Origin of the sequence: Colwellia maritima (genome assembly GCF_022669015.1) — a bacterium.
GTDB lineage: Bacteria > Pseudomonadota > Gammaproteobacteria > Enterobacterales > Alteromonadaceae > Colwellia > Colwellia maritima.
Genome location: NZ_JAKKSL010000004.1, coordinates 1 through 56,100, shown reverse-complemented (window position 1 = coordinate 56,100; position 56,100 = coordinate 1). Strand labels below are relative to the sequence as shown.

Annotated in this window: 71 protein-coding genes, 1 other RNA gene and 3 pseudogenes (1 of these 75 only partly in view); 28 read left to right on the top strand and 47 right to left on the bottom strand. The window is 37.5% G+C overall.

Going from position 1 to position 56,100, the window contains the following annotated elements; all coding sequences use genetic code 11:
- From L3081_RS18820 to L3081_RS27270, 14 genes are all read right to left on the bottom strand, one after another.
- Positions 1–201, bottom strand: partial view of a hypothetical protein gene (locus L3081_RS18820; RefSeq protein ID WP_242287743.1) — the 5' portion only. 78 nt of this gene lie to the left of the window's left edge; only the first 201 of its 279 coding nucleotides appear in the window; it begins with the start codon at positions 199–201; its stop codon lies beyond the left edge, outside the window.
- A 125-nt stretch (positions 202–326) separates the two neighbouring features.
- The gene (galU, locus tag L3081_RS18815; protein WP_242287741.1) at positions 327–1,229 is read right to left on the bottom strand and encodes a UTP--glucose-1-phosphate uridylyltransferase GalU; all 903 of its coding nucleotides are present in this window, start codon (positions 1,227–1,229) and stop codon (positions 327–329) included.
- A gap of 132 nt (positions 1,230–1,361) precedes the next feature.
- Positions 1,362–2,408: a glycosyltransferase family 4 protein gene (locus tag L3081_RS18810; RefSeq protein WP_242287739.1), complete on the bottom strand. Its 1,047-nt coding sequence runs from the start codon at positions 2,406–2,408 to the stop codon at positions 1,362–1,364.
- Positions 2,409–2,417: 9 nt separating this feature from the next.
- Complete coding sequence (locus L3081_RS18805; protein WP_242287737.1) at positions 2,418–2,636, bottom strand: hypothetical protein; 219 nt, start codon at positions 2,634–2,636, stop codon at positions 2,418–2,420.
- On the bottom strand, positions 2,603–2,914 hold the full coding sequence (locus tag L3081_RS18800) for a glycosyltransferase (RefSeq protein WP_242287735.1): 312 nt from the start codon (positions 2,912–2,914) through the stop codon (positions 2,603–2,605). Before L3081_RS18800 ends, L3081_RS18805 begins: the two co-directional genes overlap by 34 nt.
- 23 nt (positions 2,915–2,937) lie before the next feature.
- On the bottom strand, positions 2,938–3,561 hold the full coding sequence (locus L3081_RS18795; RefSeq protein ID WP_242287733.1) for a glycosyltransferase family protein: 624 nt from the start codon (positions 3,559–3,561) through the stop codon (positions 2,938–2,940).
- Positions 3,562–3,572: 11 nt separating this feature from the next.
- Positions 3,573–4,829: an O-antigen ligase family protein gene (locus L3081_RS18790; protein ID WP_242287731.1), complete on the bottom strand. Its 1,257-nt coding sequence runs from the start codon at positions 4,827–4,829 to the stop codon at positions 3,573–3,575.
- Positions 4,819–5,721, bottom strand: a complete 903-nt coding sequence (locus L3081_RS18785; protein WP_242287729.1) for a glycosyltransferase — start codon at positions 5,719–5,721, stop codon at positions 4,819–4,821. The genes L3081_RS18790 and L3081_RS18785 overlap by 11 nt, the downstream gene beginning before the upstream one ends.
- 356 nt (positions 5,722–6,077) lie before the next feature.
- The gene (locus L3081_RS28575; RefSeq protein WP_242287727.1) at positions 6,078–6,470 is read right to left on the bottom strand and encodes an acyltransferase; all 393 of its coding nucleotides are present in this window, start codon (positions 6,468–6,470) and stop codon (positions 6,078–6,080) included.
- A 51-nt stretch (positions 6,471–6,521) separates the two neighbouring features.
- Positions 6,522–7,958: a lipopolysaccharide biosynthesis protein gene (locus tag L3081_RS18775; protein ID WP_242287725.1), complete on the bottom strand. Its 1,437-nt coding sequence runs from the start codon at positions 7,956–7,958 to the stop codon at positions 6,522–6,524.
- A gap of 112 nt (positions 7,959–8,070) precedes the next feature.
- Complete coding sequence (locus L3081_RS29425) at positions 8,071–8,262, bottom strand: DegT/DnrJ/EryC1/StrS family aminotransferase (RefSeq protein WP_338027414.1); 192 nt, start codon at positions 8,260–8,262, stop codon at positions 8,071–8,073.
- The gene (locus L3081_RS18770) at positions 8,256–9,149 is read right to left on the bottom strand and encodes a DegT/DnrJ/EryC1/StrS family aminotransferase (RefSeq protein WP_274620646.1); all 894 of its coding nucleotides are present in this window, start codon (positions 9,147–9,149) and stop codon (positions 8,256–8,258) included. The genes L3081_RS29425 and L3081_RS18770 overlap by 7 nt, the downstream gene beginning before the upstream one ends.
- 16 nt (positions 9,150–9,165) lie before the next feature.
- Complete coding sequence (locus tag L3081_RS18765) at positions 9,166–9,753, bottom strand: acyltransferase (RefSeq protein ID WP_242287723.1); 588 nt, start codon at positions 9,751–9,753, stop codon at positions 9,166–9,168.
- A 406-nt stretch (positions 9,754–10,159) separates the two neighbouring features.
- Positions 10,160–10,765: a Gfo/Idh/MocA family protein gene (locus tag L3081_RS27270; protein ID WP_274620645.1), complete on the bottom strand. Its 606-nt coding sequence runs from the start codon at positions 10,763–10,765 to the stop codon at positions 10,160–10,162.
- A gap of 485 nt (positions 10,766–11,250) precedes the next feature.
- Here L3081_RS27270 and L3081_RS27265 point away from each other — a divergent pair, with 485 nt between their 5' ends.
- Genes L3081_RS27265 through L3081_RS18750 form a run of 3 tightly spaced genes read left to right on the top strand, consistent with a single transcriptional unit; the run spans position 11,251 to position 12,741 of the window.
- Positions 11,251–11,709 carry a cytochrome-c peroxidase gene (locus L3081_RS27265; RefSeq protein ID WP_274620644.1) on the top strand — a complete coding sequence of 153 codons (459 nt, stop codon included), beginning with the start codon at positions 11,251–11,253 and terminating at the stop codon, positions 11,707–11,709.
- 5 nt (positions 11,710–11,714) lie between these two features.
- Positions 11,715–12,443 carry a cytochrome-c peroxidase gene (locus L3081_RS27260; RefSeq protein ID WP_274620643.1) on the top strand — a complete coding sequence of 243 codons (729 nt, stop codon included), beginning with the start codon at positions 11,715–11,717 and terminating at the stop codon, positions 12,441–12,443.
- Entirely contained in the window at positions 12,391–12,741 is a 351-nt protein-coding gene (locus L3081_RS18750; protein WP_242287722.1) for a hypothetical protein, read from the top strand. The genes L3081_RS27260 and L3081_RS18750 overlap by 53 nt, the downstream gene beginning before the upstream one ends.
- Positions 12,742–12,926: 185 nt before the next feature.
- Here the strand turns inward: L3081_RS18750 and L3081_RS18745 are convergent, their stop codons facing one another.
- From L3081_RS18745 to L3081_RS18700, 10 genes are all read right to left on the bottom strand, one after another.
- Positions 12,927–13,202 carry a helix-turn-helix domain-containing protein gene (locus tag L3081_RS18745; RefSeq protein WP_242287720.1) on the bottom strand — a complete coding sequence of 92 codons (276 nt, stop codon included), beginning with the start codon at positions 13,200–13,202 and terminating at the stop codon, positions 12,927–12,929.
- A complete protein-coding gene (locus L3081_RS18740) occupies positions 13,202–13,519 on the bottom strand; it encodes a type II toxin-antitoxin system RelE/ParE family toxin (protein ID WP_242288207.1) in 318 nt (105 codons plus the stop codon). The genes L3081_RS18745 and L3081_RS18740 overlap by 1 nt, the downstream gene beginning before the upstream one ends.
- Positions 13,520–13,910: 391 nt before the next feature.
- Entirely contained in the window at positions 13,911–14,549 is a 639-nt protein-coding gene (locus tag L3081_RS18735) for a type II toxin-antitoxin system HipA family toxin (RefSeq protein WP_242287718.1), read from the bottom strand.
- Between the two features lie 220 nt (positions 14,550–14,769).
- Positions 14,770–15,087: a helix-turn-helix transcriptional regulator gene (locus L3081_RS18730; protein WP_274620642.1), complete on the bottom strand. Its 318-nt coding sequence runs from the start codon at positions 15,085–15,087 to the stop codon at positions 14,770–14,772.
- 225 nt (positions 15,088–15,312) lie between these two features.
- Positions 15,313–15,534, bottom strand: a complete 222-nt coding sequence (locus L3081_RS18725; RefSeq protein WP_242287714.1) for a hypothetical protein — start codon at positions 15,532–15,534, stop codon at positions 15,313–15,315.
- Between the two features lie 117 nt (positions 15,535–15,651).
- On the bottom strand, positions 15,652–16,164 hold the full coding sequence (locus L3081_RS18720) for a hypothetical protein (RefSeq protein WP_242287712.1): 513 nt from the start codon (positions 16,162–16,164) through the stop codon (positions 15,652–15,654).
- A gap of 37 nt (positions 16,165–16,201) precedes the next feature.
- Positions 16,202–17,227 (bottom strand): hypothetical protein, encoded by a 1,026-nt coding sequence (locus tag L3081_RS18715; protein ID WP_242287711.1) that lies wholly within the window; start codon positions 17,225–17,227, stop codon positions 16,202–16,204.
- Positions 17,208–17,507 (bottom strand): hypothetical protein, encoded by a 300-nt coding sequence (locus tag L3081_RS18710; RefSeq protein WP_242287709.1) that lies wholly within the window; start codon positions 17,505–17,507, stop codon positions 17,208–17,210. The genes L3081_RS18715 and L3081_RS18710 overlap by 20 nt, the downstream gene beginning before the upstream one ends.
- Positions 17,508–17,694: 187 nt before the next feature.
- Positions 17,695–17,829 (bottom strand): type II toxin-antitoxin system ParD family antitoxin, encoded by a 135-nt coding sequence (locus L3081_RS18705; protein WP_242287707.1) that lies wholly within the window; start codon positions 17,827–17,829, stop codon positions 17,695–17,697.
- Positions 17,784–17,945 carry a hypothetical protein gene (locus L3081_RS18700; protein ID WP_242288225.1) on the bottom strand — a complete coding sequence of 54 codons (162 nt, stop codon included), beginning with the start codon at positions 17,943–17,945 and terminating at the stop codon, positions 17,784–17,786. Before L3081_RS18700 ends, L3081_RS18705 begins: the two co-directional genes overlap by 46 nt.
- 189 nt (positions 17,946–18,134) lie before the next feature.
- Between L3081_RS18700 and L3081_RS27255 the strand changes: the two genes are divergently transcribed.
- The gene (locus tag L3081_RS27255; protein ID WP_274620641.1) at positions 18,135–18,263 is read left to right on the top strand and encodes a hypothetical protein; all 129 of its coding nucleotides are present in this window, start codon (positions 18,135–18,137) and stop codon (positions 18,261–18,263) included.
- A 176-nt stretch (positions 18,264–18,439) separates the two neighbouring features.
- Here L3081_RS27255 and L3081_RS18695 read toward each other — a convergent pair whose 3' ends face one another.
- Entirely contained in the window at positions 18,440–18,733 is a 294-nt protein-coding gene (locus tag L3081_RS18695) for a type II toxin-antitoxin system VapC family toxin (RefSeq protein ID WP_242287705.1), read from the bottom strand.
- On the bottom strand, positions 18,733–18,963 hold the full coding sequence (locus L3081_RS18690) for a type II toxin-antitoxin system Phd/YefM family antitoxin (protein ID WP_242287703.1): 231 nt from the start codon (positions 18,961–18,963) through the stop codon (positions 18,733–18,735). Before L3081_RS18690 ends, L3081_RS18695 begins: the two co-directional genes overlap by 1 nt.
- 203 nt (positions 18,964–19,166) lie before the next feature.
- Between L3081_RS18690 and L3081_RS27250 the strand changes: the two genes are divergently transcribed.
- From L3081_RS27250 to L3081_RS18610, 18 genes and pseudogenes are all read left to right on the top strand, one after another.
- The gene (locus tag L3081_RS27250) at positions 19,167–19,292 is read left to right on the top strand and encodes a hypothetical protein (protein WP_274620640.1); all 126 of its coding nucleotides are present in this window, start codon (positions 19,167–19,169) and stop codon (positions 19,290–19,292) included.
- 52 nt (positions 19,293–19,344) lie between these two features.
- Positions 19,345–19,467 carry a hypothetical protein gene (locus L3081_RS27245; protein ID WP_274620639.1) on the top strand — a complete coding sequence of 41 codons (123 nt, stop codon included), beginning with the start codon at positions 19,345–19,347 and terminating at the stop codon, positions 19,465–19,467.
- Positions 19,468–19,652: 185 nt separating this feature from the next.
- Positions 19,653–19,958 carry a hypothetical protein gene (locus L3081_RS18685; protein ID WP_242287701.1) on the top strand — a complete coding sequence of 102 codons (306 nt, stop codon included), beginning with the start codon at positions 19,653–19,655 and terminating at the stop codon, positions 19,956–19,958.
- Complete coding sequence (locus L3081_RS18680; protein WP_242287699.1) at positions 19,955–20,146, top strand: hypothetical protein; 192 nt, start codon at positions 19,955–19,957, stop codon at positions 20,144–20,146. Before L3081_RS18685 ends, L3081_RS18680 begins: the two co-directional genes overlap by 4 nt.
- Complete coding sequence (locus L3081_RS28570) at positions 20,131–21,147, top strand: putative Ig domain-containing protein (protein ID WP_242287698.1); 1,017 nt, start codon at positions 20,131–20,133, stop codon at positions 21,145–21,147. The genes L3081_RS18680 and L3081_RS28570 overlap by 16 nt, the downstream gene beginning before the upstream one ends.
- 186 nt (positions 21,148–21,333) lie before the next feature.
- Positions 21,334–21,573, top strand: a complete 240-nt coding sequence (locus L3081_RS18670) for a hypothetical protein (protein WP_242287695.1) — start codon at positions 21,334–21,336, stop codon at positions 21,571–21,573.
- 285 nt (positions 21,574–21,858) lie between these two features.
- Complete coding sequence (locus tag L3081_RS18665; protein ID WP_242287693.1) at positions 21,859–22,494, top strand: NAD(P)-binding protein; 636 nt, start codon at positions 21,859–21,861, stop codon at positions 22,492–22,494.
- Positions 22,495–22,498: 4 nt separating this feature from the next.
- The gene (locus L3081_RS28565) at positions 22,499–23,566 is read left to right on the top strand and encodes a GMC oxidoreductase (protein ID WP_242287691.1); all 1,068 of its coding nucleotides are present in this window, start codon (positions 22,499–22,501) and stop codon (positions 23,564–23,566) included.
- A 107-nt stretch (positions 23,567–23,673) separates the two neighbouring features.
- Positions 23,674–25,282, top strand: a pseudogene (locus tag L3081_RS18655) (IS1634 family transposase).
- A gap of 12 nt (positions 25,283–25,294) precedes the next feature.
- Positions 25,295–25,456 carry a hypothetical protein gene (locus L3081_RS18650; RefSeq protein WP_242287689.1) on the top strand — a complete coding sequence of 54 codons (162 nt, stop codon included), beginning with the start codon at positions 25,295–25,297 and terminating at the stop codon, positions 25,454–25,456.
- Between the two features lie 393 nt (positions 25,457–25,849).
- Positions 25,850–26,383, top strand: a complete 534-nt coding sequence (locus L3081_RS18645; protein WP_242287687.1) for a hypothetical protein — start codon at positions 25,850–25,852, stop codon at positions 26,381–26,383.
- 207 nt (positions 26,384–26,590) lie between these two features.
- Positions 26,591–27,763: a hypothetical protein gene (locus L3081_RS18640; RefSeq protein ID WP_242287685.1), complete on the top strand. Its 1,173-nt coding sequence runs from the start codon at positions 26,591–26,593 to the stop codon at positions 27,761–27,763.
- Positions 27,764–27,812: 49 nt separating this feature from the next.
- Positions 27,813–28,391: a hypothetical protein gene (locus L3081_RS18635; RefSeq protein WP_242287683.1), complete on the top strand. Its 579-nt coding sequence runs from the start codon at positions 27,813–27,815 to the stop codon at positions 28,389–28,391.
- Complete coding sequence (locus L3081_RS18630; protein WP_242287680.1) at positions 28,336–29,208, top strand: TolC family protein; 873 nt, start codon at positions 28,336–28,338, stop codon at positions 29,206–29,208. The genes L3081_RS18635 and L3081_RS18630 overlap by 56 nt, the downstream gene beginning before the upstream one ends.
- The gene (locus tag L3081_RS18625) at positions 29,183–29,452 is read left to right on the top strand and encodes a hypothetical protein (RefSeq protein ID WP_242287678.1); all 270 of its coding nucleotides are present in this window, start codon (positions 29,183–29,185) and stop codon (positions 29,450–29,452) included. Before L3081_RS18630 ends, L3081_RS18625 begins: the two co-directional genes overlap by 26 nt.
- Complete coding sequence (locus tag L3081_RS28560) at positions 29,407–30,654, top strand: HlyD family secretion protein (protein ID WP_242287676.1); 1,248 nt, start codon at positions 29,407–29,409, stop codon at positions 30,652–30,654. Before L3081_RS18625 ends, L3081_RS28560 begins: the two co-directional genes overlap by 46 nt.
- 16 nt (positions 30,655–30,670) lie before the next feature.
- A complete protein-coding gene (locus L3081_RS18615) occupies positions 30,671–31,342 on the top strand; it encodes an ABC transporter ATP-binding protein (RefSeq protein WP_242287674.1) in 672 nt (223 codons plus the stop codon).
- Entirely contained in the window at positions 31,332–32,483 is a 1,152-nt protein-coding gene (locus L3081_RS18610; RefSeq protein WP_242287672.1) for an ABC transporter permease, read from the top strand. The genes L3081_RS18615 and L3081_RS18610 overlap by 11 nt, the downstream gene beginning before the upstream one ends.
- A gap of 188 nt (positions 32,484–32,671) precedes the next feature.
- On the opposite strand, the gene L3081_RS18605 is transcribed toward L3081_RS18610, so the two are convergent.
- The 5 genes from L3081_RS18605 to L3081_RS18585 all read right to left on the bottom strand — a co-directional run bounded on the left by L3081_RS18605 (position 32,672) and on the right by L3081_RS18585 (position 37,425).
- Positions 32,672–33,412: a formylglycine-generating enzyme family protein gene (locus L3081_RS18605; RefSeq protein ID WP_242287669.1), complete on the bottom strand. Its 741-nt coding sequence runs from the start codon at positions 33,410–33,412 to the stop codon at positions 32,672–32,674.
- Positions 33,413–33,423: 11 nt separating this feature from the next.
- On the bottom strand, positions 33,424–34,539 hold the full coding sequence (locus L3081_RS18600) for a serine/threonine-protein kinase (protein ID WP_242287667.1): 1,116 nt from the start codon (positions 34,537–34,539) through the stop codon (positions 33,424–33,426).
- 121 nt (positions 34,540–34,660) lie between these two features.
- On the bottom strand, positions 34,661–35,518 hold the full coding sequence (locus tag L3081_RS18595; RefSeq protein ID WP_242287665.1) for a hypothetical protein: 858 nt from the start codon (positions 35,516–35,518) through the stop codon (positions 34,661–34,663).
- A gap of 79 nt (positions 35,519–35,597) precedes the next feature.
- Positions 35,598–36,827, bottom strand: coding sequence for a COG3014 family protein (locus L3081_RS18590; RefSeq protein WP_242287663.1), 1,230 nt, complete (start codon positions 36,825–36,827; stop codon positions 35,598–35,600).
- Entirely contained in the window at positions 36,784–37,425 is a 642-nt protein-coding gene (locus tag L3081_RS18585; protein ID WP_242287661.1) for a penicillin-binding protein activator LpoB, read from the bottom strand. Before L3081_RS18585 ends, L3081_RS18590 begins: the two co-directional genes overlap by 44 nt.
- A 155-nt stretch (positions 37,426–37,580) precedes the next feature.
- Between L3081_RS18585 and L3081_RS18580 the strand changes: the two genes are divergently transcribed.
- Positions 37,581–37,916, top strand: a complete 336-nt coding sequence (locus L3081_RS18580) for a hypothetical protein (RefSeq protein ID WP_242287659.1) — start codon at positions 37,581–37,583, stop codon at positions 37,914–37,916.
- A 122-nt stretch (positions 37,917–38,038) separates the two neighbouring features.
- Here the strand turns inward: L3081_RS18580 and L3081_RS18575 are convergent, their stop codons facing one another.
- Positions 38,039–38,209, bottom strand: a complete 171-nt coding sequence (locus L3081_RS18575) for a type II toxin-antitoxin system ParD family antitoxin (RefSeq protein WP_242287657.1) — start codon at positions 38,207–38,209, stop codon at positions 38,039–38,041.
- Positions 38,210–38,401: 192 nt separating this feature from the next.
- Here L3081_RS18575 and L3081_RS18570 point away from each other — a divergent pair, with 192 nt between their 5' ends.
- Both L3081_RS18570 and L3081_RS18565 read left to right on the top strand, forming a co-directional pair.
- Positions 38,402–38,575 carry a hypothetical protein gene (locus L3081_RS18570; protein ID WP_242287655.1) on the top strand — a complete coding sequence of 58 codons (174 nt, stop codon included), beginning with the start codon at positions 38,402–38,404 and terminating at the stop codon, positions 38,573–38,575.
- 4 nt (positions 38,576–38,579) lie between these two features.
- Positions 38,580–39,113: a Fic family protein gene (locus L3081_RS18565; protein ID WP_242287653.1), complete on the top strand. Its 534-nt coding sequence runs from the start codon at positions 38,580–38,582 to the stop codon at positions 39,111–39,113.
- Between the two features lie 341 nt (positions 39,114–39,454).
- Here the strand turns inward: L3081_RS18565 and L3081_RS18560 are convergent, their stop codons facing one another.
- The 8 genes and pseudogenes from L3081_RS18560 to L3081_RS18525 all read right to left on the bottom strand — a co-directional run bounded on the left by L3081_RS18560 (position 39,455) and on the right by L3081_RS18525 (position 48,926).
- Entirely contained in the window at positions 39,455–39,889 is a 435-nt protein-coding gene (locus L3081_RS18560; protein ID WP_242287651.1) for a hypothetical protein, read from the bottom strand.
- A 237-nt stretch (positions 39,890–40,126) separates the two neighbouring features.
- The gene (locus tag L3081_RS18555) at positions 40,127–40,840 is read right to left on the bottom strand and encodes a tetratricopeptide repeat protein (protein WP_242287649.1); all 714 of its coding nucleotides are present in this window, start codon (positions 40,838–40,840) and stop codon (positions 40,127–40,129) included.
- Between the two features lie 69 nt (positions 40,841–40,909).
- On the bottom strand, positions 40,910–41,545 hold the full coding sequence (locus L3081_RS18550; protein WP_242287647.1) for a hypothetical protein: 636 nt from the start codon (positions 41,543–41,545) through the stop codon (positions 40,910–40,912).
- The gene (locus L3081_RS18545; protein WP_242287646.1) at positions 41,481–43,979 is read right to left on the bottom strand and encodes a hypothetical protein; all 2,499 of its coding nucleotides are present in this window, start codon (positions 43,977–43,979) and stop codon (positions 41,481–41,483) included. The genes L3081_RS18550 and L3081_RS18545 overlap by 65 nt, the downstream gene beginning before the upstream one ends.
- A gap of 137 nt (positions 43,980–44,116) precedes the next feature.
- Complete coding sequence (locus L3081_RS18540) at positions 44,117–44,521, bottom strand: carboxypeptidase-like regulatory domain-containing protein (RefSeq protein WP_242287643.1); 405 nt, start codon at positions 44,519–44,521, stop codon at positions 44,117–44,119.
- 551 nt (positions 44,522–45,072) lie between these two features.
- Positions 45,073–46,107, bottom strand: a complete 1,035-nt coding sequence (gene wecA, locus L3081_RS18535) for a UDP-N-acetylglucosamine--undecaprenyl-phosphate N-acetylglucosaminephosphotransferase (RefSeq protein ID WP_242287641.1) — start codon at positions 46,105–46,107, stop codon at positions 45,073–45,075.
- Between the two features lie 378 nt (positions 46,108–46,485).
- A pseudogene (locus tag L3081_RS18530) lies at positions 46,486–47,942 on the bottom strand (MBL fold metallo-hydrolase RNA specificity domain-containing protein).
- Between the two features lie 84 nt (positions 47,943–48,026).
- Positions 48,027–48,926, bottom strand: coding sequence for an AraC family transcriptional regulator (locus L3081_RS18525; protein ID WP_242287639.1), 900 nt, complete (start codon positions 48,924–48,926; stop codon positions 48,027–48,029).
- A 253-nt stretch (positions 48,927–49,179) separates the two neighbouring features.
- On the opposite strand from L3081_RS18525, the gene L3081_RS27220 reads away from it, so the two are divergent.
- Both L3081_RS27220 and L3081_RS27215 read left to right on the top strand, forming a co-directional pair.
- Positions 49,180–49,464, top strand: a complete 285-nt coding sequence (locus L3081_RS27220; RefSeq protein ID WP_274620637.1) for an SDR family NAD(P)-dependent oxidoreductase — start codon at positions 49,180–49,182, stop codon at positions 49,462–49,464.
- Positions 49,461–49,919, top strand: a complete 459-nt coding sequence (locus tag L3081_RS27215) for an SDR family oxidoreductase (RefSeq protein ID WP_274620636.1) — start codon at positions 49,461–49,463, stop codon at positions 49,917–49,919. Before L3081_RS27220 ends, L3081_RS27215 begins: the two co-directional genes overlap by 4 nt.
- 29 nt (positions 49,920–49,948) lie before the next feature.
- Here the strand turns inward: L3081_RS27215 and ffs are convergent.
- The 4 genes from ffs to L3081_RS18500 form a co-directional block, all read right to left on the bottom strand.
- An RNA gene (ffs, locus tag L3081_RS18515) (signal recognition particle sRNA small type) lies at positions 49,949–50,045 on the bottom strand.
- Between the two features lie 237 nt (positions 50,046–50,282).
- A complete protein-coding gene (locus tag L3081_RS18510) occupies positions 50,283–51,185 on the bottom strand; it encodes a DUF3014 domain-containing protein (protein ID WP_242287637.1) in 903 nt (300 codons plus the stop codon).
- A gap of 55 nt (positions 51,186–51,240) precedes the next feature.
- Entirely contained in the window at positions 51,241–51,510 is a 270-nt protein-coding gene (locus L3081_RS18505) for a LysR substrate-binding domain-containing protein (RefSeq protein ID WP_242287635.1), read from the bottom strand.
- A complete protein-coding gene (locus L3081_RS18500) occupies positions 51,458–52,150 on the bottom strand; it encodes a LysR family transcriptional regulator (protein ID WP_242287633.1) in 693 nt (230 codons plus the stop codon). Before L3081_RS18500 ends, L3081_RS18505 begins: the two co-directional genes overlap by 53 nt.
- A 122-nt stretch (positions 52,151–52,272) precedes the next feature.
- On the opposite strand from L3081_RS18500, the gene L3081_RS18495 reads away from it, so the two are divergent.
- A complete protein-coding gene (locus L3081_RS18495) occupies positions 52,273–53,775 on the top strand; it encodes a CoA-acylating methylmalonate-semialdehyde dehydrogenase (RefSeq protein ID WP_242287630.1) in 1,503 nt (500 codons plus the stop codon).
- Between the two features lie 105 nt (positions 53,776–53,880).
- Here L3081_RS18495 and L3081_RS18490 read toward each other — a convergent pair.
- The 3 genes and pseudogenes from L3081_RS18490 to zapE all read right to left on the bottom strand — a co-directional run.
- Positions 53,881–54,668, bottom strand: a pseudogene (locus L3081_RS18490) (tRNA-uridine aminocarboxypropyltransferase).
- 80 nt (positions 54,669–54,748) lie between these two features.
- On the bottom strand, positions 54,749–55,615 hold the full coding sequence (locus L3081_RS18485; protein ID WP_242287627.1) for a DUF2884 family protein: 867 nt from the start codon (positions 55,613–55,615) through the stop codon (positions 54,749–54,751).
- Between the two features lie 183 nt (positions 55,616–55,798).
- The coding region (zapE, locus tag L3081_RS18480) for an AFG1/ZapE family ATPase (protein WP_242287624.1) at positions 55,799–56,100 on the bottom strand (302 nt) is incomplete at its 5' end.

Below are 56,100 nucleotides of genomic sequence, written 5' to 3'. Positions count from 1 at the left end.
GAGATGATGGTCATTGGCCCATGTAATTAATTGTTCTAATTCAGCTTGAGTAATATTTTGTTTAGCGTAATCAAGATATAAATCCGCCGCACTCACTGAAAAATCATCAGCTCTATTGGTTGGAGTATCAAAAAGTGCGCAAATGGAACGTTTTTTAGCTAACGCTGCACTTTTTTGAATAATTTTATTAAAGAGTTCCATACTTTTATTGTCCTTAGCTTCTTAATAACGACTCAGTTAATAAATACCTTCTTTCGTAGCAACAACTTTAATAACGAGTTTACTAATGACTGCTTACACAGTCATTATAGCTTCATCAAAAATGATTATTTTAACGAGAGTGTTTTTAAATAATCGGTAAACTCTGCTCCTAACTCTCTGTGACGTAGAGCATATTCAACGTTCGCTTTCATATAACCCAGTTTAGACCCACAATCATGAGATTTACCTGTCATATGAAATGCTTCTACAGTTTCTTTTTCCATTAACATTGCAATAGCATCGGTTAATTGAATTTCATCGCCAACACCTGGTGGTGTTAAACGTAATAAATCCCATATTTTTTCTGATAAAACATAACGACCCACAACCGCTAAATTTGAAGGCGCATCTTCAACGGCAGGTTTTTCTACAATGGCAGTCATTGGTTGAGATTCGCCTGCAGACAGTTCATGACCGGCACAATCAACCACACCGTAACTACTGACTTGTTCCATTGGTACTGGCTCAACCATAATTTGGCTATAACCACCAACATCATGGTACCTAGCTAACATAGCCGCAAGGTTTTCCGTTTTTAAATCCGCACTAGAATCATCCAAAATAACATCAGGCAGCACTACAACAAAAGGTTCGTTACCAATAATAGGGCGTGCTTTTAATACCGCATGACCAAGGCCTTTTGCTTCGCCTTGGCGCACATGTAAAATAGTAACGTCTTTAGGGCAAATAGCCTGAATCTCATCAAGTAATTGGCGTTTAACACGTTTTTCTAACGTAGTTTCAAGCTCAAACGACTTATCAAAATGATTTTCAATGGCATTTTTAGAAGAATGAGTAACCAATACAATTTCTTTAATACCCGCAGCAACACATTCATCAACAATATATTGTATTAACGGCTTGTCTACTATAGGTAACATTTCTTTAGGGATTGCTTTAGTTGCCGGTAACATACGAGTACCTAATCCGGCAACAGGAATTACAGCTTTGGTTATTTTAGAAGTCATTCTAATCCTTTAATTTATAAAATTTACATTCATTCTGCTATACATAGCACGATTAATCACTATCATTAGTTTAACGATAAAAAATTACTTTGTCGCTTTGATTTTCTTTTCACTCTACGTACTTATCATCGTTTAAGCTAGATCACGTATTAATTTAACTAAAGCATGGCTGATACTTCCCTCATCATAACTTATAGCCATATGCCTAGCATTAGTCTTTAACACATCTCTTTGCTCTGCTGTCATTTTGGTAAATTTAACAATTGCGGTTTCTAGTTCCTCAACACTACCTGGCGTTATAAGAAACCCCGTTTTTTCATTAACAACATACTCAGAAACAGCGCCAATATTGGAACCAATAACAGGCACGGAAAACGCCATGGCTTCTAATGGGGTTAATCCTAAACTCTCTTGTAGTAATGTAGGAAAAATTAATAGATCGATTTGTTCATACATTTCACGAAGTGCTAGTTGAGGTACTTCACCTAAATAGGTTAATTTAACTTTTGGGTTCAGATTATTAGCGACTAATGAAATATCTCCGCCTCCGGCAACACACAATTCCACATGGTCTAATTTTGACAATGCCGACGTCAATACCTTAATGCCCTTAGATTCAATTAACCTACCTACATAGCCAATTTTTACAGTAGCTGCTTGTTGCCTATTATCATTTTTATTTGCTTCGTCATCAGGAATAAATACACCGCCAGAAGGGTAAATAAACATTTTGCTACTTAATACAGCGAAGTTTTTAAGCACCACAGATTGTAAGAATGCCGAAGGGACTATTATTTTATCAGCACAGCTAAATAGGTAATTATTTAACTTGTACTTAAATTTATTGCCGCCAATTGAATTCATCACATCAGTGCCATGACAATTAAGCACCAATTTACATCCTAATAGCGTTTTAGCCAAAACACCTAATAACCCCGTGTGAGAAACAAAATGGCAATACACTATTTTAGGTCGAAATTTTAACAGTTTAATTATAAAGCCAAAATAAAAAAGACAATAAGCTATCAATTTATTAGACACGGTTGGTATTACCCATAGCTCAATAGAAAAATCTTTATTATCTTGTAGTTGCTGTGTCATTTTTTTAACAAAAATTCCCGCCGCAGGGGATTTTTTATTAGGGTACATATTGGTTACTACAAGTATTTTTTTAGTCATAACATGTACCTAAGTTAAATATTGCTTCCATTTATACCAAATGCTTGACCAATAATAAGGCTTAACACTAGCCTTAACTAATGCTTGGTCAAAATTATCACCATTAATAATTTTTGCAAAGCCACACGCAAGTGACTGCACATCATGAGTTTTGCATAGCACGCCTGACGTATTATCCATAACCTGTGAAAACGTTAAATTATCCCAAGCAATAACAGGTTTTCCCATAGCCGCCTTTCTAAAAGTGAGTTACTTACCCCGCTACCACCAGAAACATTAATAACGGCATCAGCTAACGTTATATAGTCAAGCGGATTACTTTTTTCACCTAAAAAGTAAACGTTAATACCTAAGCTCTTTGCTATGTTTTTATAAAACGTTTCCTGCCCCTTACCGACAAAAATGAGTACAGATTTATTTTTTGCCTCATCATCTAAGGCAGCGTAAGCATTCAAAATATAATCAATGCCTTTAATAGGGCGCAAAGTACCAACATGTAACAACACTTTTTTATTGGAAATTTCTTCTGCTAATGCTTTGGTGGAATATTTTCAGGCACTTTTACCAAATTCAATTTTTCATCATCAAAACCATTGGCAATGACCGTACTATCAAGCTGATAAAAACGCTGTAAATAAACTTTAGTATCTTCCCCGTTAACAAATACTTTATCGACTCTTTTTAGTAAAAAACCTTCCAATGTTTTTAAGGCCCAACAAAGAAATTTTGGCTTATTCAAATCAATACCATCTTGCGCTATTTGACCTCGTACTGAACAGAACACCTCTCCCTTTAACAGGTTTAATTTTTTCATAATATACAAGGGTAACAGCACAGGAACCGTGCCTAACGCTAAACTTAAATCTACGTTATCAGTGCCTTTATTAAACATAAAACTAAAAAGGTATTTCACTGACCATAAAGGCATTAAACCAAAGCCAGGATAGGTAGATAAATAGATAATTTTAACATGCTTAAAATGTGTAATATCAAAGGCAGCTTCCTTTTCAGGCTCAACTTCTCCAGTACAATATAAGGTCACATTATAGGTATGCTCTTTTTCATTAATTGTTAAGAAGCTGTATAACCAAGTATCAATTCCCCCGGTGTAATAAGGAAAAGGAGAAATGTGAAATATATTAATGTTTTTCAAAGAAACCTCTTTTATACGTGCAATTTAGAAAATAGATAGAACCCAAAGAGAGTGCCTACTTGGGCACTGGTAATGCCATGACCCGATAGATTACCAATGATAAAAACGAGCCCTAAAGAAATACATAAGGTTAACGAAAGTAAGCATCGATTTTTTATAAACAATACAATAGAAAATAGTAAGAAAAACAAATGAGCAAGTAAAATAGCCCCACCTAACCCTTTTCCATATAAAGCATGAATGTCATAAATATCATGTTCAAATGAAGCCCTGTAGGTATGAAAATCTAATGTACCTTGTACCGTACTCATCAAACCTTTAGCTAGCTCAAGTTGATAATAGGTTCCTGAACCCAACACGCCTTCAATTAAAGGTCTTTGATTAATGTACTTCATGCCCTGCTCTATTAATATTGCTCTGGGGTTATGACCTTCTGCAACATCACCAAATCGTTCTAATTGAATAGAAAACATATCTAAATTTTCTAAGACAAAACTGATGATAAAAAACACGGTCACAGATAAAAACACGCTGATAATGAGCTTGGGAAATAACATGCTTTTTTGAAAATGAAGGTTAGGGTATTTTCTAAATAGAAAAATAACTATATAAATGGAATCAACAATAGTGGCACCTAATATACCTGTTCGGGTGCCCAATAAAACCAAAGCTAAACTGGTAAATAGAATAGCAAAAAAGTAATATTTACCGGGGGTTGTAAGAAATAAAAGCCAAGAAAAACATAAGGATAATACTAGCGCTATGCCTATATCGTTACCCGCAAAGAAAAAAGAACTAATACCAAAAAGATCGGCGCTATAATTTTGAAAACCAATTCCTGTTAAAATAGAAAATAAAAAAAGTATACCTGCGACAAAACCAAAGAGAGATAAACCTTTGCATACCATATAGCAGTAATTTTTATGTTTTAACTGTTGATACAAAATAAAAAAAACAGCAAAGGGGAACAGTACTTTTACAAAAATTTGTATATCTAAAAAAATTTCTGTAATTCGCCCTGTAATTACCAAATTAAACAGGCTAGTAACCCACAAAACTAAAATAAACTTAATGTAATTTGAAAAAAAATTATTGCTTCTAAAAATTAGCACCACAAAGGTCACCAGAATAACCAGACGATACACTAAACTTAGTTTTATAGATCCGTAATTTGCTAAGGTCAAAGCACCAAAAATTGCGTCAACAAAAACAGCGAAATAAACTAAATATAAAAGAATGGCTCTATCTTGAGAATAATTAATTGTCATTACACGCTTCGATAAAGGTTAAGTAACTATGTTTTTCATTTTCCCAAGCTATTTCAGTGTACTTTTGAAAAGCTATTTTCGTTTTCTCTATTCTAAGTTGCTCATTACTCAAGGCAAGTTCAATAACACTTTGCAAGTCACTGTCATCATTAAAATAAAAAACTGAATCTTCCGTAAAATATTCTTGAATTACAGGTAATTTAGGGCAAATAACCGCAACGTTATTGGCGACATATTCAAGCATTTTAACAGGTAAAGCAAAGTCATTAGATCGGTTAGGATAATTCATAATAACCCCTAACGCAGCCCCTTGTAGAATGTTTGGCACGTCATGAGGAGCAAACTCACCGTGAAACTTAATATAGTCATGGCCCTTAATAAGATTATTTAATTTATTAACATAAGGCCCTTTACCATGAATATGAAAAACAAATGAACGACCTTGCGCGGCTAAATTAGTAAGTGGTTCAAGTATGCGTTGAATACCATAACGTTCATGAATATTTCCATGAAAAACTATTTTTGGTATCCCTTCTAGTTCATTATTGTTTTCTGAAAAATTAGATGGTGAATTATGTGTGATATGAAATTTCTTTTTACTGCGTGTACTCAAAAGACGGACAACTGGTTTACTCACCGTCATTAAATGGTCGGCAAAGTTAAAACTCAGTCGCTCTTCTAGCAGTAATACTTTTTTTAAAAAACTATCTTTACCCGAAAAAACAATTTCGCACAATTCTGGCATTAAATCATGTACGTCGAGTAAAACGGGCACCCCAAAAACTCTTGGAATTAACGCAGTAAACACAAGCGCATTAGGCATATTATTAATAATATATAAATCAGGTTTATCTACAATTAACGCTTTGGTTGATTGATAAAAACTAAACAAGAAAAATAAAAAATACTCGATAATATAAGACAGCTTAGTTTTGGACTTTGACCGTGAAACAGGAGCACGTTTAATAATAACACCATTAACAACTTCTTCTTTAGTCTCTCCCCCTTATTTAAACAAAAAACCGTCACTGTTTTACCGTTTTCACTAAGCCATTCACAATGCCTGATCACACGAGTATCGTCTAAATAATACGCATGTAAAATAACAAAAATATTCATTTTTTATCTACTTATCTTTTTTATTTACTTATTTAAAAATTAGTTTAGTGATTTGTTAGCTATGACGATGTTTAATAACTTTGGCAGGATTACCTGCAATAACAACATTCCCTTCCACAAAGCTTTTGGTTACGACGGCGCCGCCCCTACGACAACATTATCCCCCAAAACTACATTAGGTAGAATAACGGCATTAGCACCAATCCAACAGTGCTTACCTATTTTAATGGGATTAGCACTTTGCCATTGCTTAGTTTCATTTTCCATATCATGGTTAGCACTCACCATAACAACATTCGGTGCCCAAATAGTACCTTCATCAATTTCAATGCCATTACCGGCTTGCAAATAACAACCACTACTGACGATCAAACTTGATAAAGTGCCATTTTTACTGCCTTTTAAATGTAACTTTTCACCTGACACTACCGTTGTTCTATAATTTACAGGGTAACTAGAAGACGTGTTTTGTCTAAGTAAAAAGTTAATAATATAATTAACAATCACTTTTGATAACGGCACTCGTACGCCTATACCTTGAAGATAAACCGCCTATTTAACCTAGGAGAGCTTTTAATTATTTTTTTTACAATGTTTTTCATTTAGTAAAATCACTCCTAACCACCAAAAAGCAACAATCTCAGTTAACGATATTATAAAAGCTAAATGCTCATTAATATTTGTTACCTTTATATGCCACACCGCAAAAGTTATCACACAAGCCAATAACAATAACTTAAAGGGATATACCTGCCACAAACGTAAATTATATCCAGAAACTATTGCAGTAACCAAAGATATCAAAATCGCATAAATTACTGTATTTGCTAGCACCCATATCGCAGCGCCCTGCATTCCCAGATGTTTAGTAAAGAAATAAGCGCCAATACCACTAGAAACTAAATAAACCAAGGTACAATAAAACTCAACATTGGTTTTTCCCATTGCCCTCAACCCCAAACCGAAGGTAATCACTCTTAATAAAGCTAACGAACTAAACAAGGCAAAAATAGGTGCTGCTGCACGATATTTTTCACTAAAGAGTAAAGTCACTATATATTCTGCTTCAACAATAAATAAAATTGCAATGGGAAAGCTCAATAAAGCAGATTTATAACTCACCGTTTTCCAAAGTGTTTGCGCTTGTTTATAGTCTTTATTTTTTATATCACGGGTTATTTGAGGAATTAATACCGCACTAATACTACTTTGAATTAAGCTAAAAATAGGTATTTCAAATGCACCCACAGTATAAAGTGCATAAACTGTTGTTCCTAATAAAGAGGAAACAATTAAATGGTCGATCTTTAAGCCCAATATACTAGCACTACTCGCGAGAAGTAACGGGAAAGAATACAAGCACAGCCTAGGTATAAACACCCGAAAAACTGTGGATTTAAATGGATAACATTTTCCTAAATAGCTAATTAGCCAAATAGCAAAAAGTCCAACCACAATATGTGTTAATACCGTAGACCATAAAATAGCTTGAAAATTGTTATAAACAAAAGCAACAATAATCACAGGAGCAACTTTTACTATCGCAATGAACCCCGCTACTTTTATTTGAATTGCTGTTTTGTCAATCACAATAAATACTGAGGCTAACATGCTCACAAACATAGTCGCTAAAGGCACAAAAGCAAACACTTTCAACGACTCAGCTAGTTTTAAGTTTGAAAACGCCAAGGCAATAGTGTCACGCGCAAAGAAAATAACCACAGCAATGCCTAAGCCAAGCAATAACACTAAAATACAAATGCTTTTGATATAATTCCACTTTACCCGCAACGATTTTGACTCATTACAAAAATAAAGTAAGGCAGTTGGAATTGCAGAAAATGACATTGCCGAAACAATGGCTTGAATCAAAAATAATTGCCGATAGGTGGCAAACGCTTCTGTCGGCATTAATCGAGCTAATACCATATACAACAGAATATTAGCACCTTGAATTAACGCGGCACCAAAAAAAATATTGACTATTTTACTTAAAAGTTTGTTATCCATTCATCAACTTATTTAATTTTTTTGGCTTAACTAATTTTGGCTTAACTAGTTGGGTTAACGAGTTTTGCTTTTCCTAGCACAAACGAAACGGGTAGTACAAAACGGAACTAATTTAAAGGTAAGGATGCATTGGCAAGCTAAACACTTGAGTACACAACTTTTCAGCCACCGGAAAATCACCAACTTGGTAACCTAAGTCAGCATAAACGGTTTGTTGATGCATGCAGGTTGCATAGTATATTGCTGTTGGAACACCTTTCGCTTTATATGCGGCCATCGCTTCCTCGCGATGGTCGCTTAACACGGTATATTGTGCCCAGGCACTTTCATACCCTGCAGGTACTTGTGGCGTTTTAAATAGACTTGCCACTCATTGTCATACTGCTTAGCCGCTTGATTGCGATTAATCAATTCTTGCGGAAACTCAGCCAGTTTTTCTAACAAAATAGCGGCTTGAATTGTGTCTAATCGGCTATTCATACCAATACGCACGTTGTCATATTTATCGCTACCTTTTCCGTGTACACGGTATGAACGCAGTAAGTCAGCGTAGTCATCATTATTAGTAAAAACAGCACCGCCATCACCATAACACCCTAAAGGTTTAGCAGGAAAAAAACTGGTGGTGGCAATATCGCCAAAACTACCTGCTTTTTTAATTTGTCCCTGACCATCGGTAATTGACCCACCAAAGCCTTGTGCTGCGTCTTCAATTAACTTTAAATTATATTTTTTCGCAATGGCTTCAATTTCAGGGTAATTAGCCGGTAAGCCAAACAAATCAACGGCAATAATTGCCTTGGGTTTAAGTTTACCTTCTTGAATAACCTGTTGAATCTGCTTTTCAAGATCACGAGGACAGATATTGAATGTTTCTGCATTTGAATCAACAAATATTGGCGTAGCATGTGCAAAAGAAATTACTTCAGCCGTAGCAAAAAAAGTAAAGGTTGGGCAAAAAACCGCATCTCCTGCTTTAATGCCTAATACCATTAATGCTAATGAAAGTGCATCAGTACCATTAGCACAAGTCACAACATGCTTTACCCCAACATAGTCCGCAAGGGCTTGTTCTAACTCTTGCACCTCTGGCCCCATAATATAATGACCATGGTTGAGTACAGTGGCAATGCGTTGGTCTATTTTAGTTTTTAAATGTTGGTACTGCGCTTGAAGATCGATAAACTGCATTACTTTCTTTCCTGAATTATTTTCCTGAAACTTTAACTAATTGGTCATTTTTCAACTGATACTGATCGCCCGTATGCTCACAAATAACACTTCCTTCACCTTTTATAGGTAAATTAAGCTGCTCGCCATATTCACTCATCCAACCTATTTGTTTAGCGGGTACGCCAACCATTAAGGCATAAGGTTTAACGTCTTTATTAATAACAGCACCGGCACCAACAAACGCATACTCACCTAAGGTAATACCACACACAATAGTGCAGTTGGCACCAAGGGTAACCCCTTTTTTAACCAAGGTATCGCGATATTCGTCTTTACGTGTTACACCCGAACGAGGATTATACACATTAGTAAACACCATACTTGGGCCACAAAATACTTCCGCTTCTAAGTGCACATTGTCATACACAGACACATTATTTTGTATTTTACATTTGTCGCCAATAGTTACTTTATTGCCCACAAATACATTTTGTCCAAGTGAAACGCCTTTGCCTATTACTGCCTCAGCGCAAATATGAGTAAAATGCCACACGCGCGAATCTGCGCCTATGGTTGCACCGTCATCAACAATAGCCGTTTCATGTTGGTAATAATCAGTCATCTGTTTTTCCTATCAATAAGCTTGCCACTAAATTAATCCATGTATAACAAACTAGCTTAGCCAGTCACTTTACTCACAAAAGGATGAACATCAGACGCATTAGTGACAATGGCTTGATTACGAATATTACTGACAATTTCAATGCTCTTACGAGCTTCCTCTAACCCAAAGCCACCGCCTGTTAAAATATGCTCATAACTTTTAGTGTGAAGGTCAGTAAAACCACCTGAAAATTCAATTTCGTTACCGTCTACCGTAATAGAACGATAAGTTCGTTGTCCAACAGCTTTTACCTCTTCAGGAATATAGTCATAGTTAACCGATAAAAACCAACGTACTCTTGCGTGTTTAAACTCTAAATAACCCGCATTAGCACTGGCCTCTTTTAAATGTGCTTCATTTTTAACTAAATCACCGAAAACCCACCTAGCATGTCATAAAAATGTACACCGATATTTGTAGCAATGCCGCCCGATTTATTATCATCGCCCTTCCAGGAAGTGAAATACCAATGACCGCGACTGGTTAAATAAGTTAAATCAACGTCGAATACTTTGTTGGGATTTTTCGCCACTTCCTCAGCAACAAACGCTTTCAAATCAATAATGCTTTGGTGTAAACGTAATTGCAAAATGTTATACACCTGCTTACCCGTTTCATCTTGCACCACTTGTAATGCGTCAATATTATGAGGATTAAGCACTAAGGGTTTTTCACAAATAGCATGAGCGTTATTGCGTAAAGCAAAACGAATGTGTGAATCATGCAAATAGTTAGGCGTAGCAATACTAACATAATCAATTTGCGTGCCTTTACGTTTCAATAAATCAATATGGCGATCAAATCGCTCATATTCAGTGAAAAAATCGGCTTCAGGAAAATAACTATCAATAATACCGACCGAATCATTTTTGTCTAATGCCGCAACAAGGCTATTACCTGTTTCTTTAATAGCTTTCATATGACGAGGTGCTATGTAACCTGCCGCACCAATTAACGCAAAGTTTTTCATTGATTATTCCCTAAATAAATATAAGCATTACTAACGATAATTTTTGCGGCATTATACGGGAGTTCAAATACAGATTCAGTATAAATATCAAGGCTAGCAGTGCTTGGTTACAAAAAACAACAAATAGCATTTCACGTTTTTATGTCATTTTATACCCTGTAAGCAATTTGAAGCAGCAGCTATTATTTCACCGAATTACTCACGTTAGTTCACATAAGCTCACACAAGTTCACATTCACTCACCGAAATTTAGAAAAATAAGTATAATAAAGGTGTAAATTTATCGCGAACAACTCAAATAAATTGAAATTGATTTTAGTAAATGTATACTTAAAAACCTAAAAGCTTTATGACTATAAAATGAGCCTAAGAATGTACTTATAATTAGTTTTGTAAAGCAATTAAACACCTGAATAAAAATAAGCAAAAGCAAAAGCAAAAAATAACAATACTAAAAACATGAAACACACATAAATAGGATTTCTATGCGTAACCTCTACTACCTTTTATTTATTATGCTATTAACCGCCTGTAATTCAGACGATTCCGAATCAAGCCCAGATCAACAAGCAAATACCTTAGATACTGAGCTTAATAGCCTGATTAAAGCTAACAAATTAACAGGAAACCACTTTACTGACCGAGATGTTCCTGATGTAAATAGCGATATAGTGCAATTGGGCAAACATTTATTTTATTCTAAATCTTTAGGTGGCGACCGAGATTCTGCTTGTGTTTCATGTCATCACCCTATGCTTGGCGGTGGTGACAACTTGTGCCTACCTATTGGAGTTGGCTCAGAATTGCCTGATTTATTAGGCGCCGGCAGATTTCATGATGCAAATTCTCACGCTTTTGACGGTGGTCCAAATGTACCAAGAAATGCGCCAACAACTTTTAATATTGCAGGCGGGATAATGTTTTATTTCATGATGGTCGTGTAGAAAGCATGGGAAAAACACCAGGTAAAAATGGCAATGATGGCTTAGGTATTCGTACACCTGATTCAAGTTATGGTATAGCAGACCCTAAAGCCGGTGGCACATTAACCCAAGCCCAAGCACGCTTCCCTATCACCTCTAATGAAGAAATGAAGGGTTTCAACCACCTAACCAAAGACAACCAAACAATAAGAGAATATTTAGCTAAACGACTTGGCGGTTATGGTGAAGCCCAAGGCGAATTAAACGATCATTCTTTTTGGTTAGACAAATTTAAAGAAGCCTTTCGTCAGCCCGAAGCAAATGCTGAACAACTTATCACTGAGCAAAATATTTCGTTTGCTCTTGCACAGTATGAATTATCACAAGTGTTTACCAATAACCCATGGTTGAGCTATATAAAAGGCGATACAACAGCACTAAATGACTCAGCTAAACGTGGCGCAATTTTATTTTATCAAAGCAAAGATGAAGGCGGTGCCGGTTGTGTTTCTTGTCATTCAGGTGACTTTTTCACTGATGAACAATTTCATAATATAGCCGCTCCTCAATTGGGACATGGTAAAGGAGATGGCGCATCAGGCCATGAAGATTATGGCCGTTATAGAGAAACAAAACAAGAAAGTGATAAATTCGCCTTTAGAACCCCCAAACTTATTAAACGTTGCTCATACAGGCCCATGGATGCATTCAGGCGCATACGAAAACCTAACAGATTCAGTAAAACATTCGGTTAATGCCAAACAATCAATTGAACAGTTTAACAATATAGTGATCAGCCAACCAGGTATGCAAAACCTAGACATGGTTGTAGAGTATGCACAAAAAGCCATAGCCAGTGACAACTTTGAAGGTTCAGAGCCGGATTTAACTGAACAAGACATTGAAGATTTAGTGTCGTTTCTCAATGCGCTTACAGACCCATGTATAACAGACAGAGAATGTATGATGCCTTGGATATTAGAAGATGGCGAAAACCAAGATCCTAATGGCGACCAAGTTATTGCGATTGACCAACATGGTGAGGTGCTGTAAATAATTTAACCGTAGACGGTGACTTGTTTCCGCCTACGGTTAAAATGCATGATGTGGGCGGGATTTTAATCGCGCAATTTTTCCGCTCGACCTTTGAAACTAGAAGTGTAGTAACGAGGAAATGACTTAATTCCTATTTGCCTCCGCCCCTTTTTACCGACCTCTTTTTAATTGTCGCCTAATACTTAACAGTGCTTAAAAGCTAAGTTTAATTTGAACCCACATGCATGTGCGTAACTAACTAATGTTTTAAGACTTGGGTTTGATCTTCCTGACTCCAAACGGGAAACATTAGGTGACTTAGTGCCCATCTTTTCAGCAACTTCATCTTGTGTTAGTCCAGATTGTTCTCTCATTGTAATCAGAGAGCTAATAAGTTCGAATTCAGCACCAAGATCATTATAAGCTTCTTTTACTTCTGGATTCTGAAATGCCTTCTTTTTTAATTTAGATAAACTCATTACTTCACCTCTTTCATTCGATTACGAGCCAACTCAATTTCTTTTTTAGGTGTCTTATTTGATTTTTTGACAAAAGCCCTTAACACGAGAATGTTTTTGCCTTTTAAATAACAAAATAATCCTCGACCAATACCTTCTTTCCCTTTCGCTCTTATTTCAAAAAGGCCATCCCCCATAGATTCTGTATGAGGTGGACCTAAATTTGCACCATGCAACTCAATTAATTCAAGTAGCTTAATCATTCGAGCTTGAATCTTAGGTGGCATAGCTAATATTTCATCTTCAGCACTAGTGTAAAAAGCAACTTTCCAAACCATCAATCAAAAACCTATCATTTATGATAGGTTATCATATCATAAATATTTTAAAAAACTTATTTAGATCCCTATTTTCTTCACCTTTATTTCTTGACCGTATCGCATTTGATATACATAACATTAAGGATGTAATGGCGACCAAGTTATTGCGATTGACCAACATGGTGAGGTGCTTTAATTGTTTTAGATAAATAGATAAAGGGGAACTTAATCCCCTTTATCTATTTTAAAATTACTCTGTCCTTGATTTTCCGCCGATAACGGTACTTACCTTTAGTGTTAATTAATCTTCACTTGCTCATTTAAATATTCAAAACCACCATAGAATATGTCACGATTTAATACTACACCTCGCCACAACATATTTCGGGTTGCAACATCCAAAGAACATTTAACAGCCAAATTTTGGTAGGCACCACCACAACTTGAACATGCGCTCTATCTCAGACTTAGCCTTTTGTTCTTTTAATCCATAATTTTCACAAGTCGATAAAACATCAGACAAACGCGAAAAGCGCTTATTCTCAGTGATCAACATGCCATGAGTTGCCTCTCCACCCGCTCTGGGCTGAGGACACAAATCATAAGCAGGAGTTAGTTCTAATTGCCCCCTTGGTGTAATAAAGAATGCATGATTTCTTGCATGATCATCTGTGTTACCAACCAATACATTAAACACAATGCGACGAAACAACTCCATAGACTGAGTTTTAAAAACAGTACCGTTAGTTTTGAGTTTCTCTATCAAGTCCAAATATGAGGCCTCCTTTGCCCATCGCTCATGCAATTCTAGAACAGTCAAAGCAGAAACAATACTTCGTCTAGCCCACGCCCCCGAAGAAATTAACTCTCTATCGAACCGTGTAACTAACAAATAGTCACATCCCAAAACCGAACCTAACTCCACATCTGCTACATCTATACCTGACAATTTAGCCAGTTTCATCGCAATATATTCAGATTTCACAACATTATAAGAATCAGTAGATGTTGAGAATTTAGCTATATATTTTTTTTCGCCCCCACGCATCAGGCGACGCATCCCTAATACAAGCAAATTCGGACAAACCAATAAACGGAGTTTGCCCCCCCTAGTCAAAGGTAATTCATCTGCATATATTGGCTCTGCATTAGGGTGTTCGAGGTAACTCCTACCATATGTGAAGACCTGCTGACCCTCCTCATTTTGAACAAGTCTACCTGCTACTACAGGCTCAGATTCACCCGTTAACCATTTCCAGACAAAACATTCAGAAGTTGTCATCTAGTTTCATCTCCTTTTTTCTTATTCTCGACGGTAATAAAGACAATAACTTCTCAGACTCTTTAACGCGCCCAGACAAACGACCATCATCCGAATCAAATAACGGGATACCTAGAATTGACGCGGCCTCAAAATATGTCTCAATAGCCACGACACCATCCCCTTGTAAAATTTTTATGATGGTGGGTTTTGAAACCCCTACACGAGATCGCAATTCATCGATAGACAAGCCTTTTTCCTTACGCGCAATACTCAATAGATTGGCAAAGTAACGCAAAGATAAGATTGTGAGTTTGCTTGACATAAAAACCTCTAGTAAAATATTATTTACCCTAATGCGCTTAAGACAACTATTATTAACTTTTATATAGCATGAACGTTTTAATAATATCAATTTAACTAGCTAAATCCTCCTTCTATTAGTCAATTATAATTCACCTTAAGCATAGTTAGGTATTATATTTATGTGCCTATGCACTTCGCTCAGGAAAGTCCTTTTGTCGGACTGAAGTCCGCCCTACATTGCAACCTACCTGTATACATAATTTATTGCTTCTTGTCGGGCTAAGTCGGACTTCGACCCGATCATTACCGGTAGAGAATGCATGATGCCTTGGTTGGCAAAGGCTTCGTATTTAGGGGCAAAGTCGGCATTCATCACTTGCTTTGATAACTCAGGAGAAATACCGATTTCAGGGTTATTGGCAATCATAGCATTGAGGTTATCAAACGTTGGAATAATAGAAGACATTTTTACCACCGAGAAGAAAACAGAGGAAGATCAAAACACGTTATTAAACGATCTCGGTGTAGGGCCTAACCCCTCTGTGTACTCTGTGGTTAGATCTTCTGTCTTTAATTAAAACAATTAGCTGAACTCACCTGACTCAATTTTTTGCGCAACGTCTTTAAATAAATCAAACAAACCGTGCTCAAATAAAAAACTGTCGGTGAAATTTAAGCTCTTTGGGGTTCGACCTTCTTTGCGTGAGTTGGTGTGTATTTCATAACCCGGTTCGGGATTTTCACGGGTACCTAAAAACATTGGGCGGTCAATCATTAGCTTTTCACCGTCAACGACTTCAGCATAGTGATAGACGTCTTTGGGTAAACCACCCTCGTGTGACAATTTAAAGAATTTATTTTCAATAGTATTAACTATCCAAGGTAAGCCTGCCTTGGGCATTTCTAGTTGATAAGTGAGCCACTTGCTTACTTTGGTTCTTTTGTTGGTAAAGTAACCGCAATCAACTATAAATAAATAGTCATCCTTAATTAATAAATAAATAGTGTATTCTGGCTTGTTAGGATTAACAGCACTTCCAACTACGAATGGATTTTTTTTTATATTTATTGAATCTATTTCGGCAAATTTTTTCATGGTTATCCCTTTCTTTTATTAGGCTGCGCATTAGAGGTTATAAGGCTATGCGCACTAAAATGTTATTGTCTTCTAAGTACTTTAAGGTTTGTGGGTTTTTGTCTTGGCTAAAGGTTTCTACCATGCCTTGGCTAACCTTACCGGTTACTGGGTCAGTATTGCGGGTTAAACCATTGCCTTGAAATTGCTCATTAGCACCGTATTTTCTGTTGATGCTATGCCTTGCACTTAATACTTTTGCATCAGCCTCGGTTAATTGTATATTTTGGGCAAATTCACTGAATTCTTTTGTATCTTTTAAGTCTACCCCGTCAGTATCAGCCACCTTAATAAACGCCTCGTATTTGGCTGAATATTGCGGTGTCATACACGCGGTAATGGCATCCGCAGGGGTGTCTTCAAGGTCGGCCTTCGCAAAGTTTGTAAGGTTGTCATACGTTGGTATAAAGGTTTTCATGTCACCTTCTATGGCTGCTCTGTCTGCATCTATCACCAACAAGGTATAGTCGGCAGTGTCGTTATACGGTTTACCTACGGCACTGGTTATTAACTCAGGGTCTTTGTCTGCGTATTCCAGTTGGGTATAGGTTGTTGTCCAGTAGGTTGATTGCTTAGTTTGTGGGTTTACCCAACCCACGGTACCTTCATCTGTAGCGTTTTCACTTTCAATAATACGCACGATGTATTTTTCATCTAAACCTTGCTCAACAATATCAAGTTTATCGGCAAGGGTGTAAGGCGAGGTAGGTAATGGTGCACCAGTATTACGAGCGGTAACAACAGCTACAGTAGCAGCTTGCATTCTTGCCTGAACCTCAGCCATGGTTACTGGTGGTTTGATATTGCTTTTATTACTTTTGTTGCTTTTGCTGTTTTGATTTTTACTGGCAAGTATTTTTGCAGCAGTTGGCACGGTGTTCACTCTAGGTTTTGGTGTGGCATTTGCCACTTCATTGTTGAGTGCTTGCGCGTCAATAATACTGGTATTACTGTTTGCTGCTTTTTGCTTCGCAATTTGCCCAAGTTCATAGCTTGTTGGTGAGCTATGAACTTGGCTCATCAAGGGGAAATATTAATAAGTTACCTGCTTCAAGCTCTTTGGCAATATAAGGAATAAGCGCAAACTCGTTACTATGTGCGCAATAAACACCGTCCCCTTTAAGGTAACAGTACAAGTGATTGATTATCTTATCTTCGTTTTTCCATTCATGTAAGTTTTGCAAAAATTGCTCACCGTAAGTAGCGCTTACTCTCAAGTTTATTAGTGGTAATTTTAAAAAGGGATCTTCGGGTTTATCTACAGGTTTACAGGCTAAGTAGTGGTATGAAAAAATTACAAACAAGGTAATGGCCCTTGCTAAAAATGCTTTGACGACCCACGTTAGGGTATGAAAGTTCCGTATTCATTTTAGTTTCCGTTAAGTTTAATTCGTTTACTGAGCTATATAATACACCCTACAGTTAAACATTTAAATATTCAAAATCACAAAGCAGATAGTTTCAGAGCCTCTGTGGCTTTGGATTTAGGTATCAGGACTCAGCGTCTAGAGCATTGATAAGTGAATCCATAGAGAAGTTATCTACAAAGTCACCCTTGCTAGCTTGGGTAGCGCCTTCGGCTAAATGGTAGCGCAGGGCTTCCAGTTTGCTTTTGCGTTCTTCCATGGCGCGCAGGGCATCTCGTACCACGTCACTTGCGGAGCCAAAACGACACCGCCGGAAACTTCATTTTTGATGAACATCTCCCAGTGCTCACCAAGGCTTAAGTCGGTAGTCGCCATAATTCACCTCAAATATTCATATTTAACAATTATGGGTATAGCGTTTGTTAACCAGTATGGCAATTGTTGATCACATCAAGTGTAGAAACGCGCCATAATTGCGCCAAGCGATTCGTTTGCAGTGGCGCAATCCCAGAAAATGCGCCATAATTGCGCCAAATCTAACTTTTTAATTGCGTCAAAGGTACTATGTCATCAACCATTGAATTATTGAACAGCATTAATACAGCCATCAACGGGGTGTCGATGGCAGAGCTCATGACCATACATCCCGATAGAGCCTCAACGCCTTGCTTGTTGACGGTTATTGACCGATGATGAAAACCAAGATCCTAATGGCGACCAAGTTATTGCGATTGACCAACATGGTGAAGTGCTTTATTTGTCACCGCCCCCTATTCCACTAAATACTTGCGTTAATTAATTTAACGCCGTAAGCAGGGAGATGTTCATCTTTTGTTAATATTTCCGCCCTTCCGCTTGAGCTTGTGCTATCAACATTCGGTCAAACGGATCTTTATGATGTAAAGGTAATCGCCCACTTGTTGAGCATGAAACAAACTGATAGGTAATACGCTAAACCCAACTTGTTCTATTTTTGATTCTATATCGTCTGGTGCTATCAATTTACCCATTTGCTGCTTAATAGACATTTCCCAAACGGTGGCCGCACTAACAAAAATGATATTATCAGGATTAGCAATATTTTGTATTGCATTTTCTCCTAGTTTTTCATCTCCATCAAACCACCAAATAAGTGCATGCGTATCTAATAGAATTCTTTTCATTAAATATCAAACATATCTGCTACTTCATCATTTACTTCTTTTGAGTCAAAATCTGCAGCAGCGATAAACAGCCCGTTAAATTCGCCAAAAGTTCGTTTTTTTTGAGGTTTATAAGGAACTAATTTAACAATCGGTTTTCCTGATTTTGCAATAATAACCTCTTCTCCCGAAACTGCTAATTCTACAAGTTGGGATAATTTGCTTTTTGCTTCATGCATATTGGTTTGCATACAACACCTTTTTAGCTTAGCTAAACTTAGCTAAACACTACCATGAAAAGCCTATAATAAAAAGAATAATAGTAAAAAAGGGCGCAAAAAACAAAAAGGGGGTCGGTGTGCATGCTTCGGCCTGAACCAAAACCACTCTCCTTTTCGTTCCTCATCAATAAGTTACTCGCCATTAATCACAACATTTGATTTTGGGAAATAACATGCGAAAAAAGAGAACACCAATGAGCAAAAATAATGACGTATTACGTTTGAAATTTGAAACGAAATTATCTCATTGTGATATTTCGTTATGTCTTAAAACTGACCCTGCCACTGTTTCTGAGTAAGCGAGCAATTTAGAGCGTATTTCATCTCCACGTCATCGTGCTTCTTAATGCCTTGTCTGCCCCTTGTATAACCGATAGAGCCTGCATGTTGCCTTGGTTGTTGAACGATGATGAAAACCAAGATCCAAATGGCGATCAAGTTGTTACCATTGACCAACATGGTGAGGTGCTTTAATTAACTTTATACTTTAACAAAACAAAGTAGAAATCATTCAAAAATATCACTTTTGTTACTTTCTACTTGGTATTGATTAAGGTAATATGGTAAATAGTTTAACAAAAATAAAACAGTTACATACATCTACATTGTTAGATAACAATTTAATCAACCATAAGTTTCACACAAAGGTTTAATGGAATATGAATAATAAAATTATTAAGGGGCTTACTCAAAGCGCCTTAGCTCTGTCGCTCGCTTTTTTGTCATTCACCTCTTCGGCCGGAGTAACATCGCCACCAACTGATATTACTCTTGGTTTACCCATTACTATTGAAGCAGGTAATGACCTAGTTGAAGTAGGAGGGCCAGGTAATTTTGGCGTTTTGGCTCCACCGGCGCGTCGCAAGCTGATGACGGTGTTGCAGCTATTAATGTGTCTTCAGTTATGGACTCAGGCTTTAATTTTTACGGTACTACCTATAATGCAGCAACGCAATTTCATGTGAGTTCTAATGGCCATGTAAACTTTGGTACAGGGTTTAATAATATAAGCCCTCAAATAGCAGGTTGGAACAACCCAACACGTCCATTTTTTATCGTACACCAAGGTGATATGTCAACAGGTCATCAAGGGGCGGCGCCGCTTCAACGGGTGGTACTTCAACGGGAACCAATGATGTGTTTTATCACCTAGATGCTATCAATGATATTGTTACCATTACCTTTGATGATGTAGGTAGATGTTGTGGCCCCGTTGGAACTGATACTTTAACCGCCGCTCAATTACGCTTCCATGATATTGGCTCTGGTAATTTTGTGGTTGAATACCGTTATGAAAACGTTGGTTGGGCCCTTGGGCGACTGCTAGGTTGGAGTGCAGGTGATTTAATTAACTTTAACCAAGATTTTAATACCACTGATTTTGCGACTAAATCTAACATTAATCACCCTGGTGTTTTTGCTTGGGCATTTATAAACGGGCAAGTAGTTGAAAGTTATGACAGTGTGCTAGAGGGATCGGCCAATGGCACCGCAGTTGGAACATTGAATACAATTGATCCTGATGTTGGTGATACCTTTACCTATGAATTATTAGACGATGCCGATGGCCGTTTTATTTTAGCAGACTTAAATAATGACGGTATTATATATGTGGTAGTGGCTGACGGTGGTAATCGTTTAAATGCTAATAACAATGAAACACATGATATTACCGTTCGAGTGACTGATTCTCAAGCGAACACCTTCGACAAAACGCTAACCATTAACGTAATTAAAGTGCCGGTATTTTTAACTACGTCAGATATAGTAGTTCCTGTAAATGAGTCGTTAAATTTAACCATTAAAACACAAGTTGAACAAGGTAGTGGTATTCCTACTATTACTGCAACAGGTTTACCTGCTTGGATGAGCTTTGCTGATAATGGTGATGGAACTGTCACTTTATCGGGCTTTCCTTCATTTGAATTAACGAACAGAGTTACCTTAACTGTTACTGATAGCCTTGGTAATGTTACTAGCCGTACTTTTAATATTACGGTTGAAGAGCCTGAAGAAAAGACTGAAGTAGATAATAACTTACCAAGAACAACGACAACGGTTACCATTACTGAAGAAGGTGGTGATGGCGGCTCTTTTGGTTGGTTGTCATTGATAGTATTAGGCAGTTTATTAGTACGTCGTAAGTTTAACTAAACAAGGTTGTTTTGCTGATAAAAAGACCAACCGTTGTTGGTCTTTTTTTGTTTACAATATAGCCACATTGCCATATTGTTGCCACAAAATCACTATATAACCGTTACTATTCAAAGTGCAGGATTTCAGTGGTAAAGAGCTTAATTAACTTGCTATTAAAGGTGTTGTATTAATATATTTAAGGGTTTGTTTAAACAAGATAAAGCTGTCACTAATAAAACGCTGTGTCCTACTTCAAAACGTACCTTACTAAAAGTAATGTTAGTAATGGCGTTTAAAGGTATATTTATTTCTAACACAGTAAAAGCAGCATTAGTTGCGAATAATCATGAATCAACATTGTTAGCTTTCATTAACACCTTAATACCCAACGCGTTAACTCAACCATTGTTAAGACAAATAGAAAAAAATATAAAACCGATGTAAAACAAAAGCAACTAATCACCTGGGGTTGTTTATGGTTAGACGCTCAAGCAAAGCGCAAAGGTAAGAATAGTTTTTATTTACTGTCACAAATACAACAAATAGACATTATTACTCAGGCTGAAAATAGCAGAAAAAACTCAGCCCAGTATTATTTTTTTACACCTTGCGTAATAGTTTAATGCAATATCATTATAGTACTGATATTGGCTTAGCACCGCTTGGCTTTAAGCATCCGCCACAGCCTTTGGGTTATAGTGATCACCACCAAAAACCCTAAGGCGGTTTATGACGTTCAATTCAATTAATGATACCAGTAACCTTGAACAATATGATGTAGTAATCATAGGCTCAGGCCCAGGTGGTGGCGCAGCTGCTTGGCAATTATCACAAAAGAAAATAAAGGTATTAATCTTAGAAGCCGGGCCTTGGTATCAAGCACAAAATGATTTCACCACTAATCAAACAAACTGGGAACTTAATCACTTTCCTGACAAGGTTGCGGGCGATGCTACTTATACTTTTGGTCATCGACAATCGTTATCCAAAAAGTGGCAAGACTTGCGTTCATGGAATCATATAACGGGTTTAATGAATGCAAGTGAACAGCGTTTGCATTATAAGTATCACCACGCTAGTGGCGTAGGTGGCTCTTCACTAAAATTTTCCGCTGAAGCACACCGTTTAAACCCTAGGTCGATGAAAATGCATACTGATTTTGGTGTTGCTGCCGACTGGCCTATGGTTTATCAAGACTTACACCCCTATTATGAGAAAGCCGAATGGCTATTAGGTGTTTCAGGGGAGAAGTTATCACCTTTTACTCAACAGCCTTCTAAATTATTACCTGCACATAACATGAGTTATGCCGGCCAACAATTATTGAAGGGCTGTAAAAAACTAGGTTTGGTCATGGCAAGCTAACTCGGTGGCTATTCCGTCTGTTCCACATTTAGGGCGACCTAATTGTAACTACTGTGGCCAATGTGGACGCGGCTGCTTTCGACAAGACAAAGGCAGTGCAGACAATGCCTTTGTCAAACCAAACATAGCTTCAACCTATTGCCATGTTATAACACAAGCTAAGGTTACACGCATTAATACCGATGAAACCTCAGTTGCAAAAAACCGCATTAGCTCAGTTGATTATATTGATAAAGCGGGAAAAAAACAGCGCGTTAAAGCTAAAATGCTTATATTGGCGGCAGGGGCAATACAGTCTCCTCGGTTATTATTATTATCTAAGAGTAAACACTCACCTAACGGCTTAGCTAATGAGTCTGGGCAGGTAGGTAAAAATTTTATGGAAACCTTGTTTTGGACCAGTAGTGCTATACACCCAAAAAAGTTGAATAGCTTTAAAGGTATTCCTTCAGATGCTATTTGTTGGGACTTTAATGCCCCTAACTTAGCTAAAGATTTTATAGGTGGCTTTAGGCTAACACCTACCACGTTAGAAGCCGACTTTGGTGGTGCGGTGTCTTATGCATTAAGAGTAGTGCCTGGTTGGGGGCATAAGCATCAACAAAAAATGCAACAGGCTATCGGTCATGTTTTATCTGTTGGTGCTGTGGGCGAATCGCTACCTAATAAAAAATCATACATAGATCTTGACCCCACAATACGCGATATACATAACAACCCCGTGGCTAGAATACACAGTTACTTACCTAAAATGGAAATTAAACGCCTGTATGCCATGGCACAAAAATGCCGAGAATTATTGCAAGCCTCAGGGGTAGATACCATTTTTGAAGAGTATGGTACGTACGATATGTTTAATGCCACGCATGTTTTTGGCACCTGCCGGATGGGTAATAATGCTAAAACATCGGTGGTTAATCAGTATGGCCAAAGCCATCGTTGGGAAAACCTATTTATTACCGACGCCAGTGTATTTCCCTCTAGTGGTGGCGGTGAGTCGCCTTCGTTAACAATATCGGCTTTAGCTATGCGTACCGCTGATTATATTGAATCTTTACTCAGCAAAGTATAATCCTCATTTGCTTACATCTGTCTTTCCGCACCTAAAAACATAATAAAAAAGCTTGACGCAGATCGCCATATTTGATCTATTACTTATCTTTGGGTGATGGAAAAATAATGGCGTCATATTCAACAAAAGGTCTTGATCATTTAGGTTTGGTTGCCGGCATGAACAAAGAGCTTGGTATTGCCAAGTTAATTGATAAATCTCTTCCAGAGCAAAGTGATGATAAACTTATTTCTTATGGTCAGCTTGTTGAAGCGATGATTTTAAACGGGCTTGGTTTTGTTGGTCGTACCTTGCACATGTATCCGCAATACTTCAAAGAACGCCCTGTTGAACGCCTTATAGGTGAAGGGATCAAGGCTGAATACATTAATGATGATGCCTTGGGACGTTGTCTAGACCAACTGTATGAAGCAGGCGTGTCAGGTATTTATCAAACGTTATACGCGAGTGTTGTTAAACACCTAAAACTCCCTTGCGAAGGCGTTAATTTAGACTCAACCAAAGATTCATGTTGATGGCAATTATGAGCATGACATCGACAGTAAAGCCGTTAAGTTGGTGCGAGGGTACAGTCGTGACCATCGCCCGGAATTGAATCAAGTTGTGCTTAACCTGATCACTGAAAACAAGGCAGGTATCCCCGTTTACATGCAGGCCGCCAGTGGTAACATTAACGACAATGAAGGTTTCAAAAATATTGTTAAACACCATATTAGCAGTTTGAAAGCGGCTCAAGATAGCCAATACTTTATTGCCGATGCCGCTCTTTATACAGCAGAAACCATTCAATCCCTTGACGAACAAAAACAGTTATTTATTTCTCGTGCCCCACAAAAATTAAAGCAAGTAAAAGAAGCCATAGCCCAGAAAAACACGTTAGATTTTAAATCGCTTGATAATGGCTACAGCGCCGCATGGCTCGAATCTGACTATGGCGAAGTAAAACAACGTTGGCTATTAATAGAGAGCGAACAAGCGAAAAGACGTGAGCAACATACCCTAGATAAACGTATGGAAAAAGAGTCTGATGCAGCCCTGAAATCGTTCAAAAAGCTGAGTCGGCAACGTTTTTCTTGCTCTCTAGATGCAGAGAAAGCATTAAAGTTATGGTTAAAATCACATCCAGAGCTTGCTATAAGTGATAGTGAAACACTCAAGCTAGCTGTATTCAAGCAAAGTGGCCGTCCTAAGCTAAATCAACAACCTGATAGTTATGAGTACCAAATAACAGGTCAACTGTATTGGTCACTGAAAAATCGAGCACAACGGTTGCAGGAAAAAGGTATGTTTATGTTAGCGACCAATGATGTAAGCGACACCTTAACGATGGGGAAAATGCTTGAGCTATACAAGTCACAACAAAGTGTAGAAAAAGGTTTTCGTTTTCTAAAAAGCCCTGATTTTTTAACCTCATCACTATATTTGAAAAAGCCTGAAAGAATTGAGGCACTACTGATGGTAATGACGTGCTGTTTAATGGTTTACGCAGCATTAGAGCATAAAATTAGAAGAGAGTTAAAGGCTCAATCGGTATATTTCCCAAACTTAAAATACAAACCGTGCCAAAATCCAACAGCTCGTTGGGTATTCTTTTACTTTCAAGGTATTGACGTCTTAACAATTAGTGATAAACAGCAGCTAGTACTAAATATTGAGGATAGGCACAAAGTTATTATTGATTGTATGGGCAATATTTATGATAAAATTTATTCCTAAAAGTGGTGCGGAATGTCGGATACATTGGTATTAGTCGCGTTTCTTAATGCCTTATCTGACCCTTGTATTACCGATAGAGAATGCATGATGCCTTGGTTATTGAACGATGATGAAAACCAAGATCCCAATGGCGATCAAGTTGTTGCCATTGACCAACATGGTGAAGTGCTGTAAACATTGTATGTAGGGGTAATTTATTGCCCCTTTGTCGAACTGAAGTCCAACCTATACGGGGTATTTATTAACATGCCTATGCACCTCGCTCAAGAAAAATATTATATCCATTGTAGGGAATAAAAAATTTAAGCAGAAAATTGAACAGGTATTAAACGTAAAATAGGGAAAGAAAAAAGAGGATGCCCATTGAAAATTAGTAAAAAGGGATAAAAACAACCAATAGAGTTTAACTAGTTTTTAAAATTGGATACTAATCTAAAATAGTTTTCTTGATATTGATGTATCAACCTAGGTACATTGGTAATTGTTCTAAAGATTTTAATTAAATGTAATTAGAATCTTTTTCTTATATCAAAAATCATAACTACTACTAAGTTTTAATAGGACAGTATGAACAAATTTTTTTTACAATGTTTTTTAATAACGTTACTCATCTGTATTACTAGCTGTAAATCAAATGATGCAAACACAATTCTCATCCCATTCCCTTCAGAAATATTAGCAAAAGCTCCTATAGAGGGAACAGATGGTAAATATGTCTTGCCATATACCTCTGATGGTGTGCTTACTGAATGGGTTGAAATAGCGATAGATGCTAATATAGGCGAAGACCTTGGCGGTTTAGTTGGTTCTTTACTTGGTAGGCAATTAGTCGGTAACGTCCCCTTTATTGGTTCAACATTAGGTCAAAATGTGGGTGAAAACATTGGTAGAGCCACAGCAATTAATGCTATTGGCGGCATTGAGGTGTTAAAAGAGAGTTCTGATTTATCCTTTGATTCATTAGAAGACATGTCTCGGTACTTATACAAAAATCATTTTAGTCATCCATATTACTTACCCGCCATTAAAGCAACCATGGTCTTTTATCCTGAACTTAAAGGTATATATAACGAAGCGATCATAAATGCTCCTCGTTGGTAATTTACTAAAATACACATATAGGTAGCATTTAATAGTACTCACGTGTTGCTTTGAAATTTAAATTAGATAGAATAAACATTAGTTAATAATACAAAAAAATAACCTTCGTTACCCGTAGTTAATAATACAAAAAAATAACCTTCGTTACCCGTGTGTCGTTTCGACTTAAGTGGAAACATCAGGACATGAAAAATAAGGAATATTCTCGTGAAATTAAAAACATTATCGCTTATCGCTTGTTGCGTATCATTTGCACTTCAAGCACAGGTAACACATGAGCCATCTGATGCCATTAAAGTTGGTGAAAGATCTGTAATTTCAGGCACATTAGATAATACCAAAGCCATTAAAGAAGCTCGCCTTTATTTTAAATCTAATTTATCTGATACTTTTATTTTTGTTGATTTAGATAAAAATGGGCTCGTTTTGCAATCTAACCTACCTGCTCCTGGCCCATCAATGGAACAAATTGATTATTTTTTTGCAGTAAAATATCAAGATGGTAGCTTTGATCAGTCCGATGTTTTTGGCGCTAAAGTCAGTGGTGAATGGGATGAAGACAGCAAGAAAGCTTATTCTGATATTTTAGAAGTTCAATCAGAACTAGACCCTAGCCAAGTAACAACAGAAGATTTTGCCAACAATGTAACTTACGCTTATCAAGCGAGTAAGCTTTTAGGTAGTGCGGGTAATTCTGTAAGCCTATCATCAGTAGGTAGTTATTCCGCTACCATGTCTAGTACAGGCGTGGCGGCGGGTTCAGGTGTGGTCGGTATTGGTGGTTTATCTATGACTACTATTGGCATTGGTGCCGCTGTGGTTGTCGGCGGTGGTGCTATTGCTGCTAGTTCTGGATCATCCGGAGAAGATGGTGCCGACATTAACACTGTAATCGTCAATGGGGAAGTAATTGAAGGTGAAACAGTTACTGACAGCGGTACGCCGTATACAGGAATCCCTGTACTTAATTTACCTGGCTTAGGCAACGAAGATGAAGATGAAGAATTCAAAGGCGAAGGTGATAATGGAACGATTTTACCACCAGGTTCGGCGGTCTGTGGCGAGCTTATAAAAGGTAGTGGCAATATTCCTGCAACCTCTAATATTACCATTAACATGGCTGCCAACGATGGTGATTTTCATATGAGCTACTTTTTGGGTAACAGTGTAGCTGATGAAGTGGTTATCATGCATGATAATGTCCAGTTATATACTACTGGATGTACGGCTTCTCCCGGCGGTCCGGCGACATCACCAACGTTTACTCTACCTGGTGGCAATACGCCAAATGAAATTGAAGTTATCGTAACATCAAATTGTGGTAATCAAACAGGCACGTATTGGGAATTTACTCTTTCATGCCCAACGAATCAAGGGTAAGCTGAATAAAATATAGCGCAGTTCAAGTGTACTGCGCTTTTCTATTTCTATGTATAGCATTATAGCTACCCTTCTATTTTTTCTTGTACTTAATTGTCAAGCTGCCAATCAACTCACCTTGGTTGATTACACCGCTATGGTTTTAAATAAAGGCGATGATAACAAAACTATTCAAGAACAAAATCATTTAGCCGAACTAGACGTAGCACTGGCAAAAAGTGCGTTTGATTTCAAATACTTTCCTATTGTCAGTTTGAATGAAAGTACCCTAGGTAGTACGCAAGGCGTTGGGTTTGAAGTTAAAAAGAAAACTCAATTTGGCAGCCAAGTAACGTTAGGCACCAAATATGAAAAATTTGAATCTGATAACTATTCCAGTGAATCACCAAAATCGTATTTACGATTAGAGCAAGGCTTGTTTCGCCAATGGGGTTACGACATTAATTCAATGCCGTTAAAAGTGGCAGAAATCGGGCAAGATAAATTAGCTTTACAATCAGAATTGTTAACCCAAAACTTAATAGCACGTGCTGCATATTTATATCTTGATGTGGTATTAACCTTTAAACAACATGAATTATCAGAAGTTAAGTGTAAAGCGTTCTCAATTAAACTTAGAAGTTGCTGAATCGAGATACAGTTTAGGTTTAGTTGCTAAAACAGATATATATCGCGCCAAACTATCGTTAATTAGTGCAAAATCACGAGCACAGAATGACAACAAAAATGTTAAGAGTCTGTTACGTAATCTGTCTGATTTAGGCGGCGGTAACGTTAGTTTTACTAAAGATCAGATTTCGAATTCTATCGACCAATTGTTTTACTCTCTCCCTCTGGATTACGTGGCGGTTGCCATGGGAAATCGAGGTGATGTTAGAGCGTTAGCCTTAGATCTTAAACTGGCAAACTTGTCACTATACAAAGCAGAAAAGCAGCTTTTGCCTGACATTAAATTTACCGCAGAAGTGAATAAATACCTGAATGGCTTTGAAAACGACACGGGGAGCTTTCAGGATGACGTAAACTGGAATGTAGGCGTGTCATACCAAACAGGGTTTAATTTAGACAATGAAAAAAATAACTATCTAAAACAAAAAATTGCCTACCGTGCTTTGTTAAGACAACAAAAAAGTACCCGCCGCAGAGTGAAAGATGAAATCATGAATCTCGCGGATACAATACGTTTAATACAAGAACAACAGCTGTTAAGCGAAGAACGGTTAACTCAAGCGACTAATGCGGTTGATCTAGCACAATTGAGGTATGAACGTGGGCTTTCTAATAACTTAGATTTAATGGATGCTGAAGATGAATTACAGCAAGTAGAAGTTGAGTTGATCCGTCAACAAGCTAATTTAACTAAAAACATGATAAACTTTGCCCAAGCGATGGGCATATTATCTATTGAGTGGCTTAACAATGTTTACAAATCCAAACCAATTTAAAGTAATAGTTGGTTTCTTTTCTTCCCTTTCTGTGAAAGTTAGTGCTGCGTTAATTATTCTTATACTGTTTATTATAACTTGGTGGGGAGCAAACACCTCTAAAGGTAACGATGGTTTTAATTTAGAAACAGAGCATACCGTCACCTATCAAACATTCTCTTCCTTAGTTCAAACAAGAGGCGAATTACAGCCGCCAGAGTGGTTCCTATTAAGTCAAATATTTCTAACACACGCACTAAGCTAATCTATTTAATTCCAGACGGCAGCTATGTTGAACAAGGTAGTGTTATTGCTCAATTTGACAAAACAGCATTGCTAGAAGAGCTGTCAAGCGCAGAACAGAGCCTGTCTGATACTGAAGCGTCATTAGAACTAGCAAAACGATCTTTAATCATACAACTCGAAGAATCAGACAAGTCTGCTGATAATGCGAAAAAAACACTTGAAGTGGCAGAACTCAAAGCAAGAGAATTATTAGAAGGCACAAACGTCTTAAAGCGTAAAAAATTAGGTTTAGAAGTTAAACAGGCAGAACGTGAACTTGAAATAGCCAAGCTAGAATTAGCTGATTTTCAAATACTACTTAAACGTGGGCATGTCAGTATTCGCGAAAAAGAAAAAGCAGCCGATAATGTTCAAAAATTAATTGAACAAAAAGACTTAAAATCACAAGAATTAACTAATTTTAATCGCTTTGAATGGCCCAAAATGAAAAGAGAAGTTGAAATACTAAAAGAGTCTGCGGCCGCAGATTATCGACGTACGCTAAGAGTATCAGAAATTCAAATACAAAACAGTCGCAATGCTATTGTTAAAGCGACAAGAGATCACCAAAGAGTACTAGGTCGAGTTGAAAAAGCTAAACTAAATATAGCCGCCTGTGAATTGATTGCTCCTCTCTCAGGCAACGTTATCTACAAAGGGATTTCTCGAGCTGAAGGAGTGCATAAAGTTCAAGTGGGCGATAACATTTGGTCTGGGCAAACCTTAATGGAAATACCTGATACAAATAAACTAATTTTAAGTACGCAAGTTAGAGAATTTGATGTTGCTAAAATCAGCATTAATATGAAATCAAAAATTTACCTTGATGCCTATAGCAGCGACTCATATAACGGCAAAGTGACCCGAATTAATAAAGTGGTATCTAATGGCAATAATGGCGTTAATCGGTTTAATGTCGAAATAACCATAGATAAATCCCCGACTAACTTTCATGTAGGCATGTCTGGTCGTGCTGATATTATGGTAAAGCAAGTTGACAATAAATTAGCCGTACCCATTCATTTAACGACTTACGAGGATGGAAAATATTACGTGTGGATAAAAGACTTTGGACAGCTAACAAAACATAACTTCACTGCCGGTGTTAGTAACCATCAATGGATTGAAGTTATCGAGGGTATAGAAAATCACACAACAATTTATAGTGCTAGTGAAAACTAATGTGTGAAGTCAATTTATGTTTAAAGTAACTGGTCTGTGTAAGCAATTTGTGGTGGGCGTTGGAGTCCATCAAGTCTTATCGAATTTATCCTTTTCAATTGACAGTGCGAAGATAACGGCAATTGTCGGCCCTTCAGGTGCAGGAAAATCTACCTTATTATCTATATTGTGCGGCTTAGAATCACCAGAAAGTGGGGTTATAAATTACCTAGGTCGCTCGTTGGGTGATATGAAAGCTGAAGAGCTAGCTAAATTACGAAATAAAGAATTTGGTTTTATTTTTCAAACCCCCTTTTACTTACCCTATAAAACCGTTTTAGAAAATGTTTTACTTGCAGGGTCATACGCTGAAGAATCAATGGACAACCTCAAAGCGTATGCTAGTGATTTATTAGTTACCGTTGGGCTATCAGAGCATATGCACAAATCGCCCGCATTGTTATCAGGCGGTGAACAACAACGCATGGCGTTTGCTAGAGCCATGCTATTAAAACCTAATGTTATATTTGCCGACGAACCTACAGCAAGCCTTGATGAAGAAAACTCAACTAATCTTCTTACTTTGTTATCTGAACAAGTCAAATTAGGCCGTTCCGTTGTACTAGTCAGCCATGACAAAGAAGCGATTCAATGGGCAGACACCATATTAGAAGTTGGTCCAAAAGGTAAATCTATCAATGAGCTTTAACGATAACTTTAACTTTAACTTTAGTTACTTTAATCACTTTAACGCCAACTTCATCAAAATAGACATACTTGATGCTTGGCAATGCTTGATGTATAGAAAAGTAAGAACAATCTTAAGTGCCTTAGGTATAGCTATTGGTACTATTGCGCTTGTTAGTATGATCGCTATTGGAGACGGTGCAAAAAAAGAGGCTTTAAGACAAATATTATCAATGGGTATCACTACCGTCAGAGTAGAAAACAAAGTGACTGAATTGGCTAAATCTGAAGTTTACGCTATGAATCAAGCAACAGGTCTAACATTAAATGATATTAACCGACTTAAAGTTGTTTTTAGCCATGCTGATATAGGCGCATTTATTAAAATTGAAGCTGTACCTATTGTGATGGGCGATAAAACCACTGTGGTTGATATTATATACGCCAATATTGATTGGATTGAAGCAGAATCATTGTCTACAACGAAAGGTCGGTTGCTTAATGAAGTAGATAATCATGATAAAAGCGCCTTTTGTAATCTAGGTGCGAACGTTTTCTTAACTAATCGAAAATTTAATGTTGGTGATTCTATCCACTGGAAAAATGAAGGTTGTTCTGTTATTGGCAAGCTATCTCAAAAAGAAAAGTTACTCACCGAAGGTACCGCTCTTTCCGCAATTGATTTTAACAACTCTGTTCTATTACCTATCTCATTATTATCAAACAGTGTAACGCAATTATCAGGCATCACGTTGCATTTTCAATCAAGCCAATTATCACAGTTAGAAATGATTGGGGCAAAAGTGAGCGATTTATTACAAATGACTCATCGTGGAATCATTGATTTCAATGTGGTTATACCTGCTCAACTGTTAGAAAAGTCAAAAAAAGAACAGGAAGTATTTACACTAATTATGAGTGCGATTGCAGGGCTATCATTACTTGTAGGCGGTATAGGAATAATGAATGTTATGTTAGCTCACGTTGCTGAACAAACCAGAGAAATTGGCTTAAGAATAGCCGTGGGAGCAACAAATGACCGAATTATAACATTGTTCTTAGCTTACTCTTTGCTGATCACCGTAGTTGGATCTTTATCTGGCGTTGTCGGTGGCGTAATATTGGCACTATTAATAGAAGTATTTGTTAGGCCGGCCTGTTGAAATATCGCTTTACACAATTATCGTAGGGCCAATATTTTCAATTATTGTTGGTATTGTATTTGGTATTCACCCTGCGATACAAGCGACAAAAATCACACCTAATTACGCGTTAAGGGTTATGTAACATGAGGCAATAAATTCCCCCCTACAATGCATGGTTAAGTGGGTTAGGCTTCTGCCAACACACACTATTTAGCTAATCTAAACCCTATAACATCAGAGCTGTAACTCGCCAAAGAAGCATTTCTATATTTACTCGATATTTGCTCATTAGGTGAATTCCATGCGCCTCCTCTGATCACACGTCTTTCGCAATGATCAAACTCTCTGGCTTTGTTAGTGTTTGGGCCTGATTCGTAATTATCAATGTAACAATCTTGAATCCATTCCCAAACATTACCATTCATACTATAAAGGCCTAAACTATTGGGCGAAAAACTATCAACATTAACGGCAGCACGGTTGTCCCATTGACTACCACAGTTTTTACATACGGCGTTATTTCGCCCTATATATTTCCCCCAAGGGTAAGAATGCTTGTTGCCATAACTAGCAGCATATTCCCATTCAGACTCGGTAGGTAACCTAAAACTTTCCCCTAGCGCACCATTGATAGTATTAATCATTTCTACCGCACCATCCCAAGAAATGTTGCTTAACGGTTTAGCGCTATTCTTGTTTTTAGCACTTTTACCTATCGCAGTTAAGAACAGTGCATAGTCTGCTTCAGACACAGGAAATTTAGATATTTTAAATGATTGAATATCTACTAGGTGAATAGGCCTAGCATCAATTAAACCGGCCTGATTTGCCCCCATAGAAAATTGACCAGGTATTACCTTTATCATTGCTGTATTAAGTTTTGATACCGGCTGTTGCAACGCTGCTTTATCCACTATTGAATAGGAATAATCCGCTTTTTGTTTCAAATGCGATTTATCTATTGTTTGAGAAGGTGCTGTCTTTGAATAGATGTAGGCGGCGAAGATGTCGGCGGAGTAGATGCATTAACTAATGGCGTTGATGTTTCAACATTCGTCACAGGCATCGTATCTTGAGTAATTTGTTGAGTAGTATTTTGAGTGTCATCGGGAAAAAGAAAAATAAAGCTGAGCACTACCGTGACTACCAAAAGTGACACCAACGCAATGATTATGCCTTTTTTTGTCCTGTAGCTTGAGGCTAATACCTCAGTCTCTACCGAGGTAGCAGTAGTGTCAATAGAAGGCGCTCTTATCAGCGTTTGTTCTACTAACAAGGTTGCATCATTAATGACATCAAGGGCATTGGCTAATTCGGCCCCTGATTGATACCTGTCTTCCGGCAGTTTTGCTAGCAGCTTATCTATAACCGGTTGGTATTTTAGATATTTTTCTATTACTGGTGGAACTGGCGAGTTGAGGTGTTTAATGCCTACAGACAAGGCTGAATCGCCATCATAAGGCACTTTATTACACAACAATTGATAAAAAACCACACCTAAACTGTATAAATCAGAACGATGATCCAGTGTTTGCCCTTTACTTTGCTCGGGGCTCATATAACTCGGTGTACCTATAATAGAGCCTACCTCGGTTAAATTAGAGGCTACATCATCAGATTTAGCAATACCAAAGTCGGCAAGCACAAAATCATTTTTACCTCTAACCAAAATATTGGCAGGTTTTATATCTCTATGTACAACTCTTTTACTGGCAGCAAAATCTAGCGCTGACGCCATTTGCTTGATACATTCAACAATTGTATTTTCTTCAAGGGGAGGATCTTGTACTAGTAGGTCACTTAAATCGCCATTGGGTACATACTCCATCGACAGGTAGTTATTGCCTTGGAAAATGCCAACATCATATATTTGCACAATATGCTTATGCATTAATTGCGCTGAAATTCGGGCCTCTCGTTGAAATCGCTTGGTAAAGGAATCATCGCAGTTAAATTTGTTATCCATCACCTTTAAAGCAACAATTCTGTCTAAACTGAGATGACGTGATTTATAAACAAACGCCATACCGCCTTTACCAAGGTCATCAATTTTTTCGTAGCCTTCAATTTCCATGTCTTATTTAACTACCTATCTAACTGCCTATAACTGTCTATCTAACTGTCTATCTAACTGTCTATCTAACTGTCTATCTAACTGTCTATAACTATCAAGAATTATCAATAATGACTCATGACTACCAAATTTTAATCAGTTTTTGCATCAATTCGTAAGCTAGCTGCTCTCCCGCAAGCTCTGGACGAAAGTTCCCTTCTTTTAAGTTGATATTAACAGAGTCATAGCCTGATTCGCTTGCTTCAAATTTGTTAATATTGCTTGGCATAGCACTTGATCTAAACATAGTAATTAAGCGCCCTGTAGAAATTTCTTTCACTGTAACTAAAAATTCTCTGTTCATAGGAGAAGCCGCAGAAAACTCTTTTGAAAAGACAATTTCCGCAAGTAAATCCGCATAACCTAACAGTGCGTCAGTTTCTATTTTTTTAGCGTCAGAGATCATTTCTGCTCCAGACGATTTCGCAGAGTCTCTTTGCATCAACCTCATTATCGCGTCTCTATCAATGATATAAACACCTGATTCAAGTAATGATTGTACAAACCCACCACTAAAACTAAAATCGTTTAACTCACCAAAGCCTTCTCTATTCTTTGCTTCAATTTTTTCTTCAATATATTTCGCTTCTACAATTCTGCTACCACCCGACGTATTACGAACATAGGCTTCATTAGCGCTATTGGGTTCAAATTTGTCTTTTGATTCTGAACTCGTTTCGCCTGTTTTTGATATCCGGCTAGTGGCATTCCATTGGCTCAGTTGATCATCAAACGTTTTATTCCAAAATATTGCAATTTTGGGTTCGCCTTCTTTTTTATAGGCATTTACAAATTCTGATGAAAGGGCTTCTCTTGCCTGAGCAACTTTTTGTGGGGATTTGCTCGTCACTAACATTTTAGTCGCATCATGGTCTTGAGCAATGGCCGAACTGCCTACCAGGGCAACCATAAGGCTGCCACATAAAGTTATAAATTTCATTTAAGTCTCCTTTTAAAATATACTCATATTGCGCAAAATTACACAATACTACACACTAAACATACAACACACATAGTGGTTATTCGTTCGATTTACTCCAAACTATCGCGTTATTATCATTTATTTTTACTATGGTTACTGAGTCAAATGACGATAATTCGTTATCATATTTATCAAGATAAAGAACCGCTATGTTTTTTAAATCGTCTAAATTTTCAACGTAAGCAGTAGACATTAATATCGTGTTTGGTAACGACTTCCAATAACGCTTATCCGCTTTTGCATTAACGTTTCTAGCGAATATTTTGGCGCCTACACCAACCAGTGTCAGTACAGCACCAATTTGAGCACCAGAGTTCATACTAGCACTGTCAACAGCTGACAGACCTACTATGGTTTTACCTACCGTGGTTAACACCTCTCCGGTAGCTTCTGAGCCTTCTTTGAAGAATACTTTACCTTTAATGATTCTATCTACTGCTCTGCCACCGCGAGTACTCGCTTGCATAAACACATCATCAGCTAAACGTAAGGGTATTTCTGTTTTGTTAAGTACTACCTTGGCTGACTGATCTTTAAATTTTTTACCTCGTCTAAACACCAAATCAAAATGCCCCACGCCATCACGAAGCTTTCGCGGTGATTTCCCGGGTTCGGCAATAAATATTACGTTGTGATTCTTTTTAGGAATAGCGACTTCAGGATTCACTTTTGCTAACTCTTGATAAGCATCTTCCCTTAAATGGTCAACGCCCATTTTTGATGCTGCCCGACCCACCAATAAAATTAGCGAAGAAAAATCGGCCCTATATTGTTGCTCTTCTGCAAAGGCATCTTGCAATATGCCACTTTGAAACGTTGCTCTAGCATTTTCATAATCACCGTTCATTAAATAAATAAGACCGCGATAATAATACGCCATTACCCGTTCATAGGGCTCGCCTTTAAAGTCTTTCTCTTCTTCACTATACCATAGCGATCTTGCTTTTTGCGCCGCTTCGCTATCTGAAAAAACAAATTCAATTCTTTTTAACGCATTATCAAAAGCATAAGCCGCTTCAACCAAGTTTTTATCTTTTAATGCTTTAATACCTATTTCCATTAAATTTAAAACAGCATCATGTTCACCCTGCTTTAAATATTTTTCATAGTACTGTCGGTATTCTGGTGGCCTGCTTTCTAAAAAAAGCGTGTCTTCATGCGATCTATCTGACTGAAAAGCAAAACAGATTGGAAGAAAAAAAAAACTTAAAAAGAGAACAACATTACCTATAAATGACATTATCTTGCGCTGTTTTCTTGAATTCATATATGCCATTCCAAGCAACAGTACCTAATTCTAAATCATACAATTCAAAAATTATTTGGTGATATCTAGACGTTTGTTGAGTATCAGAATTTACCGCGTCGAGTGAAGATATTCTTCCCGTTAAACGAAAGTCTGCACCTGCAGTAGCACTGGTTGTTCTGATGGTACCTGCATCCGTTGTGCCTGTTCTTTTTAAGGCTCTTTCTTTTTCAATCATTGCGATATACTCCCTACCAACAAAAACAAGTTTATCGCTTGCTTTACTGTTAAGTTGTATTCTTAATCTGTCGGTAAGTAGGTTTTTATTAATACGTGAAGATGACTCGTTGATGAAATATTTACTGTCTAGCACCACCCGAGCGGCTGTACTTCTATCGACAATACGCCCTTCAGCCATAATCGATCCCATAATATAGTCTGTCATCGCTAGAATGTCTTGTGATTCAATACCTATACCCTGCACAACATTGCTATCAACTTTGGCCGGATCATTATATATACTGCTTTTGTACACATTGGTTGATTCATTTGACGTTGAGCCACAACCTGCTAACTGCAATACCACCAAGGCAAGAGAACACTTAACTATGTTTTTCATACAAACTCCTTCTATTGTCATTAACATAATACTCGCTTATCTCACCGTCTTAAGCAAGTGTATTACTTATTTTTAACTAAGCAGGGTTGTATTTACTAAGTTAAGCGAGGGTTCCAACGGTAAAACTAAAAAATGTCGATGAAAATAAGAGCACCATGCTTGACGGTCGTTATGTATTAAATATTACGACTGAAACAACCGAAACCAGTCAGGTTTTTACTTTTTCATCAAATGGAAAATTCGAACTTAACAGACAAATGATTAGTCCCAACCCAGATTTAGCGGGTACTATTGAAGGGACTTACTTTATAAAAGGTAATACCGTTGATCTAGTATTCCCTGCAGAACGAGATAAGATGACTTTTCCAGTAGATACCGCCGAAATGACAATAAAATCTGAAACAGAATATGGTGGTCTTATTGCCTCATTGACGATGATGAAAACTGGCGATCAAGTTGTTGCCAATGACCAACATGGTGAAGTGCTTTAATTGTTTTATAAAGTAATATTCAAAATCACAAAGCAGATAGTTTCAGAGCCTCTGTGGCTTTGGATTTAGGTATCAGGACTCAGCATCAAGGTCATTGATGAGTGAATTCATAGAGAATTTCCCTACAAAGTCCCCCTTGCAAGTCGGGTAGCGCCTTCGGCTAAATGGTAGCGTAAGCCTTCCAGTTTGTTTTTGCGTTCTTCCATGGCAAGCAGGGCATCTCGTACCACTTCACTTACGGAGCATAAACGATCGCCGGAAACTTCATTATTAATGAACACCTCCCAGTGCACACCAAGGCTTAAGTGGTAGTCGCCATAATTCACCTCAAACATTCATATTTAACAATTATGGATATAGCGTTTGTTAACCACTATGGCAATAGTTGATCACATCAAGTGTAGAAACGCGCCATAATTGCGCCAAGCGATTCGTTTGCAGTGGCGCAATCCCAGAAAATGCGCCATAATTGCGTCAAAAGTACTATGTCATCAACCATTGAATTATTGAACAGCATTAATACAGCCATCAACAGGGTGTCGATGGCAGAGCTCATGACCATGCATCCTGATATAGCCAGACGTTCAGCGCAGCGACAAGTTGCTAAGTTGGTTGAAGATGGGTTGGTAATTGCAAGAGGAGATGGCAGAGGCGCTTGATATTTTGCTTAACAAAGCTAGCCAGATTAGCGATGCTTTTGAGCAATCTTTTTTTATGATGGTGCACTTACCTTATTTGCAGCCGTTTGCTGATATTAATAAACGCACATCCCGCTTGACTGCGAACCTGCCACTATTTCTCGCTAACCTATGTCCGTTAACTTTTCTCGACGTACCAGAGCAAGCATATAGTAGGGCTACCTTGGGCATTTATGAAATGACTCGAGTTGAATTATTGCGCGATCTTTATGTTTGGGCTTATGAGCGTTCAACGCAAGAGTACTTGGCGATAAAGCAAGATTTGGCAGAGCCAGATCTATTACGCCTGACTTGGCGAGACTTTATCAAGCAAACTATTCATCTGGTTGTGACTAGTTCTGAACAAGATCCGTTTACTCTTATTAAGCAAGTAATAAAAAAAGAAATTCCTGCTGCTGAGCAAAATGATCTACAAGCTTTAATTGTAGAAGAGTTGAGACGATTGCATGAAGGCGTGTTAGCTCGTTATGGTTTACGCCCCTCTGAATTTTCTGCATGAAAGGCTGTGTAACAGGCTAATAAGAGCTGATTTCATATCAATACTCCCTAATGACATTGAACAATTAGGTATTAAACGCTGCACCATCTACTCTCGCTCGTCTGTAGAAAAAGATAATCGTAATCCATTTGATTCAGTCAGTGCACAGTTTATGGCCTGTGCAGAATTTATTGGCTCCCAACGCCAATGAAGAGTCAGAGACAAAATTATATAAGTGGTTTTTCAGTAAATGTAACTTCAATGTAGCTACATTGCGACCAAGGTGTTCAAATTGACTATGGTGGAAAAAGGGTGACAAATTACTTGTACCTTATTTATTTGTCACCCTTTATTTAAGCTAACTATTGTTTTGTTAATACAACAACACCTGTTTTAAGTGTGCCATCTTTATGTAAAGTCATAATCGATTCAGAAAATTTAAACACTTCTGTGTCCCGAGTTTCTGGGTAGGTTAATATTATCAAGGCACCATCAACAACATAAGTTCCGCTAGTTTCTCCGGCTACTGATTTCGGGTAACTCATATCTCGGTAATCAGTAAACGTACCGTCATTCGAAAATGAAAAACGTAAATTGGCTTTTATATTTTCTTCATTCAAGGTCGCCGTATAAACTCCTCCAATAAACTCACTATCGATTTCCTTAGTTTCTAGAATATCACTTGCTTCTACTTCGTACTGCTGCGCAGGCTTTTCTTTCAGAGCTATGTTGTCTGTAGAAACCGAAGCTACAGTAACGTCTATAGATTCTTCTTCTGTGGTAAACTTATCAAACAATAAATAACTTCCTACAATTACAATAAATATAATTAATGTTTTCTTCATACAGATAGTATCCTACAATAAAATTTAATAATTAATAATTAATAATTAATAATTAATACAATAAAGGTATGCATTAATTTAGTTTTTTCAATATGTCATTAGCTTTTTTATTTCCGGCTTGTGACAGCTTTTTTAAAAGTTCTTTTGCTTGTGGTATTTTATTTTGTTCAAATAATACTTTCGCTAAATCTAACCCATTTTTTTCTCTAATCTATAGCATTTTTCAAATAACTCTTCAGCTCGTTCAAGGTCCTTATTAACTAATTCCCCTGACGCATAAATTTTACCTAATTGTGCCATTGCAGGCATGTAATTATTTTCAGATGCTTGACTTAATAGATTGACCGCCGTATTAACATTTTTATTAACCTCAATATTAAATAAATAAAATTGAGCTAATGTATATTGACTCGGCCCATGAAATTTGACATTAGAATGAATTAATAGTTTCAAAGCTTTTTTATATTCTTTTTTATTGATATGTAATATAGCTAAATCATGATAAGCATCAATATCACCTAAAGCAACAGCTTGCTCGAAATATTGTTGTGCTTTGCTAATGTTATGCTTATATTTATAATATACTACACCTAGTTCATAATTAGCTCTTATGTAGCCTAGTTCAGTTGATTTTGTATACCAATTAATAGCCTGCTCGATATCTACTTCTCGCCCATAACCATTGATAAAATGTGTCGCTAATAAATATGCAGCTTCTGCCGATTGAAGCTCCACAGCTTGTAAATAAAAATTTTCAGCTTTTTTGTATTCTTGAAAAGTTGCATATTTTTTTCCTTTTGCAACTAACGAATGCATGATCTTTTGATTATCAGCTGCTAATAGACTAGTACTAATTAACAAGATAAAGATAACAATTAAATTAAAAAATTTAGCCTTGTTCATTAACATCCTCATGATATAAAAAAGGAGGCCAAGCCTCCTTTATAGTTTAAACACTTTATTAAAAAGTGATTAGTTTACATTTTGCCATGCAAATGGAGCTGCAGACGTTTGTTCAGCAGTTAATGCACTTGTAGTTGGTACATCAAACTCAACAGTAGTTTGACCGAACAAAATAGTATCAGCTAAACCAGTAACGGTTAATGTAATAACACGTTGATCTGAACTTAAAGTAAACGCACCGTGTAATGCAACTGCAGATACTGGTGTAGTTGCAAGTACAAATGGCGAGTTATTATCAGAAACACCATCAACTTCTACTTGGAACACAGTATCCAATAAAGTAACACCTGCGTTGTTAGCAGTGCTAGCAGTTATAGCTGCATTGGTTGGTAGAGGGAAACCAGGGTTACCTAAGTAAGTATCAATAGCATCCGAGAACGCATTAGATACTGACAAATCAATTGGATGTGAGAAGTTAATAGTATAAGTTACTGTACCATCATCATCACCATTCACACCACCATCATCATAACCAGACGTTGAAACAGTGTATTGATAAGATCCAACACCATTCACCATCAAGAACTGTGGTGCTTCAACTTCCCAACGGTCAGCAAAAACTCCAAGAGTAGATCCTTGGCTACCGGCTAGATCTGCTGCTCTTTGGAGTAAATGTATCCCATTTATTAGCCGCTGATGTCGCATCAGTAATATTATCCCAACGAAGAATCGCATGTTGGTCATCACCAGTGTTTCCACCATCTTCATAGAAGAACTCTTGATTTGCAGTTGTAGAACCTTCAAACACTGTATTAATGCCGGCTGTGCCAGAAACATTTACAGTAACTGTTTTATTGCCATTTGACATAGCAAAACCACTATCATCTGTCGCTAGTTTATTTGGATCTAATGTAACTGAAACAGTTACAGCTGTGTTAACTGGATTAACTAATGTAATAGTTGTTACTGCACTAATGTTAACAGCTTCATTGAATGTTAATTCAATTTCTGTTCCATCCCACTCAGCACTTTCTACGAATGGAGGCATTGCATCACGGAAGATAACTTTAGCATTAGTATCAGCATTGGCTACGTTTTCTGCATCAGAGGTGTCACGTATCGCAGCAACAAAGTCAATAAAGCCAGTGTTATCTACGTTTGCAAGTGTCATCACGTCAGCAACAGTAACTTGAACTAAATCAGCGCCATTAGGCACTGGGTTACCATCAACATCATTCGCAACGTCATTGTTAGCTACATAACCAGAAAGACCAGTTGTAATACCGCTTACTGTTGGAGCTGTTGTTGTTGTTGCAATATCTTCAGAGAAGTCAATACCAATTTCATTGCTAATGCTTGTTGCTGCCCAATCACTGAAAGCTTCAGCATCATAAGTAGCACGATTATCAATATAAGTAGCTGTTGTAAAGCCAGTTTCACCAAGATCTAAACGACCACTTAAGTTAGACAAAGTACCATATGTATTTTCTGAATCACGTGATGGTGTAGCATTATTGTTGCCTTTTTGTTGTAAATGACGAGGTTGAACCCATATTATTGGATTACCCGCAGTTGCTGCAGAGCCATCATTAACTACTTCACCACCATTACCGTATTCTGCTTCACCCGCTGTAGATAAAATTTTACCGTAAACAGCTGCGGCACTAGATAGGTCATAGCTTTCTTGTAGCGTCGTTACTGGAGGTAAAGCATCAATTAATGTAATTTCTTCACTTTCAGCAGCAACACCGAAGTCATCCATAAAGGTAACGGTAACTTTATCACCATCTTTAGCGCCATCAATACCGTAATCAACACCAACACTAGCAGAAGCACTAGAAGCGGCTATTGCAGCAGTAGTGGTAGTAGTACCAACATAAGCAACTGCACTGTCGTCTGCAATTTTAACTACATTAGCATCGGTACTACCAGTACTTATAGTGAAAGAACTTGCATTACCTGTATTAATAGTTACCCATGGGAAATCAGCATCTACTTCATCAATTGTTTCACCAAGACCAATAACACCTAATACAGCATCACCTAATGCTTTCAACTTAGCAGAAGTACCAACCACTTGACCGTTTAATTGTGCGATATCTGTTGCTGTACCAAGACCATTATCTTCTGAATTTTCAGCATCACGGAATGCGTCTGAGTATGCTTGTAAACCGGCTGTAGTACCATCGGCAGCAGTATCTTCATCAAACACTTGTGCTGCAGTAGCACCTTCAACACCTGAATTACCGTCTAAGTATGTACAAAGATTAACTTCGATGTATTTAGCTTTAGTAGTAATTGGGCTTAAGTCATCATAAACAATAGTAGTATTACTACCATCAGCATATGGTGCTGCATTAGTTGCAGTTGCGGCATTAGTAATATCACGAGTAATAACTAAGGCATTGCCTTCATCATCAATTGAAGAAGCTTGTGAAATAAATACTGTAAATTTAGTACCTGGCGCTAACTCTTCAGTAAACACTACTGTTAAAGATAAACCGTCAGGGCTTAATGTAACTGAATCAGTTGCTAAATACTGAGCTCCTGTTTCTGCAACTTTTACTTTACTTGAGTCAAATTTAGTAGTATCCAATGCTTCACTAAAGTTGATAACGATTTCTTTATTAATACCATCATCAAGGTCACCGTAAGTTACGCCATTATCTAAAATACCAACAGTTGGGTTTAAGACGCCATTTACTGAAGCAACCCAAGGAGCGTATTTAACATCTACTTCTACAGCGAACTCATTGTCGATAACTTCGAAAGTACCAACAAAGTTTTCATCTTGTTCGAAAGGTGTTGCAACAACAATTGCACCATCAGTATCAGTAGCAGCATTACCACTGTTATTTGAACCGTTTGAAGTTGCATCTGTATCAGCAGTTGAGATTGTTTTACCTTTAACACCTAAAACAAAAGAAGAGTCAGCAGGAACATTTTCAAACGTGAAAGAACCGTCAGCTGCAGTTACTGCAGTGTATTCACCTGGAGTAACAGTTACTACGGCACCAACAGTACCACCAAGAGAACCTGCCAATGTAGCATTAGCAGCTGAATAACCAGTAAAATCTAAATAAACTGTTTCGCCTTCTGCAGGAGTGGCATTACCTATACGTAGGTAACCAGTAACCATTGCATTTTCTTGAGCAATAACTGCGATACCAGCTTCAGCTGCAAAACCATCAACAAAAGTTGATGCAGTTACGTCTGCGCTACCGCCGTTAGCAGTATTTGTACCTGTATTGTTAACTACCGCTTGAGGTGTAACATTTACAACAGCAGAAAGGTAACCACAGGACCCATAATAGTTACTGTTAATGCAGAAGGAATCTCATCTACTTCATTACCAGTACCGTTATCGTTATTACCATTAAGGTTGGTAACTAACACGTCAGCAAAAACGTAATTACCACCGGCATCGGTAGTAGTTTCTTGACCCATGAAGTAAACCATTGCACCGACAACTGCACGGCCGTTAGTATCTTGTACTTTACCGCTGATAGTGCCTGTAAGACCATGTTGTTCGCTTGTGCTGTTTTGTGGTGCGTCAACAGTAGTGTTTGAAGTAGAAGTACTACCCTCATCACCGTCTGAGTCACCACATGCAGCTAAGCCTAAGCTTAGTACTACTGCTAGTGCTACTTTTGTTTTATAAAATTGAGTTTTATTAACCATTATAGTGTTCCTATTCACTTAAATATTATTTGAATACTGCACATGTCGAACATATGAGTAAATTTTAATCCTGTTTTTCGGTTTACAACATTATCATGTTTTACGGATAAACAATACCTGTCAGTATGACCTATGTCATGTTTTTTTTCGACAAATAACATTAACCGTTGAAACACTCTATTCATAGTTAAAACCTGAAACAATACCTGTTGGAATTCTGCTTCAAACTAAACTTTACGTAACATATAACAATACAACGTAAAACAAAACATCACCGACAACCAAATTGTTTCAAAAAGATATTAACGTTATATTTTTTATTAATCAACATAAAAGTTAATTATTTCTTACATATACCTGAGCAAAATGCTTAAAAATTAACCTTTCACCAAATATCAAGTTCAGATCAAGGCCTAGTAAAGTCCTTGATTGAAAAAATTAGCGGTATATTTCTACTAATTTTGCTGTATTCATAATGTTACAGCCAAAATGTAAGCCGTTACATAAACAGTCAGCTAGCATTATTACAAGCCTCAACATAGGCTGCAATACTATTTTGTTATTGCCTTAATAATTAAATTATAAAGCATAAACAATGTTATAAAGCTTATTAACATTATTGATTCGGCAATTTCAAAATACTCTCCTAGCAAGCCTATGCCTGAAAATACTACCGCGATGGTGGATATAAGCACCAGTGTTTGCTTCGAGCTTAAACCAGTACGTTGTAGTATATGGTGTAGGTGATCTCTGCCAGGTTTAAAAGGCGATTTACCTTTTTTATAGCGTCTGAATACAACGGCTAACATATCCATTAATGGTATAGCACATATCCAGAGTGCAGTTACTGGTCTAAACGAAGCTTGTTCGCCTTGCGTTCCCATGGTTAATAACCAAATAACGCTTAACCCCACAAACATGCTGCCTGCGTCACCCATAAATATTTTTTTAGTGTCTTCACCAAATACTTTGTCAAACAAACCTAAATTAAACATTAAATATGGCATTATGGCTGTTGCTATAATAAGAGGATAACTTAAGTAAGTTGTTTGCCCGCTCATAATAAATAAAATGGCAATGGCGGTAAAAGTGTTAATACTCAGGCTACCTATTAAGCCGTCAATGCCATCCATCATGTTATAGGCATTGATAACCACTATGATACCAATGTAAGTAAATAGTATACCCATTGAGCCAAGGGTAACATCGCCCTGGTTAAACAAATTACCTAAGTTAGATACATAACCACCTACGCCATATATCATTAAACTTGCCACTATTATTTGGCCAACAATACGAATGCGAACGCGTAAATCAAATCTATCGTCTAGCGCACCAATAAACACCATCATGGCTGAAGCGATTAAATACATGCGTAGTTCAAGGGTATCAGGAAGCCAAAGTAAGCTAGCGGCTAGCACGGCAATAAAGATGGAAATACCACCAATAAGAGGAATATGGCCTGAGTGTTGTTTTCTTTCGTTTGGTTTGTCGACCAAGCCCATTTCAACCGCCACAGGTTTACAAAATTTTATTGCTAAGAATGCGAAGAAGAAAGTTGTGAATGCGATAGTCATAGTATACATGTTTGGTTCCGTAACGTTCCTGTTAACTAATGATTACTCACGCAGAGGATAGTTAACGTTGGTGAATGCTAACAATTGCCATGTGGGATAAAAGTTCTCTTTGGAGAAAAACTATCCCTACTGCTAATAAGATGCTTATGCTTTATTGTACTCAGATAAAACCGCTGTGATCCAACACAAGGTTGTTGCCATTTGTAATCGAACTTGTATCAAATTGTAATCAAACACCCAGTACAACAAAATTTTTGCGTCAGTTTTCTTAATAGGTGTTTTCGGCCGCGCAAATTATACTAGAGTTTTTACTTTATTACAGTTTTATTAAGGAAAAAATAGATAATAATTTTCAGTAGCAAACACAGGTATAATATGATTTAGGTCTTAGTTTGGAATTTCTATTTTTGCGTTAGGTAATAGTTGTTGATACTTTTTAGCTAATGCTTGTTTGGCATCATCATCACCATGTACTATTTTTATATGAGACGGTTTATGACGCATGCGCTTTACAAAATTTACCAGGCCGTTTTGGTCGGCATGGGCTGAGTAACCACTTATACTGTGAATATTTGCTTTGATATCTACCCTTTTGCCATCAATAAAAACATAGCCCTGCTTGCCAACGTTAGCTAGTGAGCCATAGTGTTGAATATCACGCCCTAATGTACCTTGCGCTTGATACCCCACAAACAGTACATCAGCGGTACTATCACTTAGAAATTGTTTTAAATAATTGACTATTCTACCGCCGCTGCACATACCACTTGCCGCGATAACGATGGTGGCTTTGGGCTTGAAAATCGTCTGCTTTTAGCTAGGTATGCTATTGTATTTAGGTGTTCTTGATGGCTATCAACAGTATAAAGTTGCTCAAAGTTTAATGGATGCCTGCCCGCGTTTAACACACGTTTTGCTTCTTTATCCCAAAATAGTTTAAAGCGTTTATATTGTTCAGTGAATTTCGCGGCCATAGGCGAGTCGACAATAATGTCGATGTTTTGCCACAGTGCCGATTGCTTTTGTTGATCTTTCGGATGATGCTTTTGTTGTTGATGTATAATTTTCTCAAGCTCATATAATAACTCTTGCGTTCTACCTATGCTAAATGCGGGAATAAGTACAACCCCATTGTCGGCTACGGCTTTTTCAATGATGGATTCTAATTGCTTTGTACGGTCTTTGCGGTGTTGATGATTTTTATCGCCGTAGGTTGATTCAATAATTAAGGTGTCAGCGCGGTATGGGCTTTTAGGAGCGGGTAAAAGCGGTGCATAAGGCGCACCCAGATCACCTGAGAACACAACTCGGTGCTTAGGCTTTTGACTGTCTGGCGTATTTAATTCTATTTCAACGTACGCAGAGCCAAGAATGTGCCCTGCTACTTGAAATTTAATTTTAGTGTCGGTGCTGCCCTTTGCTGATATGTTGTGCCACTGTTTATAGGGTAGCGGCACAAGTTGGTTTGTTAATAACTTCAAACAAGCATCAATAATGGATTTATTACGTGTAACGCCTACTTTGAGTGCGTCTTCAATGACCAAGGGTAATAATGCTGCGGTCGCTTCGGTGGCGTAAATTGCACCTCGAAATCCTGCTGCGAGTAAGTAAGGAATACGGCCAACATGATCAATATGACAATGTGTTACGATTAAGGCGTTCACCGTGCTGATGTCAAAATCAATAGATAAATTTTCTTCGTTATTGTCTACGTCATTTCCTTTGTTCTTCTCTGCTCCTTGAAATAACCCACAATCAATTAAAATAGAATAGTTATCGTCTATGTGCAATTGATGACATGAGCCAGTCACACCGTTAACCGCGCCATGGTGTTGAATATTCATAAATAGTCCCTTACTTTACGTTGAATGGCATTAAGTCTAGCGCATACCGCATTGAATACCAATTGAATTGCCTTTAGTTAAAATTTAATTGGTAATTAATTTTCTAAATGCTTTTATCTCTCTCTGCGGCGGTAAACCAAATAACCGCGCATATTCACGATTAAATTGAGAAGGACTTTCATACCCCACTATATAGGCAGTGTTTGTTGCATCGGTATTATTAGACAACATCATTTGTCGTGCTTGCGTTAGCCGTAAACGTTTTAAGTATTGCAGTGGGCTAAAGCCAGTTACTTGCTTAAATTGATTATAAAAACTTGATGTACTCATATTAACGCTTGCTGCTAACTCGCTTGTACTGGCTTTTTTTGCAATATCTGACTTCATTATGTCAATAATTTTGGCTATTCGATGCATATTACTTCCCTGTAAGTAGGTTTGAATAATTGAGGAGCCGTGAGGCCCACTTAATAAGCAATAATGTATTTCTTGTATGATAAGAGGCGATAAATAAGGGATATCTTTAGGGGTATCTAATAATTGCATTAGCCGTAATATACAATTCATCAACCTGTCATCGATGTTTCCTACAAAAACACCTTTTTCAGTTTTGTTAGGTAATGTTTCTTGAGTCTGTAGTTTTATAGCGAGTTCCGTCATAATTTGCATATCAATATCGATTTGTGCGCATAAGTAAGGCTTACTCTGGCTTGCTTTTGTTACCTCGCCTATTAAAGGTAAATCAACCGATACGGCTAAGTAGTTTCCTTGAGTATAGTAAAATACGTCTTTGTCGAGTATTACCTGTTTATTTCCTTGGGCAACCACGTATATAGAAGGTTTATATATCACGGGTAATCTATTATTTAGTGCTGACATTTTATAACAGTGTAAACCCTCTATGTTTGTAGAGTGTATGCCATCACATTTGGCGTATTGAGCAATTAATTCAGTTAGCTCATTAAATGCCTTTTCATTTTCCATTCACCCTTCCCCTTTGTAAAACACGTTATTAATGTAGCTTAAACAATGCAGCTTAAACGACAAAGCCGTGGTAAGTGAAACTTCCTTAATTTAACTTAATTTAACTTAATCTAACTTAATTTAACTTAATTCAATTTAAGATAAATATAGGATTAGGCAATAAATTAGCAGACTTGTGCAATAGTAAATAGGCTCTGTAGCGATAAAATGATGATTGTTATTTATTCATCATTATTAAATCAGGAAATACATTATGTCTACTATTCAATCTGTTGCTATTGTGACTGGCGCTTCTCGCGGTATTGGCGCTGCTGTTGCAAAGCGTTTGGCTACCGATGGTTTTTCAGTGGTTGTTAATTTTTCTCATAGTGAAAAAGCTGCGTTACATGTTGTAGAAGACATTAAACGCACGGGAGGAAAAGCCGTTGCAATTAAAGCCGATGTATCAAATGCGGCCGATGTTACTCGGCTTTTTGATCTAACGGCGTCTACTTTTGGCTCGCCTGATGTGTTAGTTAATGCTGCTTTGGTATCATGATTTTATCGCCAGTAGCACAATGCAGCGACGACATCTTTGAGAAAACAGTTGCGGTTAACTTTCAAGGAACATTTAACACTTTACGCGAAGCGTCTAAACGGTTAAATAATGGTGGTCGTATTATTAATTTCTCCACATCGGTACTGGGTATAAAGTTACCAACCTATGCTATTTACGCGGCGACTAAAGCCGCCGTTGAGGCGATGACAGCTATTATCGCAAAAGAATTACGTGGTCGGTCTATTACGGTGAATGCCATTGCACCAGGACCGACCGCAACTGAATTATTTTTTATTGGAAAAACAAATGAGCAAATTGACCAATTAACCCAAATGAGTCCATTAGAGCGTTTAGCTGAGCCAGAAGATATTGCTAATACGGCTGCTTTTCTTGCCGGCGCTGAAGGAGGTTGGATCAATGGGCAAACGATACGAGCCAATGGTGGTATGGTTTAAGTTATTGATAATATAAAATTGGGTGGCAACCCTAATAGCCACACCTCGGCACATGAGTCGTCTGCTGCGGTTGCTTCCTTCCGGATCTGGCCGAGTTCACAGAGTATCATTGCGAGGGGACCAAAAGGGTCACCATAATGAATTAAACAACGCGGAATTATGTTTGCTGTTCAATTGGCGCGAATTATCGCTAATCAACGCTAGGTATGCAAGTACTAGTTGGTAATTTTAAACAAGCACTCAACTGTATGGGTGTTTTTCATACAAAAAGCAGAACCTTTTTAAACTTTTTTGTCGGACTAAAGTCCAACCTACCTTTTATGCTATCCCCAATGTAGGGGGTAATTTATTGCCCGCTTTTTGTTAGTTAATTCCATTTTTTTGTTTAGCTAACTTTTCATGCAATTCTAATAATATAGACTTCATCACGAGCAGGTTTTCTTTACCTAAACGCAGTAATAATTTATCTGAATCTGGTAATGATTCTAGTTTGGGGTTAGCAAATTTATACATAACACTGGGTTGTACAAGTTCCATTGACGATTTAGGTAATTCCATATCTAAAACCCGAGTAATCGCGTTTTGTAACGTGTTGGTGAAGTCATCGTCATAACCCAGTTCACTATAGGCTTCGTCAATTAAGGGTTTAACCTCTAAATACCATTGTACAAGGCTGTCGCTGTCCATTGAACGTAGTAACTCAATGTACGAGGCAAAACGTTTACTTGAATCTTCGTTCCACTGTAAAGTATTTTGCTTGTTGGCCTTTGCTTCATCTCCATTTAGAGGTGAAAATTTGATGTTTGGAAGCACAAATGGGCTATGTTCATAAGCGACGGTTCCTTGTGAAAAGTTATCGGTGAATACCACAAATCGACGTATCATATCATCATCAATGATCAGGGTTAGTAATTCCTTACGCCATGTAATTTCAGGTAGCTTTATTTTTAACCAGTCATCGCTTTCGTCTAACGCGGGTAAGGGTTCTTGTTCCGGTTCAAGCACTTCGCTAATGGTTTCAACAACCTCTGTTTCTTCAACTTCGGGTTCAGGTACTGGAATATCAATTTGCTTGGTCAGCTCTGGTTCAATAATAGCTATCGGTACTGAGGGTTCAATAACGACAGGTTTGGCTTTGTCGCCGGTAAATTGCCACGCAACAACAATAGCGACTACCAATAAAATAATAACGATAATAAGAGGCCAAGTGGCTCTGTTGCCTTTGCCGTTTGTATTGTCATTTAATGGTTGATTTAAGTTGTCCATATTCACCTGTGCTATTTTGTTTTACACTAATAATTGTTTCATACTGGTAATTGTTTCATTCTGGCATAAGCAATTGTTTTTTCTGAGATGCTAATGCCTTTAAATATTGCCAAACAGTTTCGACTTGAGATATACGTTTACTCTCTGGGTGCGTTACTAAATAAAAACTACGTACTAGTTTAATTTCATGCTTACAGAGCTTTACTAAGCTAGCATCTTGCTCAGCCAAAAAGCAAGGTAAAATTCCAATACCTAAACCACTTTTTATTGCACTATATTGGTTTGGTAATACTTGTACTTTGAAAACTGGGTTTAATATCTGCATTTAATTCTTTTAAATAAGACAATTGTTCGGTAAATAACAGATTATCTACATAACTAACCCATTGGTACTTTGACAAGTTACTAATATTAATTTCGTCTTCTATTTGCTGCAGGTAACTTGCATGTCCGTATAATTGCAATTGGTAATCACACAGTTTAGCAATAATAGTTGAGGTGTTTTTAGGTTTTTCAACCGCAATGGCAATATCGGCTTCATTACGACTGATTTTAACATCCCGAGCAAAATGTACTAATTCTATTTGAATGTTTGGAAAAGCATGCTTGAGATCAGTTAAATGCGGCGCAATAAAAAAACTACCAAACGCTTCAGTGACGCCTATTCGCACTCGACCACTATTGAGGTATTTATGTTCTTTAATTTCATCAAATGCTTGCCCTGCATCGAGTTCCATTCGCCGAGCAAATTGTAATAATTTTTTCCCATCGAGGGTTAATACATGTCCCTCTATCGTACGTTCAAATAGCTTGGTTGCTAAACTTTCCTCGAGTTTATGCAAACGACGCGAAAGTGTGGAAGCATCTATCATTAAGCGTTTTGCCGCAATAGATAAACGTTCGCTACGCGCCACTTCTAAAAATAATTTAATATCGTCCCAGTTCATAGCTTTAGCATAGCACATATTATTTACTTTGCATAAATGCAATGTGCGTTGCATTTATGAGTATTGCTCAATCAAAACTAAAGGACTATTTTAGTCTTAACTTTATAAATTAAATATATTACTTATACAAAGGGTCTGTCATGTCTGTTAAAGAAATTCCATTGATCATCAATGGTGAAAAAATTCGCTCAACTACCGATACTTGGTTGGATGTTTTAAACCCTGCAACACAAGAAGTTGTGGCGCGAGTGCCTATGGCTACAAAAGAAGAAGTGGCCGCAGCAGTTGCCAGTGCTGCGGAAGCATTTAAAACATGGTCAAAGGTTTCTTTAACCAATCGCATGCGTATTATGCTTAATCTTCAACAACTCGTAAGAGAGCATACACAAGAGTTAGCTGAATTAGTGACATTAGAGCACGGTAAAACACTACCCGATGCTGAAGGCGAAGTTGGCCGTTCATTAGAAGCCATTGAAAATGCATGTTCGGTAACGCGTTTACAATTAGGTGAAATGGCAAATAATGCTGCAACAGGGGTAGATACCTATACTTTAAACAAACCAATAGGTGTTGGCCTTGGTATCACCGCTTTTAACTTCCCATTAATGTTGCCTTCTTTCATGTTTCCGCCTGCCATTGCCTGTGGTAACACCTTTATTTTAAAACCTTCAGAGCAAGCACCATCATCAACTATATTATTAGTTGAATTGGCACTTAAAGCAGGTGTTCCTGTCGGCGTATTAAACGTAGTTCACGGTGGTCCGGATGTTGTTAATCAATTAATAGAAGCTGATGCAGTAAAAGCGGTATCTTTTATTGGTTCAACCGGTGTTGGTACGCATGTTTACAACCATGCCACTAAACACGGTAAACGCGCACAATCAATGATGGGTGCTAAAAACCACATGGTTATTATGCCTGATGCAAATAAAGACAGAGCGATCAATGATTTACTAGGCTCAGCTTTTGGTGCTGCAGGACAACGTTGTATGGCAAACCCGGTCACTATTTTAGTAGGTAAAACTCGTGATTGGTTACCTGAAATTGTTGAACGTGCCAAGTTAATGAAAGTTGGCCCTGGTACACAGCGTGATGCTGATTTAGGCCCCGTGGTATCACCACAAGCTAAAGCACGTATTATTAGCTTATTAGATTCTGGTGTTGAGCAAGGCGCAACTTTATTAGTTGATGGTAGAAATTGCCAAGTTGAAGGCTACCCTAACGGTAACTTCGTTGGTCCAACATTATTCACTAACGTTACTACTGATATGGATATATATAAGCAAGAAATTTTTGGCCCTGCACTGTGTGTGTTAGAAGTTGAAACACTTGAAGAAGCCATTGAGATCATTAACGCTAACCCTAATGGTAACGGTACTTCAATATTTACGTCTTCTGGTTGGAATGCGAGAAAATTTGAAAACGAAATTGATGTTGGTCAAGTAGGTATTAATGTACCAATTCCGGTTCCTGTAGCTTATTTTAGTTTCACTGGATCACGTGGTTCTAAATTGGGTGATTTAGGTCCAAACGGTAAGCAAGTAATTAGTTTTTGGACTTATACTAAATCAGTGACAGCACGTTGGTTTGAACCTGATCACCAAGACGGTAAAGATATTCATACAACCATTAGCATGAAATAAGAACAACCAATGTGGGGCGTGATTTATATTGTGACATGTATCGCGCCCTGTCAAAATAAATTCTAACCTACATTGGCGCATACAAAATCAACACATAACGCCAAATTAATTCCCTTTCTCTCTTAAAAACTTTTCATAATTTTCAACCGCATGTTCATTACCTTTATTGCGTTGACAAACACTTTTTTGGTATTGAAAATTAAACACATCAAACCATAAATCAAGTAAATGACCATTACTCTGTTCCCCTGACATTTCAAGCACTCTTGCTGCAACTTCAGCCGTTGAAAATTGATGTTCTAATGCTGTTTTTCTAACGGTATAACGCGAGTCTTCTCCTACGGGAGAGCAATGTGCATTATTCATTGAGGCTTTAGTATGCATTGCCTGTTTGGGATCAAAAGATACCATGGGGTATTTATCTAAATATGGACTTTTACGAAACATTTTTTTTGCTTCACGCCGGCTGCCATCAAGCATAACAAATAAGGGTCTTTTTCCCTGAGTACATACTACTTTTTGAGTAAAAACTTGACGCCGGCTGTCTGCATATTCTTGCGGGAATACAACAAAGGGTTGCCATTTTTCATCATTGAGTAATGCCAGTAGTTCATCATTTTTGGCGGTTCTAGACCACAAAAAGCAAAAGTATCAGGAATGACATCGGCAATCAATTTACCTGTATTACTAGGTTTTAACACTTCTGTGTCATACATTAATAGAAGAAACCCTGCGTTAGTCACAACGGAACGTTGTTGAGGTGCGATAGCACAGATACAATATTGTTTTGCTAACCGACATAAGTCACAACGTATTACACGTTGCCCTCTTGCTTTATACGTTGTTGTACTGAGGCTTTTTCGAAATTGATGTAATTGGTGAACAGCGTGCATGTTTGACCGAGTGAAAGTAAAAAATAAAAAGGCTCGCTAATGATAACATTACTGAGCCTTTGTCGCTTATGTGATAGTGGTTACATTAATGTTTTATCTTGTTTTTCATGTTTATCGTGTTCACGGGTATATTTAGCCGTTATCACATCAATATCAGCTAATGGTGTGATACTCGATTTCAGCTTTTCTTCAAGTTGGTCAATTTCAACTACTGCGGCACATAAACTGTTGGCTTTTTCTTCTATTTTTTTGGATCTTAACTCCATTTCGTGTTCAATGTTTTCACCAAAATTTTCCATACGGGTTTCAAAATCTTGGGTATCACCACCGGAAAACATTTGTTGTCCTAATGCCATCATCAACATGCCCATAGAATTTACAACAGCCTTCTCTACTGCTGTTTCAACGCGTTTTTCAAAATCTTCACCAAGTAATTCTTTATCTTCTAACCCATTTTCACCTATGGTAAAACCATGCTCTATCGTGAATTTTTCAGCAAGATCATCTTTAATTAATGCCAGTTCTTTTGTTAAGTCAACACTTGCATTATTACCCTCACCTAATAATTCATTAAACGCTAAGTTTACCCCCTCTATTGCAAGATCCACCCCTTCAATAGCAACTTTCCTTGCTTGTGGTATGGTAGTACGAATGTGGCTAGCATATTGTTCAACGAGTGCTTGCTGACTTGAATTTAAAGAAATGGCTTTACCACGAACAGTTAAATTATGTTTATTATCAATGGTATAAAGAGTGTTTTTCTTATTTTCAGATTCAAAAAATTCTAATTTCGATTTATCAACCGTCATACCGGCTTTCATGTCAACATCACATGAGCTATGCGCATACACAGCTGAAGTTGAGAATAGCGACACTAATGATGCTGCTATCAATGTTTTTGGAAGTAACGTTTTTGGAAGTAATGTTAATTTAATTTTATGATTCATGATGGCAACCTTTTATAAATATTTGCTGAATAAGTGATTTAACGCTATTAGTTGAATAAGTAATTACAAATACAATGCCAACTTTAATGTCTTATTTTTCAATAGGATATTAAAAACCTAAAGAGCGTTGGTTATCAAAACCCTACTATTTAGTGTAAAAAACTAATTATTAGTGAGAATTCGTTAAAAATTTTGCATCTCGAATAATCGAGACTGGCAGCGTTGAAACTCAAAACTGAGCTGCGTTCCTTGGTAAAGCTGAGTTATGTCAACATCAGCGCTGATGATTAATTGCACCTTAGAATCATAAAATTCGTCAACTAAGGCTATAAAACGGCGCGCTTCATCGTCTAAATGTCGCAACTCGCCCATTAATACTCCGCTACGTTGGTAGCAATCTTCAATGCCTGAAAACACAGCCGGTATAAGATCTCCGGCAAACTGTGGCACATTACTAATAAGCACAGTGTCAAATTCATCTGCTA

Excerpts from the sequence above, each read along its gene's own strand:
- L3081_RS18645 (WP_242287687.1), top strand. The coding sequence starts at position 25,850 with ATGAACAAATTTTTTTTACAATGTTTTTTAATAACGTTACTCATCTGT.
- L3081_RS18545 (WP_242287646.1), bottom strand. The coding sequence starts at position 43,979 with ATGGTTACTGGTTACCTACGTATAGGTAATGCCACTCCTGCAGAAGGC.
- L3081_RS18495 (WP_242287630.1), top strand. The coding sequence starts at position 52,273 with ATGTCTGTTAAAGAAATTCCATTGATCATCAATGGTGAAAAAATTCGC.
- L3081_RS27255 (WP_274620641.1), top strand. The coding sequence starts at position 18,135 with ATGTCATCAACCATTGAATTATTGAACAGCATTAATACAGCCATCAAC.
- L3081_RS18585 (WP_242287661.1), bottom strand. The coding sequence starts at position 37,425 with ATGAAAAACATAGTTAAGTGTTCTCTTGCCTTGGTGGTATTGCAGTTA.
- L3081_RS18810 (WP_242287739.1), bottom strand. The coding sequence starts at position 2,408 with ATGACTAAAAAAATACTTGTAGTAACCAATATGTACCCTAATAAAAAA.
- L3081_RS27250 (WP_274620640.1), top strand. The coding sequence starts at position 19,167 with ATGCGAAAAAAGAGAACACCAATGAGCAAAAATAATGACGTATTACGT.
- L3081_RS18685 (WP_242287701.1), top strand. The coding sequence starts at position 19,653 with ATGAATAATAAAATTATTAAGGGGCTTACTCAAAGCGCCTTAGCTCTG.
- L3081_RS18700 (WP_242288225.1), bottom strand. The coding sequence starts at position 17,945 with ATGGCGACTACCGACTTAAGCCTTGGTGAGCACTGGGAGATGTTCATC.
- L3081_RS27220 (WP_274620637.1), top strand. The coding sequence starts at position 49,180 with ATGTCTACTATTCAATCTGTTGCTATTGTGACTGGCGCTTCTCGCGGT.
- L3081_RS18555 (WP_242287649.1), bottom strand. The coding sequence starts at position 40,840 with ATGAACAAGGCTAAATTTTTTAATTTAATTGTTATCTTTATCTTGTTA.
- L3081_RS18540 (WP_242287643.1), bottom strand. The coding sequence starts at position 44,521 with ATGGTTAATAAAACTCAATTTTATAAAACAAAAGTAGCACTAGCAGTA.
- L3081_RS18525 (WP_242287639.1), bottom strand. The coding sequence starts at position 48,926 with ATGGAAAATGAAAAGGCATTTAATGAGCTAACTGAATTAATTGCTCAA.
- L3081_RS18600 (WP_242287667.1), bottom strand. The coding sequence starts at position 34,539 with ATGGAAATTGAAGGCTACGAAAAAATTGATGACCTTGGTAAAGGCGGT.
- L3081_RS18775 (WP_242287725.1), bottom strand. The coding sequence starts at position 7,958 with ATGGATAACAAACTTTTAAGTAAAATAGTCAATATTTTTTTTGGTGCC.
- L3081_RS18725 (WP_242287714.1), bottom strand. The coding sequence starts at position 15,534 with ATGTCTTCTATTATTCCAACGTTTGATAACCTCAATGCTATGATTGCC.
- L3081_RS18735 (WP_242287718.1), bottom strand. The coding sequence starts at position 14,549 with ATGCGTGGGGGCGAAAAAAAATATATAGCTAAATTCTCAACATCTACT.
- L3081_RS18805 (WP_242287737.1), bottom strand. The coding sequence starts at position 2,636 with ATGGGAAAACCTGTTATTGCTTGGGATAATTTAACGTTTTCACAGGTT.
- L3081_RS18750 (WP_242287722.1), top strand. The coding sequence starts at position 12,391 with ATGCATTCAGGCGCATACGAAAACCTAACAGATTCAGTAAAACATTCG.
- L3081_RS18630 (WP_242287680.1), top strand. The coding sequence starts at position 28,336 with ATGAATTATCAGAAGTTAAGTGTAAAGCGTTCTCAATTAAACTTAGAA.
- L3081_RS18485 (WP_242287627.1), bottom strand. The coding sequence starts at position 55,615 with ATGAATCATAAAATTAAATTAACATTACTTCCAAAAACGTTACTTCCA.
- L3081_RS27265 (WP_274620644.1), top strand. The coding sequence starts at position 11,251 with ATGCGTAACCTCTACTACCTTTTATTTATTATGCTATTAACCGCCTGT.
- galU (WP_242287741.1), bottom strand. The coding sequence starts at position 1,229 with ATGACTTCTAAAATAACCAAAGCTGTAATTCCTGTTGCCGGATTAGGT.
- L3081_RS18595 (WP_242287665.1), bottom strand. The coding sequence starts at position 35,518 with ATGAAATTTATAACTTTATGTGGCAGCCTTATGGTTGCCCTGGTAGGC.
- L3081_RS18695 (WP_242287705.1), bottom strand. The coding sequence starts at position 18,733 with ATGAAAAGAATTCTATTAGATACGCATGCACTTATTTGGTGGTTTGAT.
- L3081_RS18570 (WP_242287655.1), top strand. The coding sequence starts at position 38,402 with ATGTCATCAACCATTGAATTATTGAACAGCATTAATACAGCCATCAAC.
- L3081_RS18500 (WP_242287633.1), bottom strand. The coding sequence starts at position 52,150 with ATGTGCTATGCTAAAGCTATGAACTGGGACGATATTAAATTATTTTTA.
- L3081_RS18740 (WP_242288207.1), bottom strand. The coding sequence starts at position 13,519 with ATGGTTTGGAAAGTTGCTTTTTACACTAGTGCTGAAGATGAAATATTA.
- L3081_RS18730 (WP_274620642.1), bottom strand. The coding sequence starts at position 15,087 with ATGTCAAGCAAACTCACAATCTTATCTTTGCGTTACTTTGCCAATCTA.
- wecA (WP_242287641.1), bottom strand. The coding sequence starts at position 46,107 with ATGTATACTATGACTATCGCATTCACAACTTTCTTCTTCGCATTCTTA.
- L3081_RS18615 (WP_242287674.1), top strand. The coding sequence starts at position 30,671 with ATGTTTAAAGTAACTGGTCTGTGTAAGCAATTTGTGGTGGGCGTTGGA.
- L3081_RS18610 (WP_242287672.1), top strand. The coding sequence starts at position 31,332 with ATGAGCTTTAACGATAACTTTAACTTTAACTTTAGTTACTTTAATCAC.
- L3081_RS18690 (WP_242287703.1), bottom strand. The coding sequence starts at position 18,963 with ATGCAAACCAATATGCATGAAGCAAAAAGCAAATTATCCCAACTTGTA.
- L3081_RS18745 (WP_242287720.1), bottom strand. The coding sequence starts at position 13,202 with ATGAGTTTATCTAAATTAAAAAAGAAGGCATTTCAGAATCCAGAAGTA.
- L3081_RS18720 (WP_242287712.1), bottom strand. The coding sequence starts at position 16,164 with ATGAAAAAATTTGCCGAAATAGATTCAATAAATATAAAAAAAAATCCA.
- L3081_RS18580 (WP_242287659.1), top strand. The coding sequence starts at position 37,581 with ATGCTTGACGGTCGTTATGTATTAAATATTACGACTGAAACAACCGAA.
- L3081_RS27270 (WP_274620645.1), bottom strand. The coding sequence starts at position 10,765 with ATGAAAAACTTTGCGTTAATTGGTGCGGCAGGTTACATAGCACCTCGT.
- L3081_RS18665 (WP_242287693.1), top strand. The coding sequence starts at position 21,859 with ATGACGTTCAATTCAATTAATGATACCAGTAACCTTGAACAATATGAT.
- L3081_RS27260 (WP_274620643.1), top strand. The coding sequence starts at position 11,715 with ATGGGAAAAACACCAGGTAAAAATGGCAATGATGGCTTAGGTATTCGT.
- L3081_RS18550 (WP_242287647.1), bottom strand. The coding sequence starts at position 41,545 with ATGCGACATCAGCGGCTAATAAATGGGATACATTTACTCCAAAGAGCA.
- L3081_RS18590 (WP_242287663.1), bottom strand. The coding sequence starts at position 36,827 with ATGAATTCAAGAAAACAGCGCAAGATAATGTCATTTATAGGTAATGTT.
- L3081_RS18770 (WP_274620646.1), bottom strand. The coding sequence starts at position 9,149 with ATGCAGTTTATCGATCTTCAAGCGCAGTACCAACATTTAAAAACTAAA.
- L3081_RS18505 (WP_242287635.1), bottom strand. The coding sequence starts at position 51,510 with ATGCAGATATTAAACCCAGTTTTCAAAGTACAAGTATTACCAAACCAA.
- L3081_RS18510 (WP_242287637.1), bottom strand. The coding sequence starts at position 51,185 with ATGGACAACTTAAATCAACCATTAAATGACAATACAAACGGCAAAGGC.
- L3081_RS18635 (WP_242287683.1), top strand. The coding sequence starts at position 27,813 with ATGTATAGCATTATAGCTACCCTTCTATTTTTTCTTGTACTTAATTGT.
- L3081_RS18650 (WP_242287689.1), top strand. The coding sequence starts at position 25,295 with ATGTCGGATACATTGGTATTAGTCGCGTTTCTTAATGCCTTATCTGAC.
- L3081_RS27215 (WP_274620636.1), top strand. The coding sequence starts at position 49,461 with ATGATTTTATCGCCAGTAGCACAATGCAGCGACGACATCTTTGAGAAA.
- L3081_RS18765 (WP_242287723.1), bottom strand. The coding sequence starts at position 9,753 with ATGACTGATTATTACCAACATGAAACGGCTATTGTTGATGACGGTGCA.
- L3081_RS18790 (WP_242287731.1), bottom strand. The coding sequence starts at position 4,829 with ATGACAATTAATTATTCTCAAGATAGAGCCATTCTTTTATATTTAGTT.
- L3081_RS18705 (WP_242287707.1), bottom strand. The coding sequence starts at position 17,829 with ATGGAAGAACGCAAAAGCAAACTGGAAGCCCTGCGCTACCATTTAGCC.
- L3081_RS18625 (WP_242287678.1), top strand. The coding sequence starts at position 29,183 with ATGTTTACAAATCCAAACCAATTTAAAGTAATAGTTGGTTTCTTTTCT.